This window comes from Sorangium sp. So ce385 (assembly GCF_051474135.1).
Classification (GTDB): Bacteria; Myxococcota_A; Polyangia; order Polyangiales; family Polyangiaceae; genus Sorangium; species Sorangium cellulosum_D.
On the sequence record NZ_CP150337.1, the window covers coordinates 1,611,999 to 1,669,669 of the forward strand.

At 71.6% G+C, this 57,671-nt stretch carries 42 protein-coding genes (1 of these 42 only partly in view); 15 read left to right on the forward strand and 27 right to left on the reverse strand.

Annotated elements, in window-relative coordinates; all coding sequences use genetic code 11:
• From WME83_RS06000 to WME83_RS06010, 3 genes are all read right to left on the reverse strand, one after another.
• Positions 1-844 carry the start of a sensor histidine kinase gene (locus WME83_RS06000; protein WP_437318292.1) on the reverse strand. Its footprint begins 1,049 nt before the window's first position, so 844 of the gene's 1,893 nt are visible here — the first part of the coding sequence; the start codon lies at positions 842-844; its stop codon lies beyond the left edge, outside the window.
• 99 nt (positions 845-943) lie between these two features.
• Positions 944-1,249 (reverse strand): hypothetical protein, encoded by a 306-nt coding sequence (locus tag WME83_RS06005; protein WP_437318293.1) that lies wholly within the window; start codon positions 1,247-1,249, stop codon positions 944-946.
• A 160-nt stretch (positions 1,250-1,409) separates the two neighbouring features.
• Positions 1,410-5,216, reverse strand: a complete 3,807-nt coding sequence (locus tag WME83_RS06010) for a M23 family metallopeptidase (RefSeq protein ID WP_437318294.1) — start codon at positions 5,214-5,216, stop codon at positions 1,410-1,412.
• A 482-nt stretch (positions 5,217-5,698) separates the two neighbouring features.
• Here WME83_RS06010 and WME83_RS06015 point away from each other — a divergent pair, with 482 nt between their 5' ends.
• Positions 5,699-6,541, forward strand: coding sequence for a PfkB family carbohydrate kinase (locus WME83_RS06015; RefSeq protein WP_437318295.1), 843 nt, complete (start codon positions 5,699-5,701; stop codon positions 6,539-6,541).
• Between the two features lie 52 nt (positions 6,542-6,593).
• On the opposite strand, the gene WME83_RS06020 is transcribed toward WME83_RS06015, so the two are convergent.
• Both WME83_RS06020 and WME83_RS06025 read right to left on the reverse strand, forming a co-directional pair.
• Positions 6,594-8,774 carry an alkaline phosphatase D family protein gene (locus tag WME83_RS06020; protein ID WP_437318296.1) on the reverse strand — a complete coding sequence of 727 codons (2,181 nt, stop codon included), beginning with the start codon at positions 8,772-8,774 and terminating at the stop codon, positions 6,594-6,596.
• Between the two features lie 7 nt (positions 8,775-8,781).
• Entirely contained in the window at positions 8,782-9,561 is a 780-nt protein-coding gene (locus WME83_RS06025; RefSeq protein ID WP_437318297.1) for an FMN-dependent NADH-azoreductase, read from the reverse strand.
• Positions 9,562-9,757: 196 nt separating this feature from the next.
• On the opposite strand from WME83_RS06025, the gene gcvA reads away from it, so the two are divergent.
• From gcvA to WME83_RS06040, 3 genes are all read left to right on the forward strand, one after another.
• Positions 9,758-10,660: a transcriptional regulator GcvA gene (gcvA, locus tag WME83_RS06030; RefSeq protein WP_437318298.1), complete on the forward strand. Its 903-nt coding sequence runs from the start codon at positions 9,758-9,760 to the stop codon at positions 10,658-10,660.
• 69 nt (positions 10,661-10,729) lie between these two features.
• Positions 10,730-10,996: a hypothetical protein gene (locus WME83_RS06035; RefSeq protein WP_437318299.1), complete on the forward strand. Its 267-nt coding sequence runs from the start codon at positions 10,730-10,732 to the stop codon at positions 10,994-10,996.
• Positions 10,993-11,415, forward strand: a complete 423-nt coding sequence (locus WME83_RS06040; protein WP_437318300.1) for a type II toxin-antitoxin system VapC family toxin — start codon at positions 10,993-10,995, stop codon at positions 11,413-11,415. The genes WME83_RS06035 and WME83_RS06040 overlap by 4 nt, the downstream gene beginning before the upstream one ends.
• A 32-nt stretch (positions 11,416-11,447) precedes the next feature.
• On the opposite strand, the gene WME83_RS06045 is transcribed toward WME83_RS06040, so the two are convergent.
• On the reverse strand, positions 11,448-12,884 hold the full coding sequence (locus tag WME83_RS06045; RefSeq protein WP_437318301.1) for a M48 family metalloprotease: 1,437 nt from the start codon (positions 12,882-12,884) through the stop codon (positions 11,448-11,450).
• Entirely contained in the window at positions 12,872-15,037 is a 2,166-nt protein-coding gene (locus WME83_RS06050; RefSeq protein WP_437318302.1) for a hypothetical protein, read from the reverse strand. Before WME83_RS06050 ends, WME83_RS06045 begins: the two co-directional genes overlap by 13 nt.
• A gap of 731 nt (positions 15,038-15,768) precedes the next feature.
• Between WME83_RS06050 and WME83_RS06055 the strand changes: the two genes are divergently transcribed.
• Positions 15,769-16,278, forward strand: coding sequence for a chemotaxis protein CheX (locus tag WME83_RS06055; protein WP_437318303.1), 510 nt, complete (start codon positions 15,769-15,771; stop codon positions 16,276-16,278).
• A 519-nt stretch (positions 16,279-16,797) separates the two neighbouring features.
• Here WME83_RS06055 and WME83_RS06060 read toward each other — a convergent pair.
• The 5 genes from WME83_RS06060 to WME83_RS06080 all read right to left on the reverse strand — a co-directional run bounded on the left by WME83_RS06060 (position 16,798) and on the right by WME83_RS06080 (position 22,633).
• Positions 16,798-18,267, reverse strand: coding sequence for an IS4 family transposase (locus WME83_RS06060; RefSeq protein ID WP_437314353.1), 1,470 nt, complete (start codon positions 18,265-18,267; stop codon positions 16,798-16,800).
• A gap of 115 nt (positions 18,268-18,382) precedes the next feature.
• Positions 18,383-19,852 carry an IS4 family transposase gene (locus tag WME83_RS06065; RefSeq protein WP_437314353.1) on the reverse strand — a complete coding sequence of 490 codons (1,470 nt, stop codon included), beginning with the start codon at positions 19,850-19,852 and terminating at the stop codon, positions 18,383-18,385.
• A gap of 280 nt (positions 19,853-20,132) precedes the next feature.
• On the reverse strand, positions 20,133-20,516 hold the full coding sequence (locus tag WME83_RS06070; RefSeq protein WP_437318304.1) for a hypothetical protein: 384 nt from the start codon (positions 20,514-20,516) through the stop codon (positions 20,133-20,135).
• Between the two features lie 23 nt (positions 20,517-20,539).
• Positions 20,540-20,995 carry a hypothetical protein gene (locus WME83_RS06075; protein ID WP_437318305.1) on the reverse strand — a complete coding sequence of 152 codons (456 nt, stop codon included), beginning with the start codon at positions 20,993-20,995 and terminating at the stop codon, positions 20,540-20,542.
• 18 nt (positions 20,996-21,013) lie between these two features.
• Positions 21,014-22,633 (reverse strand): hypothetical protein, encoded by a 1,620-nt coding sequence (locus tag WME83_RS06080; protein WP_437318306.1) that lies wholly within the window; start codon positions 22,631-22,633, stop codon positions 21,014-21,016.
• 378 nt (positions 22,634-23,011) lie between these two features.
• Here WME83_RS06080 and WME83_RS06085 point away from each other — a divergent pair, with 378 nt between their 5' ends.
• Genes WME83_RS06085 through WME83_RS06095 form a run of 3 tightly spaced genes read left to right on the forward strand, consistent with a single transcriptional unit; the run spans position 23,012 to position 26,795 of the window.
• Positions 23,012-25,849 (forward strand): nitrate- and nitrite sensing domain-containing protein, encoded by a 2,838-nt coding sequence (locus WME83_RS06085; RefSeq protein WP_437318307.1) that lies wholly within the window; start codon positions 23,012-23,014, stop codon positions 25,847-25,849.
• Positions 25,846-26,382: a chemotaxis protein CheX gene (locus tag WME83_RS06090; protein ID WP_129573335.1), complete on the forward strand. Its 537-nt coding sequence runs from the start codon at positions 25,846-25,848 to the stop codon at positions 26,380-26,382. The genes WME83_RS06085 and WME83_RS06090 overlap by 4 nt, the downstream gene beginning before the upstream one ends.
• A gap of 35 nt (positions 26,383-26,417) precedes the next feature.
• Positions 26,418-26,795 carry a response regulator gene (locus tag WME83_RS06095; protein ID WP_437318308.1) on the forward strand — a complete coding sequence of 126 codons (378 nt, stop codon included), beginning with the start codon at positions 26,418-26,420 and terminating at the stop codon, positions 26,793-26,795.
• A gap of 336 nt (positions 26,796-27,131) precedes the next feature.
• Here WME83_RS06095 and WME83_RS06100 read toward each other — a convergent pair whose 3' ends face one another.
• Genes WME83_RS06100 through WME83_RS06115 form a run of 4 tightly spaced genes read right to left on the reverse strand, consistent with a single transcriptional unit; the run spans position 27,132 to position 33,843 of the window.
• On the reverse strand, positions 27,132-28,244 hold the full coding sequence (locus tag WME83_RS06100) for a formylglycine-generating enzyme family protein (RefSeq protein ID WP_437318309.1): 1,113 nt from the start codon (positions 28,242-28,244) through the stop codon (positions 27,132-27,134).
• Positions 28,241-29,560 (reverse strand): radical SAM/SPASM domain-containing protein, encoded by a 1,320-nt coding sequence (locus WME83_RS06105; protein WP_437318310.1) that lies wholly within the window; start codon positions 29,558-29,560, stop codon positions 28,241-28,243. The genes WME83_RS06100 and WME83_RS06105 overlap by 4 nt, the downstream gene beginning before the upstream one ends.
• Positions 29,557-30,180 carry a hypothetical protein gene (locus WME83_RS06110; RefSeq protein ID WP_437318311.1) on the reverse strand — a complete coding sequence of 208 codons (624 nt, stop codon included), beginning with the start codon at positions 30,178-30,180 and terminating at the stop codon, positions 29,557-29,559. Before WME83_RS06110 ends, WME83_RS06105 begins: the two co-directional genes overlap by 4 nt.
• Before the next feature lie 21 nt (positions 30,181-30,201).
• Positions 30,202-33,843, reverse strand: a complete 3,642-nt coding sequence (locus WME83_RS06115) for an AAA family ATPase (RefSeq protein ID WP_437318312.1) — start codon at positions 33,841-33,843, stop codon at positions 30,202-30,204.
• 328 nt (positions 33,844-34,171) lie between these two features.
• Here WME83_RS06115 and WME83_RS06120 point away from each other — a divergent pair, with 328 nt between their 5' ends.
• The 3 genes from WME83_RS06120 to WME83_RS06130 all read left to right on the forward strand — a co-directional run bounded on the left by WME83_RS06120 (position 34,172) and on the right by WME83_RS06130 (position 38,856).
• Positions 34,172-35,587, forward strand: coding sequence for an RICIN domain-containing protein (locus tag WME83_RS06120; RefSeq protein WP_437318313.1), 1,416 nt, complete (start codon positions 34,172-34,174; stop codon positions 35,585-35,587).
• Positions 35,588-36,181: 594 nt separating this feature from the next.
• Positions 36,182-37,825, forward strand: a complete 1,644-nt coding sequence (locus WME83_RS06125) for a family 43 glycosylhydrolase (protein ID WP_437318314.1) — start codon at positions 36,182-36,184, stop codon at positions 37,823-37,825.
• Between the two features lie 437 nt (positions 37,826-38,262).
• On the forward strand, positions 38,263-38,856 hold the full coding sequence (locus tag WME83_RS06130) for an HdeD family acid-resistance protein (RefSeq protein WP_437318315.1): 594 nt from the start codon (positions 38,263-38,265) through the stop codon (positions 38,854-38,856).
• Positions 38,857-38,931: 75 nt separating this feature from the next.
• On the opposite strand, the gene WME83_RS06135 is transcribed toward WME83_RS06130, so the two are convergent.
• Entirely contained in the window at positions 38,932-40,827 is a 1,896-nt protein-coding gene (locus WME83_RS06135; protein ID WP_437318316.1) for a glycosyl hydrolase, read from the reverse strand.
• Between the two features lie 580 nt (positions 40,828-41,407).
• On the opposite strand from WME83_RS06135, the gene WME83_RS06140 reads away from it, so the two are divergent.
• Positions 41,408-43,129 (forward strand): hypothetical protein, encoded by a 1,722-nt coding sequence (locus tag WME83_RS06140; protein WP_437318317.1) that lies wholly within the window; start codon positions 41,408-41,410, stop codon positions 43,127-43,129.
• 132 nt (positions 43,130-43,261) lie between these two features.
• Here WME83_RS06140 and WME83_RS06145 read toward each other — a convergent pair whose 3' ends face one another.
• Both WME83_RS06145 and WME83_RS06150 read right to left on the reverse strand, forming a co-directional pair.
• Positions 43,262-43,618: a hypothetical protein gene (locus WME83_RS06145; protein ID WP_437318318.1), complete on the reverse strand. Its 357-nt coding sequence runs from the start codon at positions 43,616-43,618 to the stop codon at positions 43,262-43,264.
• A gap of 98 nt (positions 43,619-43,716) precedes the next feature.
• A complete protein-coding gene (locus tag WME83_RS06150; RefSeq protein ID WP_437318319.1) occupies positions 43,717-43,965 on the reverse strand; it encodes a hypothetical protein in 249 nt (82 codons plus the stop codon).
• Positions 43,966-44,638: 673 nt separating this feature from the next.
• On the opposite strand from WME83_RS06150, the gene WME83_RS06155 reads away from it, so the two are divergent.
• Entirely contained in the window at positions 44,639-44,812 is a 174-nt protein-coding gene (locus tag WME83_RS06155; RefSeq protein WP_437318320.1) for a hypothetical protein, read from the forward strand.
• Positions 44,813-45,069: 257 nt separating this feature from the next.
• Positions 45,070-46,416 (forward strand): MBL fold metallo-hydrolase, encoded by a 1,347-nt coding sequence (locus tag WME83_RS06160; RefSeq protein ID WP_437318321.1) that lies wholly within the window; start codon positions 45,070-45,072, stop codon positions 46,414-46,416.
• 28 nt (positions 46,417-46,444) lie between these two features.
• On the opposite strand, the gene WME83_RS06165 is transcribed toward WME83_RS06160, so the two are convergent.
• Complete coding sequence (locus tag WME83_RS06165) at positions 46,445-47,614, reverse strand: hypothetical protein (protein ID WP_437318322.1); 1,170 nt, start codon at positions 47,612-47,614, stop codon at positions 46,445-46,447.
• Positions 47,615-47,907: 293 nt separating this feature from the next.
• Between WME83_RS06165 and WME83_RS06170 the strand changes: the two genes are divergently transcribed.
• The gene (locus WME83_RS06170) at positions 47,908-48,849 is read left to right on the forward strand and encodes an STAS domain-containing protein (RefSeq protein WP_437318323.1); all 942 of its coding nucleotides are present in this window, start codon (positions 47,908-47,910) and stop codon (positions 48,847-48,849) included.
• Between the two features lie 105 nt (positions 48,850-48,954).
• Here the strand turns inward: WME83_RS06170 and WME83_RS06175 are convergent, their stop codons facing one another.
• From WME83_RS06175 to WME83_RS06205, 7 genes are all read right to left on the reverse strand, one after another.
• Positions 48,955-50,163 (reverse strand): PAS domain-containing protein, encoded by a 1,209-nt coding sequence (locus WME83_RS06175; protein ID WP_437318324.1) that lies wholly within the window; start codon positions 50,161-50,163, stop codon positions 48,955-48,957.
• 234 nt (positions 50,164-50,397) lie between these two features.
• Complete coding sequence (locus WME83_RS06180) at positions 50,398-51,501, reverse strand: substrate-binding domain-containing protein (protein ID WP_437318325.1); 1,104 nt, start codon at positions 51,499-51,501, stop codon at positions 50,398-50,400.
• 91 nt (positions 51,502-51,592) lie between these two features.
• The gene (locus WME83_RS06185) at positions 51,593-51,955 is read right to left on the reverse strand and encodes a hypothetical protein (protein ID WP_437318326.1); all 363 of its coding nucleotides are present in this window, start codon (positions 51,953-51,955) and stop codon (positions 51,593-51,595) included.
• Positions 51,955-54,384 carry a TonB-dependent receptor plug domain-containing protein gene (locus tag WME83_RS06190; RefSeq protein ID WP_437318327.1) on the reverse strand — a complete coding sequence of 810 codons (2,430 nt, stop codon included), beginning with the start codon at positions 54,382-54,384 and terminating at the stop codon, positions 51,955-51,957. The genes WME83_RS06185 and WME83_RS06190 overlap by 1 nt, the downstream gene beginning before the upstream one ends.
• A gap of 1 nt (position 54,385) precedes the next feature.
• The gene (locus tag WME83_RS06195; RefSeq protein ID WP_437318328.1) at positions 54,386-54,961 is read right to left on the reverse strand and encodes a YfiR family protein; all 576 of its coding nucleotides are present in this window, start codon (positions 54,959-54,961) and stop codon (positions 54,386-54,388) included.
• Positions 54,958-55,368 (reverse strand): response regulator, encoded by a 411-nt coding sequence (locus WME83_RS06200; RefSeq protein WP_437318329.1) that lies wholly within the window; start codon positions 55,366-55,368, stop codon positions 54,958-54,960. The genes WME83_RS06195 and WME83_RS06200 overlap by 4 nt, the downstream gene beginning before the upstream one ends.
• Before the next feature lie 4 nt (positions 55,369-55,372).
• The gene (locus WME83_RS06205) at positions 55,373-57,613 is read right to left on the reverse strand and encodes a HAMP domain-containing protein (protein ID WP_437318330.1); all 2,241 of its coding nucleotides are present in this window, start codon (positions 57,611-57,613) and stop codon (positions 55,373-55,375) included.
• Between the last annotated feature and the right edge of the window lie 58 nt (positions 57,614-57,671).

Below are 57,671 nucleotides of genomic sequence, written 5' to 3' on the forward strand. Positions count from 1 at the left end.
GGAGCGCCCGCAGCGCGCCCGCGGCGGCGCCCGCGCGGAAGGAGACGAGCCCGCGCGCGTCGGGGCGCGCGCGCAGCGCGGCGTCGAGGCCTCCGCGCCGGAGCTCGGCGACGAGCGCGTCCCGCTCGGGGCGCGGGGCCGCGAGGGCCGCGCGCGCCCGCTCGCGCGGCTCGCCCGAGAGCGCGGCGTCCACCTCGATGGCGGCGGCCTTCCGCTCCGGCTCGGAGAGCCCCGCCGCGTGCGCCTCGAGCCACGCGGCGACGGCGCCCTGGTCGACGGCGCCATCGGCCGCGGCGTCGAGCGCGAGGACGGGCCAGAGCCACCGCCCCGCGGGCGAGCGGGCCTCGGCGCAGCGCGCGAGGAAGTCGCGCCGCGCGGCGATGCGGGCCTGGGCGTCGGGCTCGGCGGCGGCGCGGGCGAGCGCGGCGCACCCGTCGGGCGCGGGCGCGGCCGGCGGCGCGGCCTGGGGCGGCAGCAGCACGGAGCGATCCGGCGCGAGCAGCACCGGCGCGGCGAACGGCGGCGCGATCCCGGCGAGCGCCGCCGCGGCGGCCTCGGGGGGGCCGGTGAGGGGGTCGGTGGGGGGGTCGGTAAGGGGGTCGGTGAGGGGGCCGGCGAGGGGGAGGGCGGCGAGGGCGGCCTCGGCGCGGTCGGTCTCCTGGTCGATGGCGCGCGACAGGCGCGCGGAGGCGGTGGCCAGCCCGAGCGCCACCTCGCGGCGGGCGCCGTCAGCCTCGTTGGAGACGGCGCGCAGGCCGAGGACGCCGACGCAGATCGCGGGGACGCTCGCGGCGGCGGCGAAGAGCGCCCAGTCGCGCAGGCGGCTGGCCCGAGGGGAGAGCACGGGCGCAGGATCGCACGGGAAGGTCACCGGAATGTCACGGGCGGGGGAGGGGCGCGGCCGCCTCCTCGCCGCCGGCGGAGCGCGCGCCTGCCGCGCCGCTCAGGCCATCCAGATCGCGGCGAACATCGTGATGAGGAACCCGAGCGGCACGAGCGACAGCGCGGCGGCCGCCGCCCACAGCTTCCCGAGCTTCCCGGAGCCGAGGGGCAGTCCACGGGCGGCGCGGACGAGCCCCCAGCTCGGAATCAGCGACAGGTAGACGCCGAACGCCGCGAGCATGCCGATGGGGTTGTCGTCCCCCGGCGAGCGCATCACCCGGTTGAGGATGCCGGCCGAGAGCAGCAGGCCCGCCAGACCGAAGGCGCCGACGGAGAGCTGAAGGATGCGAGAGGTGCGGGGGCGCATGCGTTGATCCTCTGTTTCGGCGCGCGAGCTGTCCAGCGGCGCCGTTGTGCTTCGGGCCCGGTGAGCGGCTCGCTCGCCGGCGCCGCGCGGCCCTGAGGCGGCGGCGCCGGCGAGCTCGGCTCAGCGGGCGGTGTGGGGGAGCGGCGTCACGGCGCGGGCGTCACTGGCACGCCTGGGCGGCCGTGTTCCGGCGGAGCCCGCAGACCAAGGCGCCGCCGCCGCAGTCGAAGACGCTGCAGTACTCGTGCACTTCCTTGCGCCCGTTCGGGTAGGTCTTCACCTCGCAGTCCTCGATGCTGTACTGGGTGCACACCCCCTCGCAGCGGATCGGGCCGGTCGTCCCGTCGTTCGCGTCGGTGCAAGGCCGCTCGTCGAGCTGGGTGTGCGACGTGAAGCCCACGTCCGCCTGATCGTCGAAGTGCCCCGTGCAGAAGTGCGCGTCGGTGACGGTGCCCTCGAGATAGCTCCGGATGTCCTGCGAGAAGAACGGCACCGGATTCGGCGCCTTGTTGTCGGCGACGCGGCGGACCTCGAAGTGCAGGTGGTCGTTGTTCGGCCAGTCCGACGACTCGCCGATCTCCTGCCCCGGGACGACGAGATCACCCTCCGCGACGAGGCTCGACGCGGCGTGGCCGTAGATGACGTACACCGAGCCATAGCGGATCGTGAGATCGATCTGCGAGGGCGCGCCGCGGGCGATGGGGTACCGGTTCGTGCAGGCGTTCGGCCCGGCGCACATGACCTTGCCATAGCCGACCGAGTACAGGGGGCTGCGCGCAGGGACGGAGAAATCGAGCCCGCTGTGGTTGCCGGAGGTGTGCGTGTAATAGACGGTCTGGAGCACGACGGAGGTGCACGTGTGGCCGAAGTACTGGCCCATGGGGGGCGCATCGCCGTTCGGCATCGTGGTGGGGTGATTGCAGAACGTCGGCGTCTTCGTGTCGCTGAGCTCATCGCCCGGCCCCACCTCGCCGCAGCCGGTGGTCGGGTCCCCCCCGCCGCCGGCGCCCGAGACCGTCGCGTTCGTGATGGTCGCGCCCTCGTCGTGGAGGCTCGTGTCCAGCTCGAGCGGGTAGGTGGGCGCCGCGCTGCTCGTGTGGAACACGGTCCCGTTCTTCAGGTAGCGCACCTGGCCGCCCTGCACCTCGACGCGGAAGATGTCGCCGGCCTGGTAGGTCCCGAAGTAGCCCTGGACATAGCCGTGCTCCACGACCTCCAGGCCCCCGTCGCCGCGCAGGTAGATCGCGTGATCGATGTCCCCGTAGCCCTGATCCGTGTCGGCGTGGCCGAGGCCCGCCATCTTGTACCGGTTCGTCTCGTTCGTGGAGAACTCCGCGTAGCCGTCGCCCGACGCGATCTGCTGGACGGACGAGGCCCCGGCGTACCACCCCCAGCCCGCGACGCGCGTCAGCGAGCTCCCGCTCGTCGGGGCATAGCGGACGTTCTTCCAGAACCCAGGCGCGATGCAGCTCGTGTCCCCGGCCGCGCAGCTCACGACCTGGGCGCTGGCGACGGTCGCGCCCTCGTCATGCAGGCTCGTGTCGAGCCCGAGCGGGTAGGTCGGCGCCGTCAGGCTCGTGTGGAACACGAGGCCGTTCTTGCGGTAGCGCACCTGGCCATTGAACACCTCCACGCGGAAGACGTCGCCGGCCTGGTAGGTCCCGAAGTAGCCCTGTGCGTACCCCTGCTCGTAGATCTCCAGCCCTCCATCGGCGCGCAGGTAGATCGCATAATCGATGTCCCCGTAGCCCTGGTCGGCGTCGCCGTGGCTCAGGCCCGCCATCTTCTGGAGGTTCGCCTCGTTCGTGGAGAACTCCACATAGCCGTCGCCCGCGTCGATCTGCTCGGCCGACGAGGCCCCGGCGTGCCAGCCCCAGCCGGCGTTGCGCGTCAGCAGGCCCCCGTTGGCGGTGACGTAGCGGACGTCGCTCCACAGCCCCGGCGGCATGCAGGTCGTGTCCCCGGCCGCGCAGCTCACGAGCTGCGCGCTGGCGATGGTCGCGCCCTCGTCGTGCAGGCTCGTGTCGAGCCCGAGCGGGTAGGTGGGCGCCGCGTTGCTCGTGTGGAACACTAGCTCGTTCTTGCGGTAGCGCACCTGGCCATCGAACACCTCGACGCGGAAGACGTCCCCGGCCTGGTATGTCCCGAAGTAGCCCTGTCCAACGCCCTGCTCGAGGATCTCCACGCCTCCGTCGTCGCGCAGGTAGATCGCGTAATCGATGTCCCCGTAGCCCTGGTCGATGTCGCCGTGGCTGAGGCCGGCGATCTTCTGGAGGTCCGCCTCGTTCGTGGAGAACTCCACGTAGCCGTCGCCCGCCTCGATCTGCCCGACCGATGAGGCCCCGGCGTGCCAGCCCCAGCCGGCGTCGCGGGTCAGCAGGCTCCCGTTCGCCGTGGCGTAGCGGACGTTCTTCCATTCCTGCGGCGGCATGCAGCTCGCGTCGCCGGCCGCGCAGCTCATGACCTGGGCGCTGGTGACGGTCGCGCCTTCGTCGTGCAGGGTGGTGTCGAGCCCGAGCGGGTAGGTCGGCGCCGTGTTGCTCGTGTGGAACACCATCCCGTTCTGCCGGTAGCGCACCTGGCCGTTGAACACCTCGACGCGGAAGACGTCGCCGGCCTGGTACGTCCCGAAGTACCCCTGCCCAACGCCCTGCTCGTAGATCTCCAGGCCTCCATCGGCGCGCAGGTAGACCGCGTAATCGATGTCCCCGACGCCCTGATCGCCGTCGCCGTGGTTGAGCCCGGCCATCTTCTGGAGGTTCGCCTCGTTCGTGGAGAACTCCACGAAGCCGTCGCCCGCCTCGATCTGCTCGACCGACGAGGCCCCGGCGTGCCAGCCCCAGCCGGCGGAGCGCGTCAGCAAGCCTCCGTTGGCGGTGACGTAGCGGACGTTCCTCCACAGCCCCGGCGGCATGCAGCTCGTGTCGCCGGCCGCGCAGCTCGCGACCTGAGCGCTGGCGACGGTCGCGCCCTCGTCGTGCAGGCTGGTGTCCAGCACGAGCGGGTAGGTGGGCGGCGTGTGGCTCGTGTAGAACACGAGCCCGTTCTTGCGATAGCGCACCTGGCCCTCGAACGCCTCGACGCGGAAGACGTCGCCGGCCTGGTAGGTCCCGAAATAGCCCTTCCCAGCCCCCTGCTCGAAGATCTCCAGGCCTCCGTCGGCGCGCAGGTAGACGGCGTAATCGATGTCTCCGAAGCCTTGATCGGCGTCGCCGTTGCTGAGGCCCGCCATCTTCTGGAGGCTAGCCTCGTTCGTGGAGAACTCCACGAACCCGTCGCCCGCCTCGATCTGCTCGACGGACGAGGCTCCGGCGTGCCAGCCCCAGCCGGGGCTGCGCGTCAGCAAGGTCCCGTTGGCCGGGGCGTAGCGGACGTTCTTCCAGAACCCCGGCGGCATGCAGCTCGTGTCGCCGGCCGCGCAGCTCGTGACCTGGGCGCTGGTGACGGTCGCGCCCTCGTCGTGCAGGCTGGCGTCGAGCCCGAGCGGGTAGGTCGGCGCCGTGGCGCTCGTGTAGAACACCACCCCGTTTTTGCGGTAACGCACCTGGCCATTGAACACCTCGACGCGGAAGATGTCGCCGGCCTGGTAGGTCCCGAAGTAGCCCTTCCCGGACCCCTGCTCGAGGACCTCCACGCCCCCGTCGGCGCGCAGGAGCAGCCCGTAATCGATGTCCCAGAACGCCTGGTTGTCATCGCCGTGGCTCAACCCGGCGATCTTGGTCCGGTCCGCCTCGTTCGTGGAGAACTCCACGAACCCGTCGCCCGCCTCGATCTGCTGGACCGACGACGCGCCGGCGCTCCACCCCCAGCCCGGGCCGCGGGTGAGCGCGCCGTCGCCCACCTGCACCTCGAAGGCGTTGTTCCAGAACGCGGTGGCGCCCTCGGCCGCGCGCGCGTCTCCCGTGCTCGCGCAGAGGCCCAGCGCGGCGAGGACCGCGGGGAGCGCGCTCTTGCCGAGCCGCCTCATGACGCGCCCGTCCTCTCGCAGCCCGCGGCGAGCGCGGCGGCGAGGCGTGACGCTGGGGGAGGAATGGGTCTGTCGAATGCGTCCTGGGACATGGGGATGATCTCCTCTGCACATGAGTTCTCGGGCCACCCCCTTTCCTACGCCGCGTCCCTCCGGCTTCTGACAGCCCTCACCGCCCTTTCCCCCCGCGCCCCCGTCCCCCGTCTCCCGTCCCCCGTCCCCCGTCTCCCGTCCCCCGTCCCCCGTCTCCCGTCCCCCGTCCCCCGTCCCCCGTCCCCCGTCCCCGTCTTTCGTCCCCCTCTGCGTGCGCGTGCGCGTGCGCGTGCGCGATTCCTCGTGCTCGCGTGCGACGCACGCCCCAAATCCCGGCGCGACGCACGCCCCAAATCCCGGCGCGACGCACGCCCCAAATCCCGGCGCGACGCACGCCCCAAATCCCGGCGTCTCCCGCCTCCCCCCGCCGCCGTGCTATGTCGCCCCTCATGCCAGCGCCGCGCATCGCCGTCGTGGGCCACGTCGAGCACGTGACGCTCGGCCGCGCCGAGGGCGTCCCCGCGCCGGGCGACATCGTGCACCTGCTCGACGCGCGCTTCCTCCCCGGCGGGGGCGGCGGCCTCGCCTTCGCGCAGCTCTGCCGCAGCGACGCAGAGATCCACCTCTTCACGGCGCTCGGCCACGACGCCGCGGCGCGCGCCGTCGAGGCGCGCATCCGGGTCGCGCCGGGCCGCGTCCACGTCCACGCCGCCGTGCGCGCCGTGGATCACCCGCGCGTGGTCGTCGTCGTGGACGCCGAGGGCCGCCGCACCATCATCGTCACCGGCGCCCCGCTCCAGCCCGCCGCGACCGACCCGCTCCCCTGGTCGATCCTCGCCGGCTGCGACGCCGCGTACTTCACCGGCGCCGATCCCGAGAGCCTGCGCCTCGCGCGCGCCGCGCGCCGCCTCGTGGTGACGGCCCGCAGGGGCGCCGCGCTCCGGGCCGCGGCGGTCGCGCCCGACGTCGTCCTCGGCAGCGCCTCCGACCCGCGCGAGAACGCCCCGCTCGACGCCTACGACCCTCGCCCCGGCGCGCTGGTCCTCACCGACGGCCCGCGCCCGGTCCGCGTCCTCCGCCCCGGGAGCGCCGCGCTGGTCGACGCGCCGCCCGCGCCCGACCGCGTCCTCGGCGATTACGGCGCCGGCGACAGCTTCGCCGGCGCCCTCACCTTCCACCTCGCCCACGGCCTCCCGGTCGAGGAGGCCTGTCGCCGCGCCGGGCCGCACGGCGCCGCGGTGCTGCGCGGGATCGATCCGCTCGAGACGCAGATCCCCCTCGTCCCGCCGTGATCCCGCCGCGGCGCCAGCGCGCAGCGCGCCGGCGCATCCCGCGCGCGCCGGCTCAGATCCACGCCTGCGTGTCGGGGTCCCAGCGCTTCCAGGCGCCGCGGTCGTGCAGGTAGAGCTCGCTCTCCCCGCGCAGGGTGCGGAAGCGCTTGCTCTCGATCTCCAGCTCGTCGCGCTTCTCCGCGTAGTCGATCAGCGCTTCGGCGGCGCGGATGCGCCGCATCTCGGCCACGAGCTCTTCCCCGCTCGCCTCGATCACCACGTAGCCGTTGGCGTTGCTGTCGGCGTGCGCGAGGTGCGGGTTGACCTTCGTCTCGGTCGACGTGAGCAGATCGTCGATGCCGGCGGCGAGCAGCGCGGCCCCCGGGACCGAGCCCAGCACCGGATCGCCGGTCACCTGGCTCATCAGCAGCTCGCGGAAGGCGCCCGACGAGACCGCGCCGCCCACGAGCTCGACGATCTTCTTCGAGGGGTCGCCGGCGAGGCCCGCGGTCCCCGCGTAGAAGGCGTGGATGTCGCCGGTGATCGCCACGACGCCGCCCACCTCCACGAGCCGTTCCAGGAGCTCGTTCCGCTTGTTGGGAAACCCGTCCCAGGCGTCGACGTTCATGGTGAAGCGGCGCTTGAACTGATCGGGGATGCTGAAGGGGGAGAGATCGACGGCGAGCGGGAGCAGGCAGAACTCGTTGCCCCAGATCTTCCAGGTCGCCTTCGAGCCTTCCATGGTCTCGAGGAACCAGGCCTCCTGCTCGGCGCCCATCACGTCCTCGCTCGCGCCCTGCGTCTCCTCGTAGCGGAAGGCGGCGTAGAGCTCGAACGTGTCCTTGACCGTGAGGTAGCGCGCCCCGACCGCGCCGTGGGCGCTGAACTTGCCGAGATCCACGTACGCGATGCCCCGATCGAGGGACTCCGCCGCCGCGGCCGAGAGGAGCGGGATCTGCATGTCCTCCGGCAAACCCTCGTTCACGCCGGCGACGATCTGGTTGATGACGAGCACGCTGATATCGCCCGTCACGTCGGCGGCGTCGTAGCCGGCGGCCTCCGCGGCCTCCTTGAGGACCGAGGCGTACAGGCCGTCCTCGTACGTCTCGATATCCGTCACGTAGGGCATGGCGAACTCGGGGAGCTCCTCGAGCTGCTCGACGAGCGTCGCCTGGTCGAGCACCACCTTGCCGGGGAAGGCGCCCTCGGGCACGAGGTGATCCGGCCGGTAGCTGCGCAGATCCGTCATCACCAGGTGGACGTGCTTGCCGAACACGAAGTCGCGGTAGATACGGAAATCGTCCGGGAGCGAGGCGCCGGGGTCCTGCTCGACCTCGTCGCCGTAGTCGACGGGCTGGTACTCGAACCAGGCCTGGTTCGCGGCCCTGCGGCGGTCCACGTCGGTCTCGTCCTCCCGGTCGTCGAAGTAGGTGGCCGTCGCGCCGTAGCAGTCGTTCGAGAACTCGTGATCGTCCCACGTGGCGATCATCGCGAAGCGCTCGTGGACCCGCTGGAGGTTCGCGTCGGAGCGATACGTCTTGTAGAGCTCCCGGTAGTTGCTGAGCGACCTGGCCGCTTGATAGGCGTTCTCGCCCTCGCCGAGGTCGATGGCGCCGGCCGCGTCGGTGAAGACGACGCGGCGCCCGGAGGTGCTCTGGAAGCTCGGATCGCCGGTCGTCTCGTAGACGTAGTCGCCGAGGTGGACGAAGAAGTCGAGCTCCTCCTCGGCGAGCGCCAGGTAGGTATTGTAGAAGCGCCCGATGTAGTCCTGGCACGACACGTAGGCGAAGCGGACCTTGACGTCGTCTTTCTCGGCCGGCGCGGTCTTGGTGCGCCCCACGCGAGACACGTAGCCCGTGTCGCCCTTCACGTAGATGAAGCGGTAGTAATAGACCGTGCCCGCCGCGAGCCCGCGGACCTTCACCTTGACGCAGTGATCGTGCCGCGCGAGCGCCTTCAGCTTCGCCTGCCCGGCGTCGAGCGCCACCCGCTGCGTGAACTCGGCGTCGGTCGCGACCTCGACCTCGAGATCGACGTCCTCCTCGCCGTCCTGCACGCGGGTCCAGAGGACGACGCTGCCGGGGCGAGGGTCGCCGGAGGCGACCGACTGGGGGAAGTACGCCGACCCGTCGGCGAGCTCGCGCCCGGGCTCGGCGCCGAGCGGATTGACGATCTCGGGATCGCCGCAGGCCGGGACGACCAGCGCGCCGGCGGTGACGAGGGTGGCTCGAAGGAAATCTCTGCGCTTCAGCATCGCGCGTTCAGGGAATCCTGGAACTTTCTCCGCTGTCAACCTCCTTGTGGACCCCGCCCCGCGCGGGCGCATGAGCAAGATCTCGACGGGCGGGCGGCGATCCGGCCGCCGCTCGGCGCGCCGCCAGCAGGCGGTCGACGAGGGCGTCCACCTCGAGCTCTGCTCTCGCGATCGACGCCGTGAGCCGCTCGTCGGCGAACTCGTCGTATTCGATCGCCACGGACTCGACGTCGGTGATCCCGATGTAGCCGAACGCGGTCCGGACGCTCGGCTCGACGTGGTTCATGGCCTCGATCCGCCCGCCCTTGCCGTATCCGTGGTCGCCGCGCGACGTCAGGAGGACGAGCTTCTTGCCGTGCCCGTCGAGGAGCGGCCAGTACGGCTCGCCCGGCCGCGAGCGGTCGAAGCCGAACGTGCGCCCCACGCGGACGACGTTGTCGATATAGGCCTTGAACTGCGCGGGCACGTTGAAGTTGTACATCGGCACGCCGGCCACGACGATGTCGGCGGCGAGGAGCTCGTCGACGAGCGCGTCGCTCTCCGCGAGCGCGTGCCACATCCACGGCTCGCGCCGGTCGGGCTTCGTGAACGCGGCCTGGATCCAGCGGCCCGTCACGGGCGAGGGCGGGCTCTGCCCGACGTCCCGGTAAAGGATCTCGTCGCCTGGACGCGCCGCGCGCCAGCGCGCGATGAAGCGGGCGGTGAGGCGCCGGGTGTGAGAGCCGTGGCGGATCGCGTCCGAGCCGCCCGGACGAGCGCTCGAGTCGATGTGCAGTATCGTGGACATGGCCTGTCTCCTGAGCGGGGTGGGTGCGCCGCCCGCCGCCGAGCGGGGTCGATCCGGGATGAGCGACCTTCACCTATCAAAGCGCCGCGGCGGCGCCGGTTTGCGCGTTCACGCGATGAATATGGGCCGCCGCGCGCGGATGACCAACGAGTAATTCTCAGCTGAGAGATGAGCCAAAATCAGCTATCTCCCCCGCATGCGAACGCTCCCGCCGCTCACGGCGCTCCGCGCCTTCGAGGCCGCCGCGCGCCACCTCAGCTTCAAGCGGGCCGCCCGGGAGCTCGGGGTGACGCCGACCGCGATCAGCCACCAGGTCCGGCTGCTCGAGGAGACGATCGGCGTCCGGCTGTTCGAGCGCCACGCGCGGCAGGTCGTGGCCACGCGCGAGGCGCAGCGCCTCTATCCGGTGCTCCGCGACGGGTTCGACGCGTTCGCGAGGGCGATCGACGAGCTGACCGCCCGCCGCGCGCGCCGCGGGATCACCCTGTCGGCCACGACCGCGTTCACGGCCAAGTGGCTCGTGCCCCGCGTCGCGGCCTTCCGCGAGGCGTGCCCCGGGTTCGACCTGCGGCTCCACGCGTCGGACGAGCCGGTCGACCTCGCCGCGGGCGAGGCCGACGCGGCGATCCGGTACGGGCGCGGCCCTTACCCCGGGCTCGCCGCCGAGGCGCTGATCGCCGATCGCTTCGCGCCGGTCTGCAGCCCCGGGCTCGCCGTCCGCCGCCCGGAGGACCTGCGCCGCGCGCCGCTGCTCCACTTCGAGTGGCGGCGCGTCGAGCGCGACACGCCGACGTGGCGCCTGTGGCTCGAGCGCGCCGGCCTCTCCGGCGTCCGCGACGACGGCGGCACCACGTTCTCCGACGAGGCCCACGCGATCCAGGCGGCGATCGCGGGGCAGGGCGTCGCGCTCCTCAGCCTCGTCCTCGTCGCCGACGACCTGAAGAGCGGCGCCCTCGTGCAGCCGTTCGGCCCGGCGCTCGACGGCTATCGCTACCATTTCGTGCACCTCCCGGGCGCGGCGGCGCGCGAGGAGATCGCGGCGCTCCGGGGCTGGCTCGCCGCGGCCACGGCCGGGGAGCGGCCGCGGCCGAAGCGGTGAGCCGCGTGCGCCGTGCCCTGAGAACGCCGTGGTATGCTCGCGACTCCCGTTTCGCTGGAGGGGCTCGCCATGCATGCAACCAAGCTCAACGTGAACGTGGCGGAGGACCACCGGGTGGCCGTGGAGCTCCCAGCGGACTTCCCTCCAGGGCCAGCGGAGGTGATCGTCCTCGCCGTGCCATCCAACGAGCGCAAGCTCGTGCGTGTGCTCGGTTCGCTCGGAAGCGCGGTCCAGCCATCGGTCGAAGGGGACCCGGTCGCCGACGCGCTCGCAGAGCTTCGCAGCGAGCGGGCGCAGGGCCTCGATGCGGGTGAGGGGCCCGAGGACGAGGCGTGACGACCGAGTGTGTCGAGTACGTGACGGACACCCATGCGCTCGTGTGGAGCATGTACGCGCCTTCCCGCCTCGGGACCGCTGCGCTTGCGGCGTTCGCGGCGGCCGACGCCGGCGCCGCGCGCATCCACGTGCCGGCCGTGGTTGTCGCCGAGACGATCATGGTGGTCGAGCGCGGACGCCTGCCCGGGATCGCGATGGCGCACCTGCTACCGCGGCTAGAGGCGATGCGCACCAGCGACAATTACCGGCTGCTGTCGTTGCTCCCGGAGGTCGTGCTCGCCAGCCACACGTTGACCGCGATCCCGGACATCTTCGATCGGCTCATCGTGGCCGAGGCGATCCATCGAAGGACGCCGCTCCTCTCGAAGGATGCGGTGATCCGGCGGACAGCGCTCGTCGCCACCGTCTGGGACGCGTAGCGCGGCCCACGAGGTGCCCGGAGGCTTGATGGCTACGGCACCCCCGCCTCGGCGCAGCGCGCGCGCCACGCGTCGGCGTCGAGCTTGCCGTCGAGCAGGCGCCGCACCACGAGGAACGGCTCCAGCGCGTGCTCGCCGCGGCGGGCGCGGACGGGCGCGCCGGGCAGGCCGTCGAGCTCGAACCCGAGCTCCGCCAGCGCGGCGGCGAGCCAGACGCTGAACAGGCCCGTCATCCGCCGGCGCTCGGCCGCCGGCGAGAGCAGCGCCAGGCCCACCCGCGTGCGCTCCGCCCAGGCGTCGATCTGCGCCAGCGCCTCGGGCAGCTGGCTCGGGCAGAGCTCTCGGAAATGCGCGCGGTGCGCCTCGAGCTGCTTTCGCCAGCGCGGCAGCCACACCTCGCGCGTGACGTCCGCCCACGCGATGCGCGGCAGGGGCCGCGACGGGTCGATCAGCAGCGACCGCAGGACGGCCTCCTCGGCCGCGCCGACGTCGTCCAGGAGGTCGAGGCAGTGCGCGCCCGGCTCCGGCCCGCCGGCCTCGGCGCCGAGCGCGGCGAGCCGCTCCGACAGCGACGGGTGCGTGTCGTAGACCGACGACGTCTCGCCCGCCCGCTCGGCCCGCCGCTCGGCGAGGGCGCCCTGCTCCGCGGCCACGGCGCCCTCGAACAGCCGGAAGCCCTCGAGCAGCGGAGGGAAGCGCCCGGCGGCGACCACGGGCAGCACCTCCATCTCGAGGTAGGCGGTCCAGAGCGGCCCCTTCTCGTGCGTGATCCGGAGCGCGCGCGCGGTGGGCCCGCGCCCGGCGATCCGCGCGGCCACCGCGTCGGCCTCGAGCTCCTGCGCGCGCGAGATCCCCGAGCTCGAGCGGACGAACAGCTCGGCGTACGCGACGAACGGCAGGTGCAGCCAGAAGCTCGAGCCGTCGAGGTGGTCGAGGGCGCCGCCGATGGTGCGCCGCGTCCTGTGCACCCAGGGGCCGAGCGCGAGGTCGCCCGAGACGTGGTGCCCGAACTCGTGCGCGATCACCGACTCGAGCTCGCTCCGGCTCAGCCAGGCGAGCAGCGGGAGCCCGGCGCCCACCACCGTGCGGCTCCGGAGCCACGCCTCGCGCCGCACCGCGGTGAAGGCGTTGGCGTCGTGGAAGAGGTAGATGTCGGCCGGGGTGGCGTGGCCGGTGCGCGCGGCGACGTCGCGGATCAGCGACTGGAGGCGCGGGTGCCGGCCCTCGCCGAGCGGGACGCCCGGGTCCTGGGCGCGCGGCCGCCGCGGGACCAGGCCCCAGGCGACCCAGAGCGCGCCGGCGCCGCAGAGGAAGCCGGACGGCTCGATGCCGCCGCCGTACTCGGATTGCGCGTACGGCACCCACAAGAGCCCGAGCGCGATCCCGGCGGCGAGCAGGTAAAAGCCCACCGCCATGCCGAGCAGCCACGCGGCGCGGTGCGCCAGGCCGCGCGGCCTCACGGCGGCCACGACTCCATCGCGACGCTGACGGCGCCGTGCAGGGCGTCCTCGCGCCGCGCCAGCGCGAGGAGCGACTGCCGCTCCTCGGCGGCGAGGGCGCGGTGCCGGGCCCGGCCGAAGTGCAGGGCGGCGCGCACCGCGTCCGGCAGATCGTCGATCTCGGAGAAGCGGGTCCCGTCGCGCACGTACTCGATGAGCCCGCGCGTGAACGCGCGCCCGAGCAGCGAGGCCTGCTCCAGCTTCGCGAGCGCGGCCCCCGCGCCCTCCGCGTGGACGGCCTCGGCCATGAGCAGCACCCAGACGGGAAGGGACAGGTGGTGGAAGACGGCCTTCTCGGCGCCGGTCAGGCGCGCGACGGCCGCGCGCGGATCGGCGCGCAACAGCACCGCGAGCTCGAGGGCGCTGCGCAGCGCCGGGTCGCTCACCCGGGCGAGCTCGGGCGCGCTCACCTCGAGCCCCGCGTCGACGCGCGCCCGGAGGCGCAGCAGCGCCGTCTCCTCGTCGCCTTTCCCGCGGAGCGGATCGAGCGCGCGCTCGATCGAGGCCTTCGGCTCGAGCCGGGCGAGGAGCAGGGCCTGCTCGGCGAGCTCGCGGCGCTCGAGCGGGCTCTCCTGGCTCGCGGCGAGGGCGGCGGCGACGAGGCTCCGCGCCCGCTCCACCTGCCCGAGCCCGACGGCGGCGGTCACCTCGAGCGCGACGCTGTCTTCGGCGAGGGCGCGATCGACGCCGCGCAGCTTCTCCAGGGTGTCGAGGGCGAGCTGATGTTTCCCGTCGTGGCTCGCCTGGTACGCCAGCGTGCGCAGCAGGTAGGGGTGATCCGGGAAGCGCTCCAGCATGCCGGCGAGGGCCTCGTTCACGGCCGGCCCGGAGAGCAGCCGCACGTAGAGGTACGCCGCGTCCGCCGAGCCCGGGTCGCCCTCGTGACGGCCCTTGTACTCGTCGATGAGCTCGTGGCGGCGCCCGACCATGGTCATCACCTTCTGGTACTGGCGGTGAAGCTCGACGGAATCCGGGTGGGCGCGCCGCGCCCTGTCCGCGACGGCGGCGGCGCCCTGCTCGTCCTCGGCGTTCATCAGGAGCCCGACCGCCCGCTCCGAGGCCGGGACGTCGTAGTCCGTGTGCTCCGCGTAGCGCGCCGCGAGCTCGGCGCCGAGCGCCGCCTTCCCTGCGCCGACGAGCGCGAAGGCGCACCCGCCCGGCTCCACGGGCGCCATCGTCACGAGCGTGCGTGAGATGAACGACTCCCCCTTGGGCATGCTGAGCTGCTCGGGCGGCGGCTCGAAGACGAAGTCGACGTCGTCCACGATCACGGCCGATTGCCCGCAAAAGAGGGTAGGGGCCGCGTCGTCGCGCGAGCTCGCGCTGCGGTCGGCCGTATACCGCACCTCTAGCTGGTAGATGGGCGCGAGCCCGAGCACGTTCCACGCGACGACGTCGGTGCCGCGCGGGACGTCGAGCTCGCCCTCCTCGATCGTCCGCCCTCGGGCGGTGACCTTGACGGGCCTCCGCCCGACGCGGCCCTCGAGCCGCTCCAGGCCTTGCGCCGGCACCTGGATGGAGGCGTCGCCGACGCTCACCTCGACGGGGTAGGGGAGCGCGTTCGCGATTCGAACGGTGGTATAGCGGGCGGCGGCGAGCGCGTTCCAGGCGCCGAGCGCGACGACCGTGGTGATCCCGAGCGCCACCGCGCGTTGCCAGGCGTAGAGCGCCGGGCCGAGCGGCGCGCGCGCGATGAACCGCCACGAGCGCGCCTCCGCGCCGTTGGCGACCAGGTAGCTCCCGAACGGATAGAGCGGGACGAAGAGGAAGACGAAGAACAGCGTCTTGATGTACGTGCCGTCCTCCGGGTCGCGGTCGGACTCGCCGTACACCGTGGCTCCGACGCCGTTCATCGTCATGAGCCAGGGGCTCCTCCGCATGGGCTCGAGGAAGAGCCGCCGGCGCGCGAGGAGGGCGTCGAGCAGCGCGCGCAGCTGGGCGCCCGCGGCGCCGGGCCGCGGCAGGAGGCGCTCGCGCCACCGCATCCAGAAGAGCCGCCGGTAGACGGCGTGCGGGCGACCCTGCTCGATCGCCCGGCGCACGCCGGGGTTCATCTTCGCCAGATCCGCGAGCTCTGGCACCCGCTCGAGGAGCCCGGCGGGGTCCCGATCCACGCCACCCATGAACGACAACGTTACTGGGCGCTCCGCTCCACTGGGAAGAGGCGCGCAGGAGCGCGTCGCCGCGGGAGGCGCCGCGCCGAGCAGCGCTCTCTTCGGAACGGATCGGGCGCGCCTCGGCGCGCGGCGCGCGGCGCGCGGCGTCGGAGCAGGCTCCCGCCCGGCGGCGTCCGTCACCGTCGCTCTCCAGTGAAAAATTCGGTCATGAGCCGGAACCGGTAGCCGGAGCCGGAGCCGGTAACCGAGATCGCGGTGTCTCCCCGGAGCGGGCGCGGTCGGTGACGACGCTCGACGGCCGGCGGCCGGCAGATACCCGAGGGCGTGAGCGCGCCCGTCACTCCGAATCGCGAGCCGACCTCAGGCCCCATGTTGGCGCGCTGCGTCTCGGCGGCCGCGCGTGAAATTTCCGCAATCGGCGATACCCACAGGTGGCGTCGATGTCGATCGACGTGGGTGCGCGTGTCGCGGCGTGCTCGTGCCTCTCTTTTGAGAACATCATTGCCCCATATGGGATAGATGAGCTACGCTGTGCGTTTATCATGGGGCATCGGCGGGGCATCTCGAGTGATGGGCAGTCCGAGGCGCGGCCCGGGCCCAGCATCCATGAACGCCCGAGCACCGATCGCCGCGCCCCGAGCTCCTCGCAGCGGCCCCCGCCGTCCTCGCCGGGGCGCTCCAGCCCGCCGAGCGAGCCGTCGCCTTCCCCTTCGTCTCGGCCGCCTGCGTCGCGCAAGGTGCGGACGATCGACGTCCTCGTTCAGGGCGCGACCGTGGAGCTCTTTCACTTTTACGGCGTCGCCATCGCGCCGGCGAATACCGGGGATAGCCGCGAGGAGGTGCGCCTCCACACCGATCCCGCGAGCACGGTCGAGTTCTCGGCGCGCGGCTTCTCCGGCTTTCTGGCCCTGTCCGCGAACCAGGGTGTGTTTCGCGCCATGACGGGGGTTCCGCCCATGGCCGACGGCGTCGACGACTGGATGCGGGAGGTGGCCAATCAGCTGATGGGGAAGGTGAAGAGCCGCCTCGCCCGGTTCCAGATAGCGCTCCAGGCCGAGCTGCCGCAGCTGCGCCACCCGAGCGACGTGGAGCGCCGGGGCCGGAGCTGTAAGCAGCAGTGCTGTTATTCCTTCAGGACACTGAAGGGCGAGGTGCTCGTCACGTTGAGCGGCGACTTCGACGAGAGCTCCCTGGTGTTCTCGAACGCGTCCCCGCTCCCCCTCGACGGCAAAGTCATCCTCTTCTGAGCGGCGGGCGCCCGCTTCGGATACGGGCCCACCTCGGCGTTTTCGGTGCTCGGCGTACTGGAGTACGCCTGCGCGCCGAAAACGCCGATCTGGGCCCGTCTCCTGTGCGGGCGACCGCCGCTCGGCGGCGCGTGGGCCGGACGCGGGAAGCGACGGACGGCCGGGGGTAGCGGTTTTCGCTCGGGTTCAAGGCAGACACCTTCCGTGCTTCGTGTCTCGTCTCTCGTCTTTGGTGTCTCGTCTCTCGTCTTTGGTGTCTCGTCTCTCGTCTTTGGTGTCTCGTCTCTCGTCTCTCGTCTTTGGTGTCTCGTCTCTCGTCTCTCGTCTTTGGTGTCTCGTCTCTCGTCTCTCGTCTCTCGTCTCTCGTCTCTCGTCTCTCGTCTCTCGTCTCCGTGCGCGTCTGCATGCGCGTGCGCGTGCGCGTGCGCGCTGACTCCGCGGCAATCGCGCACGCGCACGCGCACGCGCACGCGCACGCGCACGCGCACGCGCACGCGCACGCGCACGCCTGAGGATTGATCACATCTTCCCCATAGTTTGGCGGGAAATCTCGGCCGCGGCATTCCAGCCGGCTTCCAACGTCAACAAGGTTTGCATGCCTCGCGCAAGCGTCTGCCATCCGGGCGCACCGTTCTGCTTGAGGTGACCTCCAAGGCCAGCGACGGCATAGAGCGCGTCGCGCACGGTGGCGCCTTCGGTGGGCATCTTCTTGGGCTGAAACTGCCGTAGCAGCGCCGTTTGCGCTGGGTTGAGCACCTCGTCGGCCGGAGCGTTGGGTCGGAGCCGCGACAGCGCGCGCAGCTGCAACATCTGCCAGGCGATCGGGACGAAGAGGGCCAGCGCGTTCGTCAGACTCTCAAAGCTCTCGAGCTGGCGCGTTTCGAAGGAGCAGCCGGTCTTCAGGGCCTTGAAAAACTCCTCGATGAGCCATCGGGCGCGGTAGTGGTCGACCACCGCTGCGATCTGCTCCTTGGTCTGGATCGGCTCGTTGGTGGCCAGCACCCAAGCTACCGGCTCCTGTCCGGCAGGCGCATCGAGCTCCCGCACGACCACGAGGTTTACCCCGAGCTCGTGGGGCATCTGCTCGGACAGGTACGGCGGGCGCCGCAGCGCCAAGCGCGTGGCGCTGATGCCCAACGTCGCCGGCCGAGCGTGGCGGTCGGGATGCGCGCGCCCCTGCCGTGGCGCAGAGCTGGCGCGGCGTTTGGAGAGCGCGACCTCGCGCTCCAGCTTGATGGGCAGCTCGCCCAGCGCCTCGCTCAGTGGCATCAGGCCGATGTCCTCGAGCGGCTCGTCCTGGTCATCCAGCTCCCACACCAGCCGGTCACGCGCAACGCGTACGACGAAGCGCCGGCCTTGTTGGCTCATCGCGCTCAAGAGCGGGTAGGCATCCGCCTCGCGATCCATCACGTGCACCAGCGAGCAGCGACCCTCGACCGTTCGCTCGACCTCCTCCACTTGCCGCGCCCAGCGGGTGGATTCCTTGTCGTCGATGCGCGCGTAGTCGCCGCCGTTCAGCTTTTTCTTGCGCTGCCCGGACCGCGGCGAGCTCGTGCGTGCCCAGCATTCCAGCCCGATCAGACCGAGCGGCAGGTTGACCGCATCCTCGGCCACCGCCAGCGTCGCGTGCGCAAAGAAGCCGCGCGCTTCGCTGCGGCCACGCAGCGGGCCGAGCCCCTTGCGCTCGACCTCGCCGTCGAACTCGAACTCGGTCGTGTCGTGCACCGCACGGACCGTCCTATGCCCGGCCATGCGTTCGACGGTCTGCTCCGCGTGCGCTCTCACGAGCGCACCATACGCGACGCGTTTGTTGCCGAGGAGGCGGTAGAGCCCCTCCAGCTCCGCGTCCGTCTTCATCGCGTCGGGAAGACTATCCCCAGGGGACTCGCTGAGCCGCGTCACGATCCGGCGGACACGCTCGTGAAGGCGAGCATCGCCCAGCTGTACCGCCTGGAACTCATCGGCGATCGACTGTGCCGCCGCTGACAAACCCGAATTTCTCATCTCCTTTCGGACGCTTGGCGCGGACGAAAAGGATCAAGATGTGCGGGATCTTCAGACGCGCACGCGCACGCGCACGCGCACGCGCACGCCTGAGGATTGATCACATCTTCCCCATAGTTTGGCGGGAAATCTCGGCCGCGGCATTCCAGCCGGCTTCCAACGTCAACAAGGTTTGCATGCCTCGCGCAAGCGTCTGCCATCCGGGCGCACCGTTCTGCTTGAGGTGACCTCCAAGGCCAGCGACGGCATAGAGCGCGTCGCGCACGGTGGCGCCTTCGGTGGGCATCTTCTTGGGCTGAAACTGCCGTAGCAGCGCCGTTTGCGCTGGGTTGAGCACCTCGTCGGCCGGAGCGTTGGGTCGGAGCCGCGACAGCGCGCGCAGCTGCAACATCTGCCAGGCGATCGGGACGAAGAGGGCCAGCGCGTTCGTCAGACTCTCAAAGCTCTCGAGCTGGCGCGTTTCGAAGGAGCAGCCGGTCTTCAGGGCCTTGAAAAACTCCTCGATGAGCCATCGGGCGCGGTAGTGGTCGACCACCGCTGCGATCTGCTCCTTGGTCTGGATCGGCTCGTTGGTGGCCAGCACCCAAGCTACCGGCTCCTGTCCGGCAGGCGCATCGAGCTCCCGCACGACCACGAGGTTTACCCCGAGCTCGTGGGGCATCTGCTCGGACAGGTACGGCGGGCGCCGCAGCGCCAAGCGCGTGGCGCTGATGCCCAACGTCGCCGGCCGAGCGTGGCGGTCGGGATGCGCGCGCCCCTGCCGTGGCGCAGAGCTGGCGCGGCGTTTGGAGAGCGCGACCTCGCGCTCCAGCTTGATGGGCAGCTCGCCCAGCGCCTCGCTCAGTGGCATCAGGCCGATGTCCTCGAGCGGCTCGTCCTGGTCATCCAGCTCCCACACCAGCCGGTCACGCGCAACGCGTACGACGAAGCGCCGGCCTTGTTGGCTCATCGCGCTCAAGAGCGGGTAGGCATCCGCCTCGCGATCCATCACGTGCACCAGCGAGCAGCGACCCTCGACCGTTCGCTCGACCTCCTCCACTTGCCGCGCCCAGCGGGTGGATTCCTTGTCGTCGATGCGCGCGTAGTCGCCGCCGTTCAGCTTTTTCTTGCGCTGCCCGGACCGCGGCGAGCTCGTGCGTGCCCAGCATTCCAGCCCGATCAGACCGAGCGGCAGGTTGACCGCATCCTCGGCCACCGCCAGCGTCGCGTGCGCAAAGAAGCCGCGCGCTTCGCTGCGGCCACGCAGCGGGCCGAGCCCCTTGCGCTCGACCTCGCCGTCGAACTCGAACTCGGTCGTGTCGTGCACCGCACGGACCGTCCTATGCCCGGCCATGCGTTCGACGGTCTGCTCCGCGTGCGCTCTCACGAGCGCACCATACGCGACGCGTTTGTTGCCGAGGAGGCGGTAGAGCCCCTCCAGCTCCGCGTCCGTCTTCATCGCGTCGGGAAGACTATCCCCAGGGGACTCGCTGAGCCGCGTCACGATCCGGCGGACACGCTCGTGAAGGCGAGCATCGCCCAGCTGTACCGCCTGGAACTCATCGGCGATCGACTGTGCCGCCGCTGACAAACCCGAATTTCTCATCTCCTTTCGGACGCTTGGCGCGGACGAAAAGGATCAAGATGTGCGGGATCTTCAGACGCGCACGCGCACGCGCACGCGCACGGAGGAGGGAAGAGGGAAGAGGGAAGAGGGAAGAGGGAAGAGGGAAGAGCGAAGAGGGAAGAGGGAAGAGGGAAGAGGGAAGACGGAAGAGGGAAGAGGGAAGAGGGAAGACGGAAGAGGGAAGGCGGATGGCGGATGGGGGAGACGAGGAGGTGTGCCAGGCCCAGTTGAAAACCGCTCTAGCCTAGGGACCTCCGCCGCCGCCACCCCCGCCGCCGGTGCCCGCGGCGCCACCGTCACCGCCGCTGCCGCCAGTGCCCGCGGCGCCGCCGCTGCCGCCGGTGCCCGTCGCGCCGCCTTCACCGCCGCTGCCCCCGATACCCATGGCGCCGCCTTCACCGCCGCCGGTGCCCGTGACGCTCCCCGTTCCGGTGGCGCTGCCGCTGGCCGTGGTGGGGGGGATCGGCGGGAGAGGGTCGGAGCAGACGTTCCACACGACGACCTGGCCCGGATCGCAGGGGTCGGAATCCCAGCACCCCGCCAGCAGCGCCACGCACGTGACGACGAGCGCATGGACCAAGGCGCCGCGGCGGCTGGGCAGCAACAGGGAAGAAGGCTGGATATCCATCGTTCGTTCCTCTCTCGACCGGCTCACGGCGGCACCACCTGTCCGTCGCGGATGCGCGCGATCACCTTGACGGTAGGGTTGAGATCGCTGGCGGCGACGTACCCGATGCCGCCCGTCTCCTCGCCCACCGCGCGGAGGACGGCGCTCGCCGTCGGCACCTTGCGCGGCGGCCGCTCGCCGCCGCGGATCTTCCGATCGATCCAGTAGCGGGCGACCCCCTCGGGATCGAGCCCCAGCACCGCCATGTCGAAGCGCTGCCGCAGCGGGGAGTCCTCGGGGAGGTTCACGGGCACCGCCGACTTGCCGTACCACTCCGTGCGCGTCGTCTGGAAGATCGGGCGGAGCGTGTCGCGTCCGGCCGACCGCACGGGATTGGCCTGGTTGACGACGACGACGATCTCATCCGCGTCGGCGAAGGACGAGGCCGACGGGGTCATGCCGAGCAAGGCCAGGAGGAGCAGAAGGGATAAACGCTTCATGATTGCGTTGAACCTCTCTCAGAAGGCCAGAATCAGACGAGCGAGCGCGGCCGTGGTGTGGAAGTCCTCCGGCGCCGGGAGCCCCGGCACCGTGCTCTCCTGCTCGCGCAGGACGGTCATGATCGTGCGCAGCGCCTGGGTCCGAAGCGTGACGTCCGGCGTGATATAGAAGTTCAGGCCGCCGCCGACCTGGAACATCGTGTCGTGCCCCAGGAACGGCGCGTGCAGCATGGCGCCGATGACGAACGGCTCCATGTTCAGGAAATTCAGCCGGTGCGCCGCCACCGCGTACGTCGAGGTCTTCCAGGCGTCCGGCGCGTAAGACCCGAATCCCCCCTGGCGTTTCCCTTCGTCGTACACCACGCGGACGACCGCCGCCTCCGCGCGCACGCGCGTCTTCCCGATGTCGAGCGAGACGTCTCCGGCCCCGGTATACTCCTGGAAGGACCACGTCGAATGGATGTCCGGGCTGGGGGCGTTGAGCTTGTAATCGACGACCCAGTCGCGGGCGTGGCTCGCGATGAACGACGCTCCGAGCTTCAACGTCAGCTTGCCGGGGTCCTCGTAGCTGGCGTGCAGGCGGCCGCCGAACCCGCGGTCATCGTCGAAGGCGAACGGCGCGTTCTCGTTGCGCCCGTTGCTCACGTACGCGTTGTACCCGAGCTCCCACGGGCCCGCGAACGCGCTACCGTAGATCATGACCCCGGTCTGCCGCGTGGGAAACAGGCGCGAAGTGATGAAATACGGGATGGCAGCGGTGATGAGCACCGGGCTCCCATGGTCGACGTTGTAGATGCCGATCGGGGTGAAGAACTGCCCGACGCGCACCTTGAAGAGGTTGAAGCGCGTCCAGTCGATGTGGGCCCGTTCGATCGACACCAGCCCGCCATACAAGGTCGGCGAGCCGAGCGCGATCGACGTCGAGTCGAAGGTCCCGTACTCCTGCGTGCTCATCCGGTACGCCACGTCGGGCGGCAGCGGCGTCGTCACCGGGACAGGGGCGCCGCCGGGCGAGGTCGTGAACCGCAGCTCCCCGAGAAAGCGAAAATGATCGCTCGGCTGCGCGTCGAGGTAGAGGTTCAAATTCCCCACGACGAAGTTCAGGGCGTTGGCCTGCGGGAGGGCGGCCGCGAGGCCCGAGTTCTCCGGTGCCCACGTGCGCTGGACGCCGACGTCGATGAACCCGTAGAGCTGGAGTAGCTCTCTGCCCTCATCCTGCGCCGGCGCGACCTGCGCGTCCTCGATCGCCGCGAGGCGCTTCTCGAGGTCCGCCGAGCGCTTCTCCGCCGCCTCGAGCCGCGCGAGGATGGAAGCCTCTCCGGCCGCGGCGGGCGCAGCGGCGGCCGCAGGCGCAGCGGCGGCCGCGCCGGTCTCAGGCGCAGCGGCGGGCGCGGCCGTAGCGTCGGTCGCAGGCGCGGCGGGCGCAGGCGCGGCGGCGGGCGCGGCGGGCGCAGGCGCAGCGGCGGGCGCAGGCGCAGCGGCGGGCGCAGGCGCAGCGGGCCGCGGAGCGACGCCGGCGGCAGGGCTCTGCGCGTGCGCGAGAGATGCTGTGACGAGCACCCCCGCGATCGCAGCGCTCGAAGCGCGCGCGAGGCGCTCTGCTCGCGCTCGCCGCTGTGAACTCCGACCCATGCTCATTGCTCTCTCCCTGTTCGAAGAGCTTCCATTGCGTTACAGGCGCGGCGCCGCGCGCGCTCTTGCGGACTCGCGACCTTCACGCGTAGCATACACAGCGTCGATGCCGCGGGGAAACAACGCGATCCGCCGGGCCCGCAGAACACGGCCAGTGAAACGTTGCAACAAGAAAGAGCCTGAATCAGGAAGACGCACATGGTGCGCGAAGGCGCGCCGATGACGGCCGCGTCCGCGCGCCTCGCCGGTCGCTTGTCAGCTTCAATCCTCCCGGGGCCCAAGTGAGGACACGGCGCGCGATTTCATGCGTGCTCGCGGGGCGTCTCGCTGTAGAGAGGGTGAGCCGTCGTCGCGCCGCAGAGGCCGCGTCGAGGAAACGGGGGCATGCCTACCTTGCGTAAGGCGTCGATTCGTCTGAAGCTGTGGTCGCTCGCCGGCGTACCCGTCGTCGGCGCCCTGCTGCTCGCGGCGATGATCGTGTGGGACGCGCGGCAGCAGGCCGCGAGGGCTGCGGCGATCGGCTCGATTGAGGACCTCGCGCAGCTCTCGTCGATCATGGCGCAGCCGCTGCACGCGCTCCAGAAGGAGCGGGCGTGGACCGCGCTGGTCGAGGGGCTCGAGATCCGGCCTCCGGACGCGCGGGACGCCGAGGCCGCGCGGGGCGCCGCGCGGCCGTTCCAGCGCGCCGTGGCGCTCGCGCGCGCGAGCGCCCAGCTCGAGACCGCCCGAGCGGCGACCGACGAGAGCCTCGCCCACCTCGACGCGTTCCTGGCCGAGCGCGATCTCTCCCGCCTGCCGCCCCGGCTCGCGCGCGACCTCGCCGACGCGCGCGCCCGCGTCGGCGAGCTCGGCGCGTTCCGGCGCCAGGCCGACGCGAAGGCGGCGCCGCTCGACGGCGCGCTGAAGGTCTTCGGCGGCATCAACGCGAGCCTGATCCGGGCCAACGCCGGGCTCTCCGAGCTGAGCGACGAGGGCGAGCTCCTGCGGAGGATCCAGTCGATCGTCGCCGTGCACGAGCTCGCCGAGCGCGCCAGCCGCCAGCACGCGCTGCTCGCCCACGCGTTCGCGTCGACGCAGTTCGAGCCGGGCGCCTTCAAGACGCTCGTGACGCTGATGACGGAGGAGCAGCTCTATCGCGAGGTGTTCCTGGCCAACGCGTCGGAGCCGGCGCGGGCGCTCTACGACGCCGCCCGCGACGACCCGCGCGTGCGGCGCGCCGACGAGCTGCGCGCCGCGGCGATCGCGTCGACGGACGAGGAGCTGGCCATCGACCACGACGCGTGGTTCGACGCGCAGCAAGGGCGCCTCGACCGGCTCGCCGCGATCGAGCACGAGGCGATCGCCGGCATGCGGAGCGCCGCCTCGGCCAAGGTCGCGGACACGCGGAGGACGGTGCTCAACGGCATCGCGGTCTCCGGGGCCGTGCTGCTCGTGTCGGGCGCGCTCGCGCTCGTGCTCGTGCGGGGGCTGTCCCGGTCGCTCGAGGTCCTCGGCGAGGCCGCGGCCCACGTCCGGCGGACGCGCGACTACACGACGCGCGCCCACAAGACCGCCGACGACGAGTTCGGGGCGCTCACCGACGCCTTCAACGAGATGCTGGCGGGCATCCAGGCGCGCGACGAGGCCCTGGAGAGCCACCGGCAGAACCTCGAGGCCACCGTCGCCCGGCGGACGTGCGAGCTCGAGGAGCGCAACCGGGAGATGCGCCTCGTGCTCGACAACGTCGATCAGGCCCTCGTGACGATCCACCGCGACGGCACGATGGAGCCCGCGCGCTCCGCCGCCTTCGAGCGCCTCTTCGGCGTGCCGGCGCACGACGAGCACTTCGCCGATCGCATCGCCGGCCACGACCCCAGGGCCCGCGCGCTGCTCACGATGGGGTGGGAGGCCGCGTGCGACGACTTCCTCCCGCTCGAGGTCGTCCTCGATCAGGTGCCCAAGGTCCTGCACCGAGAGGGCCGCCACCTCACGCTCGGCTTCAAGCCAATTCTGTCCCACGAGGGCCAGTTCAGCGGCGCGCTGATGGTGGTTACGGACGTCACGGCCGCGATGGACTCCTTGCGGGAGTCCGAGCGGCAGCGCGAGTACATCCAGGTGTTCGAGCGCGCCGTGAAGGACCGGCTCGGGCTCGTCGGGTTCGTGAGCGACACGAGCAAGCTCGTCGACGCGGTGAGCGCGCGGAGCATCACCGACGTGGACCACGTGATGCGCCTCGTGCACACGATCAAGGGGAACGCCGGGCTCTGGGACGTGACGAGCGTGGCGAAGGTGGCGCACGAGATCGAGAGCTTCGTCGTCGAGGAGCGCTCGCTGCCGCCCGACGAGCAGATCGACGCGCTGAAGGACGCGTGGTCCGCGTTCGTCGCGCGGGTCGGGGGCCTGCTCGCCGGGGCGGCGCACGCCTCGCGCGTCGACGTCGACGACGAGGAGATCGAGGCCCTGCTCGCGATGGTGCAGGAGCGCCGCGACCACGCCGATCTCGAGCGGGCCGTCGCGGCCCTCCGCGACGAGCGGACGGACGTGCGGTTCAACCGGATGAAGGATCAGGCCGAGACGCTCGCGCGGAAGCTCGGCAAGCCGAAGCCCGACGTGCGCATCGACGCGGGCGGCGTCCGGCTCCCCGCGTCTCGCTTCGCGGCGATGTGGCAGGCGCTCGGGCACGTCGTGCGCAACGTGATGGACCACGGGATCGAGCGGCCGGAGGCGCGCGAGGCGGCCGGCAAGCCGCCGCGCGGCGCGCTCACGCTCCGCTCGCGCGCGACGGCGGACGAGGTCCTCATCGAGGTGGGCGACGACGGCGCGGGCATCGACTGGGAGCGCGTGCGCGAGAAGGCCGGGGCGGTCGGGCTGCCGAACGCCACGCGGCGGGATCTCGAGGCCGCGCTGTTCTCCCCCGGCTTCACCACCGCCGAGCAGGTCACGGACGTGTCCGGCCGCGGCGTCGGCCTCGGCGTCGCGCTCCACGAGTGCCGCCGGCTCGGCGGCCGGGTGGAGATCGAGACGGAGCGCGGCCAGGGGACGACCTTCCGCTTCCGGTTCCCCCGGGAGCTCGGGGAGGCGGCCGGCGCGCCGCTGCCGCCGTCGAGCCGTCGCGGCGCGCCCCTCGCCGGCCCGCCGCGCGGATCGAGCCCGGGCCCCTTCGCCGAGCGCGAGCCACCCGGACCGGGTGTCGCGATGAGCGCATCGACCATGAACAGCGACAGATCGAGGAGAGCGCAATGAACTCGGAGAGCTGGCACCGCATCTATGACGAGCTTGCGGCGTCGTGCGTCCACCTGTTTCGCGACAACGGCGTCGAGCTCCGGCTCCTGGAGCACCAGGACTCCGAGGCGACGCCGGGCAACGCGGTCGTCTCGTTCATCGGCTTCACGGGCGATCACCTCCGCGGGAGCTTGACGATCGTCGCTCCCGTGGCGCTCATCACCCGCTGCCACCCGCTGCGAGAGCGGCGCCAGCTCGACGAGGACATGGTGTGCGACTGGGCGAGCGAGCTCGCGAATCAGCTCCTCGGGCGGGTGAAGAACCGGCTGCGCCACCTCGGGCTCATCATCGTGCTCTCGACGCCGAGCGCCGCGATCGGCGAGCACCTGCGCGCCCGGGAGGAGCAGAGCGAGGGCTTCCGGCGGCTCCTCTTCGACGCCGGGACCGACCGGCTCGCCGTGCTGTTCGACGCGATGGCCCCCGACACGGCGCTCGAGCTCGAGGAGGTCGACATGCCCGATCCGCAACGCGAGGGCGAGGTGCTGCTGTTCTGAGCCGCGGACCGCGCGCGCCGAAGGAGATACGACAGATGGCCAAAAAAATTCTTCTCGTCGAGGATTCGAACACGGTCCGCCAGCAGGTCGGCATTCTCCTGTCGGGCGCGGGCTACAGCATCCTGGAGGCGGACAACGGTCGGGACGCGGTCGCGACGGTGAGCGCCCACAAGGCCGATCTGGCGATGATCATCGCCGACGTGAACATGCCCGTGATGAACGGCATCGAGATGCTGGAGAGCCTGCGGGACAAGGGCCTCGCGTCCGGCGTGCCGATCCTCATGCTCACGACCGAGGGGCAGCCCGAGCTCATCGACAAGGCCCGCAAGGCCGGCGCCAAGGGCTGGATCATCAAGCCGTTCAAGCCGGACCTCCTGCTCGCCGCGGTGAGGAAGCTCGCCGGCGAGCCCTGACGCGCCGGTCGCGCCGCCCACGGCTTCTACGACATGTTCCGCGTCGAGGGCGGCGAGTCGTCGAGCACTGGGACTCGCGGCGCGCGGTGGGTGATGGTCAAAATTGAACATGAAGGCGGGAAGGCGGGAAGAAAACATCGAAAATCTTCCCGCCTTCCCGCCTTCATGTGGACTCTCCCTGGGCAAAGTTGACCACTACCGCGCGGTGCCCTCATCGACGATGCGCGGTTTCGAGCCGTTTCAACCCGTTTGTCGCTCTAGGCGGTTGGCTCCCATACGCGCTGATTCAACAGCTTCATCCATGCAGAAAGGGGGCAGCAGTCCACGAAGCGGCGCTCACCCGGGGCGCGCGACGCGGCACAGCCGGAAGCCGATCGTGGGATCCCCGCGCAGATCCGGGGGACTGCCCATCCGGAACGAGACGCGCACCGCCCACGCGCAGTCGGCCCAGGAACCCCCGCGCAGGACGCGCTGCTTCGCGGCGGCCGGCCCGACCGGGGCGGCGCGCGGGCCCTCGGCATAATAGAGCGCGTCGTAGCCGTCGCCCGTCCACTCGCGGACGCCGCCGCTCATGCCGAACAGGCCATATCCGTTGGGCGGGAAGCTGCGCGGCGGCCGGAGCGAGAACTCCTCGAACCGATCGAAATCGCAGAGCGCCGGGGACGGCGGCGCGTCGCCCCAGGGATACGGGCAGCCGACGAGGCCGCCGCGCGCGGCCTTCTCCCACTCGGCCTCTGTCGGTAAGCGGTAGGTGAACTGCTCCTGTCGCTCGGAGAGCGCTTTGCCGAGCGCCGCCGCCTCATCCCACTGGACCGCGACCATGGGCTTTTGATCGTAGCTCCACGGGCGCGCCGGGTCGCCGCGCGCGATCTCCCCGAACAGCTCGCGCGCCGTCGTGACACGGCCGCCCGACCGCCACTCGGCGTCCGGCGCATGGGCATGCCAGTCGCGCGCGCGGACCGTCTCGCTCTCGCAGTACTGCCGGCGGATCTTGCCGTCGTTGTAGACCCGGAACGCGTCCACGTCGATCTCGCCCTCCCTCGTCGGCTTCGAAGGAGGCCCGCCGTCCGGCGGAGGCGGCCAGCCGATGAGCGCGTGGTACGCGGCCCAGGTGATCGGCACGTCGGTGATCCAGAACGCGCCGAGCTCCACCGGGTGCACGGGCCGCTCGTCGGGATCGCCGTCGTCCGCGCCCATGAGGAACGGGCCCGCGGGCACGTAGCGGAACACGAGGCCGTGCTCCTCGATCCGGAGCCGATCGAGCAGGCGGGCGCGCGCGTCGGCGAGCGCCGGGTCCCCGGGCGCGAGGCCGAACGCGGCGTCGCAGGCGGTGGCGGCCAGCTCGAGGCGCCCCTCCCCGGCGAGGCGCGCGGCGAGGCCGAGGAGCTCCGCGGCCGAGGGGAGCTCGCGGTCCGCGGACAGGAGCCACGTCGGGTCGGCGGCGCTCACGCGAGCCTCCGCTGCGCGCGCAGCACGGTGAGCGGGTTGTGGCGCTGCGGCGCCGCCTCGTGCCGCGCGAGCCACGGATCGGGGGCGTTCACGTCGCCGGCCATGACGAGCGAGCGCGCGCGGCACCCGCCGCCGAAGGAGGCGGTGCCGGCGCCGTCGCCGGGGAGGCCGCGGATCGCGCGGAAGCGCTCGCTCTCGCGCCAGATCTGCTCGAAGGGGGCGCGGCGGAGGTTCTCGGCGACGAAGCCGGGGCCGAGGAAGCTGCACGGGTTCACGTCGCCGCCGACCGAGATCGAGCACACGGTGTTGCCCGCGCCGCAGCCCCAGTTGTCGTGCACGACGGCCCGCGTCTCGTCGCGGCTCCTCGGCGAGAAGGGGTCGATCGCGCGCGCGGCCGTGGCGCGGCCGTCGCCGGTCGCGCCGAGCGTCCAGAGGGCGCCCAGCGCGGCCTCGTAGTCGTCGAACGAGGGCCACAGCTCGGCGCGCGACCCGGCGGCGCCCACCGGGTAGAGCGGCCGGAACACGGCGGTGTGCGCCCCGGCGGCCGCGGCCAGCTCGGCGAACGCCGCCGCCTCGGACGCGTTGTGGCGCATGATCGTGAACGCGAGCGAGAAGCGCGCGTGCTCGCGGAGCATGGCGACCTTCTCCAGCACGCGCGCGAACGTGCCCTCGCCGCGGACGGCGTCGTTCGTCGCGGCCGTGGCGCCGTCGAGGCTGACGTTGAGCCACACGAGCGAGCGCTCGCCGAGCTTCTTCGCGGTCTCCTCGGTGAGGAGGAGCGCGTTCGTGGTGAGGCACGGGTGCAGGCCGTGCGAGGTCGCGAGATCGAGGATGTCGAACAGATCCTTGCGGAGCAGCGGCTCGCCGCCGGTGAGGCCCAGCCGGAACGAGCCGAGGCGCGCGAGCGAGGCGAACAGCGCGTCCAGCTCGGCGAGGGTGAGCGGCGGCTCCCGGCGCGGGAGCTCGCCCGCGAAGCAGTGCGCGCAGGTGAGGTTGCACGCGGCGACGACCTCGAGGTGCACGGCCAGCGGCCCGGTGAGGTGGCCTTCGGGCGGCGTCACGTCGAGCGCCACGCCGTCGAAGAGGAGGTCGTGCGTGAAGAAGGCCCGCTCGTAGAAGGCGGAGGCGAACGCGGCGAGCGCGCCGCGGCGCTCGGGCGGCGCGGCGTCGACGATCGCCCCGATCGGGGTCGCGCGGGCGCGGAGCAGGATGTCCGTGGTCTCGTGATCGAACGGCAGGTAACGCGACGTGCGGCGATCGAAGACGGTCGACCCGAAGTGCTGCGGGACGAGGGCGAGCGGGCGGCGCGCGGTCACGGCGCGCCCCCGAGGTCGACGTCGAACGAGCACCGGACCCAGAGGTCGCCTTGCGCGTCCGGCAGCCCGACGGCGCGCGCTCCACGGCGCATGAGGTCGTCGAAGTGCCAGCCGGCGCTGCCCTGCGCGGGCGCGAGCGCGCGCCAGCCGCGCTCGTCGAAGCCGGGCAGCTTCCACGCGTCGCCGCCGGGGTCGCGGGTCGTCCCGACGATCGCCGCGCCGGCGCCCGACCGGACGTCGAGCGTGCGCCCGATCGACCTGTCGCGCCGGGGCTCGAACGCGGCGTGGCGCTCGGGGTCGTCGGTGTAGCTCAGGGAGAGCGCGAGCCGGGCGGGCGGGTCGTCCGCGGATCGGAGGGCGACCGCGAGGACGTGCGCGCCCGGGCGGGCCTGGATCCGGCTCGATCGCACGGGCGCGCCGTCGAAGAAGACCTCCGCGCTGCCCGCCGTCCAGAGGCGCAGCGTCAGCGGCAGCGCCTCCTGCGGATCGATCCAGCGAAGGATCCCGCCGCCGCACCCCGCCGGGACCTCGCAGCTCGAGTAGTCCTCGAGCACGAGGCGCTCCGACGATTTCTCGTAACGCGCCAGGTCGTTGACGACGAGGTCTCGCTTCTTGGCCATGCGCCGAGGGTAGCGTGCCTGCTACGAGGACCCGCTCCCCCGATCGACCTGACCGCGCCCGCTCGTCCGCTCAGGACGATCGACCCCCTCGCGCCCGCCGTCCTCGACGCTGGAGAGGCGGATGATCTCCCTGGCGAGGGCGAGCGCGTGGTCCGTCGCCTTGAACACGAGCCTCAGCGCGGCGTCGAGCTCCTCCTGGTTCTCGAAGATGTGCTGGAGCCGCCCGCTCATCCGCACCATCTCCTCGTCGGAGAAGCGCAGGCTGAGCTCCTCGTGCAGCTTTCCGAGCTCCACCCCGGAGTCGAAGGTGAGGCACGGCCGCGAGCTCGACTCGTCCTGTCCGAGCGCCCTCGCGAGCGCCAGCTTCGCGCCCGCCAGCGCGTCCTCGATCTCGCGCGCGAAGCCGCCGGCCATGCGCTTTTCGGTGACCTCGCGCTCCAGCCGGATCACCTTCGCCTGCGCCTCCTCCAGCGCGGCCGTGCGCTCCCGGACCTTCTCCTCCAGCGCGCCGTACAGCCGGTTGTCCTCGATCGAGGTGGCGCCGGGCTCGGGGTTCATCGTCCGGCGCGGAGGCCTCGCCGTCTCCGCCGCGGGCCCCCGCGGCGTGAGCTCCGCGTACGTCTCGTGGAGCTGCGCGACCTTGGCCTCCGCGCCCCACCGCGCGTAGCCATGGACGGCGTCGGCCATGTACATGCGCGCGATCTTCATCCGGCCCTTCGCCAGGTGGAACCTCGCGGCGAGCTCGTTCGAGAGCGCCTCGTGGTGCAGGAACTCGCTCTCCTGAGCGGCCTTGATCGCCTCCTCGTAGAGATCCGTCGCCGCCGCGTCGTCCCCCGAGACGCGCGCGCGCTCGGCGGAGATCAGGAGATGCTTGTGGCGGAAGTTCTCCGGGCAGCTCTCCGCCCACCCCGCGACGTCGGCCGCGTGGCGCGCGATCTCGCGCGCGCACCGCGCCTGCTCGGCGCCCGGCGCCTCCGGCGGGTAGAGCGCCAGCAGGATGAGGCTCGCGTAGAACGGGACCTCGGTCGATATCCACATGTTCGCCAGGTACGGGCGCAGCGGCTCCGCCAGGGCGATGAGCGCGCGGGCGCGCTCGTGGTCGCCGTAGAGGTACGCGAGCTGCGCTCTCTGGATATGATAGAACGCCGCCATGAACTCGTGGTTCGGCGCGCCCAGCGTCGCGCTGAACTCGTCCTCGTCGAAGACGCCGTCGCTCAGGGTATGGTGACCCAGCGTGCAGCCTCGCAGGTTCGCGATCATCTGCTTCGACGAGGTCACGATGAGGCTCGACATCACGTCGCTCGTCCGCTGCAAGAACGGGAGGGACCGCTCGATCTCCTCGGACACCGCGCCGAGCGCGACGCCGTGGCTCAGCCGGCTCGTGACCCCGTGGAGGAGGGAGTAGCTGGCGAACTGGAAGTCCCCCGTTTCGCGCCCGTCCCGGTGCGCCTGCGCCAGGTACGCGAACGACCGCCGGAGCGGCTCCCGATAGGGCGAGATGAACACCGCGAAGCTCGACTTCACCTTGGACGACACCACGGCGCAGCCCATCTTCTCGTCGAGATCCATCGCGAGCCTGCCGAACTCGTAGGCTTCCGCGTACCGGCCCTGCTCGATCAGGACGATCGCGTAGATCAGATATCCCCAGGCGGAGACCTCCGCGTGGCCGTGCTTGAGCGAGATGTTGGCGTGCTTGACGCACACGAGGGCGTGGAGGGACGGTTCCGCGCCGAGGATGGCGGCGCTCACGTTCGTGAGGATCGTCAGCGCGGCCTTGTGCTCGGGGCTCTTGAGCTCCGGGGCGTCGAACAGGTCGGTGATCTGGCGGCTCGCCAGGTTGCGCGGCACCTCGGCGAGCTCCGCCGCGAGGGCCGCCCGGATCCGGTCCTCGCGCTCGGGCAGCTCGATCCCGAGCAGGGCGAGCGCCGTGCGCGCGCAGCGCACGGACTCGTCGAACCTCGCGACCGTGTTGAAGAGCAAGATGCGCCGGGCGTAGACGTGCGCGCGATCGAGGTCGGTCCTGGCGCGGGTCAGGGAGACGTTGAACAGCGGTTCGGCCTCCGCCGAGCGGCCGCTCAGGAACTCGCAGTCGGCGCCCTCGAGGTGGAGCGCGAACGCGAGCTCGTAGTCCTGCTCCCACCCCTCCTCGTCGACGAGCGACACGCCGGCGCCGAAGTAGCCGGCGGCCACGTCGTAGGCCGCCGAGGCCTTCGCCTTCATGCCGGCGGCGAGGTTCAGGCGCGCGAGGATGGTCCGCTCGTCCGGCGAGGCGATCCGCGAGGCGCCGAGGTTCAGGTGGTTCACCGTGTCGAACAGGTGCTCGTCCCGCTCGCCGAGCTCCCGCCGCGCGAGCATGAGGCGCCCGATCCGGAGGTGCAGGTCCTGCTTGCGGTCCTCGTCGACGAGCGAGTAGGCCGCCTGCTGCACGCGATCGTGCAAGAACCGGTAAGAGACGTCGATGTCCCCGGCCGGCAGCCCGCCCTCGCCGCCGTGGTCGGGCGCGGCGCGGACGTACCGGTGCTCGGCGTCCGCGGGCAGGACGACGCCCTCCCGGAGCGCCTCCCGGAGATCGGCGGCGGTGGCCTCGGGCGACCGCTCGTCGACCAGCGCGAGCGTCCCCAGGTCGAACTTGTGGCCGATGCACGCGGCGAGCGTGAGGACCCGCTGCGTGCTCGGCGAGAGACGCCGGAGCTTCTTCGCCATGAAATCGACCACGTTGTCCGTGATCCCCGCCCTCCGGATGCGATCGAGATCCCAGGAGTACGCGCCGGACTGCGGATCGAAGGCGATCAGGTGGTCCTTGTACAGCGAGACGAGGAACTGATTGATGAAGAAGGGGTTTCCCTGGGTCTTGTCGAGGACGAGCGTCGCCAGGGCGGCCGACCGCTCCGGGCCGCAGCCGAGCGCGTCGGCGAGGAGCTGATGGACGTCCGCCGGGCGCAGCGGATGGAGGGTGATCTCGACCATGCTCGCCCCCGCCTTCCGGAGCTCCGCCCGCGCCGCGGAGAGCGGGTGTCCCGCGTCGACCTCGTTGTCGCGGTAGGCGCCGATCACGAGCAGGTGGCCGCGCTCCGGATCCGACAGGAGCAGCGTGAGGAGCCGGAGCGCGGCGAGATCCGCCCACTGCAGATCGTCGAGGAAGAGGACCAGCGGGTGATCCGCCGTGGCGAAGACGCGCAGGAAGCTCTGAAATACGAGGTTGAGCCGGTTCTGGGACTCGGCCGCCCCGAGCTCGGGCACGGGCGGCTGCGGGCCGATGAAGAGCTCCAGCTCCGGCATCAGGTCGACGAGGACCTGCCCGCTCTGGCCGAGGGCGGTCGCGAGCTTGCGCCGCAGGCGCGAGAGCGCCTCGCCGCGCTCGGTGAGCAGGTGCCGGACGAGGTCGCGGAACGCCTGCGCCAGCGAGGCGTAAGGCACGCTCCGGTTGAACTGGTCGAGCTTGCCCGAGATGAAGCGCGCGCCCCGCGCGGAGACCACCCGGTGCAGCTCGCTCACCACCGCCGATTTGCCGATGCCGGCGTGACCGGAGATCAGCGCGAGCTCGGCGGCGCCCCGGCTCGCCCGCTCCCACGCCGCGAGGAGCGCCGCGATCTCCGCGTCTCGCCCATAGAGCTTCTGCGGGATGAGCAGCCCGCGACCGCGATCGTCGTCACTGCCCATCATCGTTGGATAACACCCGCACACCACGTGGGTAAATGGCTTCCACGCGGGACGGTAATGCGCCCAACGCCGGTTGGCTGCGCGGCGCGGGAGCGCTCCGCGGGATCGCCCCTCGAGGCCGGAGGGTGATCGCGCGGATCGCCTCGCCGTGGCGGGGGGCGATCCCGCGGATCGCCCCCCGGATCCCGCTGGATCTCGGCGAAGCCGGGTGGAGCCCCGGCGCCCTGGCCGTGCGCGCCCGGGCTGCCCGCGTGGAACGCCGCGTGCACCGGCGCCTCGACCAGCGGTCGCGCCGGGATCCAGGGCGCATCGCAACCACGAGGAGGGCATCATGGCTCGCAAGATCGCGTTGGGTGGTCTGTCGCTGGCGCTGGGGTGGATCGTGCTGCTGGGCGGGTGTCTCGTCGCCGATGACGAGGCGGCGCAGACCGAGGTCAGCGCCGAGGACGCGGACGCGGTGCTCGTGTCGAGCGTCACCGAGGGGGACTACGTCATCCGCTCGGTCGCCACGAACAAGTGCCTCGACGTGCCCGGGGCCAGCACCGCCGACGGCACGCGGATGCAGCAGTGGACCTGCAACGGGACGAACGCGCAGAAATTCCACATCTCCCCGACGACCGACGGCTACTGGAAGATCGTCAACGTGGGCAGCAACAAGGCCCTCGACGTGCGCGACGTGAGCACCGCGCCGAACGCGGTCATCCACCAGTGGACCTATGTCGGCGGCGAAAACCAGCAGTGGAAGCTCGTCCATCGCGGGGGTAGCCAGTTCAGCATCCACGCGCGCCACACCGATCAGGTCGTCGACCTCGCGTGGGGCAACGCCGCCGACGGGACGGATATCCTCCAGTACCCCTACGGCGGCACCACCAACCAGCGCTGGACCCTCGACAAGGTGAGCGGCGGCTCCTCCACCGGCTCCGGCGCCCGCACCCTCACGATCGTCAACAACTGCTCGGCGCCGATCTGGGTCGCCCACTCGACCAACGTGCAGGGCCCGCAGAACGTCAAGCTCACCCGGGGCGCGGCGTACACCTATGACGTGCCGGACGGCGGCATCAGCGCGACGCGCTTCTGGCCGAAGACCGGCTGTGACGACGGCGGCCGCAACTGCACCACGGGCGACAGCGTCGCCCCCTGTCCGGCGGGCGGCTGTCAGCCGCCGATAGAGTCCAAGTTCGAGGCCACCTTCGCGCCCAGGGGCAGCGCGGACCAGACCTGGTACAACCTCAGCCAGGTGGACGGCTACACGCTGCCCTTCAAGGTCGTCCCCAAGGGCGCCGGCGCCGAGCAGGGCAGCTGCATCACCTCGGACTGCTCCGGCCTGTCGCTCTCGCTCTGCCCCGGCGACGAGGACCTCGGCAACGGCCAGTTCCCCGCGGCGGCGCACCAGGACCTCCGGGTGCGCGACAGAAACGGCGTCGTGGTCGGCTGCATGGCGCCGTGCAAGAAGTGGAATTACCCCGCGCCCTGGGGCCTGGGCCAGCCGGAGAGCGCCGACCCCGGGCTCCACCTCTGCTGTCCGACGCCCATCGATCCGGCCACGGGCCAGTGCACCGCCGAGCGAGGGTGCATGACGTCCGACGCGTGCCGGAACACCGCGGACCCGCGGAGCGTGGAGCACACGGACTACGTGATCCGGATGCACCAGATGTGTCCCACCGCCTACAGCTATGCTTACGACGACGCCGCCGGGCTCCACGCCTGCTCGTCGGAGACGAGCTTCGAGGTCACCTTCTGCCCGTGATCTGCGCCTGATCGTCCCTCCGGCCCACGGAGAGAGCCGCCGGAACGAGGGCGAGCCCCCTCGCGAAGGGCAAGCTCGACCACCCCCTCACAGCGCTTCATGTTATCGTTAACATCTATGAAACCCGTCCAAATTGCCGGTGACGGGGCGAGCTCTTGGCCGGAGCGCGCGCGCGAGTCGCCGCGCACAAGAGGTGATACCCAGGGCGCCGGCCGCCTGCGGCATCGAGCGCCAGCCGTCCCGACGCAGGTCGTCATCGAGCGCATCGGGCCGGCGATCACCGCGGTCCGGCGCCCGCTCCCCCCGTGACGCGACGTTCCGGAGGCGCCCGCCGGCGTTGTCCTCCCTTCGCGCTCGAGATTCCGGTCGGGCCGGTCGATTGGGATTGACACAAGAAATGTGATCGTTCACATTTCGAAAGGGGTATACGTGTGCTTTGCCCTGGGTGGGTCGTCCTGCGCGCCTCTGCGCGGGCTATCCGCTCATCTGACGGCGCCTCCGTCGAGTCAGCACCCGGGGTGCGGGGCGCCAGCAATTCCGCTCGCGAGAGGGTTCAACGTGCGCCTGAACACAACGTGGTACCGAGCAAGAAGAATGACCCTGTCGGCGATGGCGCTGGCCGTCGTCGCCGCCGCGATACCGTCCCCCGCTCGGGCGGACAACCCGATCGTGCAGACCTCCTACACGGCCGACCCCGCTCCCATGGTGCACGAAGGCCGGTTGTACCTCTACACGTCCCACGACGAGGACGTGACGGTCAAAGACTTCTATACCATGAACGACTGGAGGTTGTACTCCACCACGGACATGGTCAACTGGACGGACCACGGCACGCCCGCGAGCTACAGGACCTTCAGCTGGGGAACCGGCGATGCGTGGGCGCCGCAGGGGATCGCCAGGAACGGCAAGTACTATCTCTACGTGCCGCTGAACAACAACACCGGCGCGAGGATCGGTGTGGGTGTATCGGACAACGTGGCAGGCCCGTTCATGGACCCGCTGGGAAGGGAGCTGGCCGCGACCGGATCCGGCAACATCGACCCGACGGTGTTCGTCGACGACGATGGACAGGCCTACATGTACTGGGGGAACGGCACCCTCCGGTACGTGAAGCTGAACTCGGACATGATCAGCACCTCGGGGAGCATCACCAACGTGCCGCTGAACGGCTTCACCGAGGGGCCGTGGTTCTACAAGCGAGGGTCGCTGTACTACCTCGTCTACGCCGCCATCGCCGGGAGCGAGAAGATCAGCTACGCGACCAGCAACAGCCCGACCGGGCCCTGGACCATCCGCGGCGACATCATGGACGCTGGCCGAACCTTCACCAATCACGCCGGCATCGTCGACTACAAGGGGCACTCGTACTTCTTCTACCACAACAGCGCATTGCCGGGCGGCAATAACTATAAGCGCTCGGTCTGCGTGGAGGAGTTCACGTACGGCGCCGACGGCAGCATTCCGAAGCTCACGATGTCCATGAACGGACCGTCCGCCGTCGCCACGCTGGACCCGTTCAAGCAAGTCGAGGCCGAGACCATCGCCTTCTCGTCCGGGCTCAAGACCGAGGTGTGCACCGACACCGGCGGCGGCATGAACGTCACGTCCATCAGCAATGGCGACTACATCAAGGTGAAGGACGTCGATTTCCTGGACGGCGTGACCTCCTTCGAAGCTCGCGTATCGTCCGCAGCCGGCGACGCGAAGATCGAGCTCCACCTCGACAGTCAGAACGGCACGCTGCTCGGGACGTGTGACGTCTCGGGCGCGTCGTCCTGGACCACCAAGACCTGTACGGTCAGCGGGGGCAGCGGGAAACACGACCTGTTCCTGAAGTTCGTCGGTGGCAACGGCGACCTCTTCAAGTTCAACTGGTGGCGGTTTACCGGTCCCACCATGCCGGGTGGCGAGGGCGGCGGAGGCGGCGGAGGCGGTGACGGCGGCTCGGGCCAGGGAACGGGCGGCAGCGGTGGCAGCGCCGAAGCCGGGGGCACGGGCGGCAGCGCCGAGGCCGGGGGCACGACCTCGGGCAGCGGCGGCTCGGTCACCGGAACGACCGGCACCGCTGGCGCGGACAGCGGCGCCAGCGCCGGATCGTCCGGTGGGAACGACGCGGACGGCGGCGACTCAGACGGCTCGTGCTCTTGCCGGACGGGCGCGAGCACGGGGAACGGCGGGCTCGCCGCCGCGCTCTGGCTGGGCGCTTCTGCGCTCGTCCTTCGGCGTCGGCGCCGGTAGGCGCGACGGCTCGCCCCCGCGAAATCATCCCGCCAGCAAAACCGATCGATCCGCCTGCACGATGGCCAGGCCGAGCCCGAGGCCAGCGCAACGCTGAGCCCGAGGCCAGCGCGACGCTGGGAGACTCGGCGCAGGACCGCCCGTCGCGCAAGTCGACGCGCAGGAGCGAACACGCGCGAAGCAGGGCTCGCTCCGGCGACGCCAGGTCCGGCAGGCGGCCACGCCGAACGCCGGGGCCGTGAAGGCAATCGCCCGCGGATCAGGCGGTGCGCTCCTGGCCGCCCTCGGCCGTGACGCCTCCCTCGAGCGCCAGGCACAATGTTCCCGCCGGCGCGCTGGCACGGACGATGCTCGAAGCGGCCGTGTTCCCGGCCACCTCGTCCGCGCGGGCGGGTGATCAACGGGACACGCGTGCTCCACGAACCAGAGGGGTGCCCATGGCCGGTCCGCTCGGAGAGTCCCCGAAGCCGCTACGCTTTTCGCCGGTCGACCTCGACACCGTGCGGGAGAACCGCGGCTGGTTCCTCGCGATGGGCGCGGTCTCGATGGTGCTCGGGGTGCTCGCGTTCCTCCTGCCCTTCGTCGCCTCTCGGGTCGCCGCCATCGCGCTCGGCTGGTTGATCGTGCTCGCCGGCGTGGCCGAGGGCTGTCACGCCATCCAGAGCCGCGGCTGGGCCGGCGCCGCCTGGGAGCTCGTGAGCGCCCTGGTGCAGGTGGCGTTCGGGCTCCTCCTCGTGGTCTTCCCGATGACCGGCAAGCTCGCGCTGATGGTGCTCGCCTCGGCGTACTTCGCCGCCGAGGGCGCGCTCAAGCTCATCCGCGCCTATCAGCACCGCGGGCTGCGGGGCTCGGGATGGCTCGTGTTCGACGGCATCCTGGCGCTGGGGCTCGGGATGCTGATCGTCACGGGCGGCGTCACCACCGCCGCGAGGGTGCTCGGCTTGCTCGTCGGAATCAGCCTCCTGACCGGCGGCACGTCGATGATCCTGATCGCGCTGGGCGGCGCTCGCGTGCTCCACACGCGCGCATGAAGGAGGCGACCCCCGCGCCGCGCGGAGGGGCGCGCGCCCTGCTCGGGGCCGCGCGCGACGTCGGTCAGAAGGCGCCTACTCGCACGCCGCCACGCCGAAGCAGACCGCGGGGTCCTCCGCGAAGCGACGGAAGTTGTCCGCCTCGGGGTGGCCCGGGAACGGGACGTAATAGTAGACGGCCTTGTCGTCGAAGCCGCTGCCGTCATAGTAGGTCTGCCACGTCAGCGCGTAGGAGACGCCGGCGCTCTTCGCGATCTCGAGCAGGTGCTCGTTGTACCAGTCCTCCGTGACGGCGCCCTGCCCCGCCTCCGGGAAGAGGCTCGTCACCTCGGTCGAGGAGAGCGCGACGGCGGACGCCGCGCCGAGGCCGTAGTTGTCCAGGAACTCGGCCTTCAGGCCCTGATCGAACAGGGTGTCGTACCACCGGCGCACGTGGTCCGCCGGATACAGCGTGAGCGACTGGCCCGCCGCGAGCTTGCTGATCCGGTGCAGGAGGTGCAGCCGGTAGGTGCCCGTCTCGCTGAGCGCGTGGGGCTTGCCCTTCGCCTCGCCGACCGCCGCGACGGCGCTCGCCATCGCCTTCATGTCCTCGAGGTCGGCCGGGGACGCCGCCCGCTCGTACGGGTAATAGAGATCGATGCCGAGGATATCGATGAGGTCGTCCCCGGGATACGCCTCGAGGTAGTACGCCTCCAGCAGCTCGGACGGCGGCTCTGCGTCGTGGTCGAGGATCGCCTGCTGGGGCGGGCTCTCGTAGGCCGCGCCGAGCTCGGAGAGCTCCTCGACGAGGCGCGCCCGGAGCAGGTCGCGGGAGAGGCTCTCCGGATCTCGGATCTTCGCCTCGGCGGGCGTCACCTCGCTGTCGCTCAGCTTCCGCAGCTTGTCGGTCGAGTACGCGAAGATCACGTTCTCCATCCCCGGCTCGCTCCGGATCGCCTCGGCGAACGTGCGGTAGGCGGCGCGGTAGGCGTCGGGGCCGGTGACGGCCTGATCGTCGCCGAGCAGCGCCTGGCAGTTCCAGTAGGGCTGACCCCACCAGAACCACGCGCCGGTGTGCTCGTGGAACGGCCTGAGGACGACCGGCTTGCCGTCGAGCCCGTGCTCGCGGAAGAACTGGGCCACGTACTTCGCGTGGGCAACGAGCCAGTCGCGCGCCGAGATCCCGGCGAAGGTCCCCTCCGCGATCGGCACGTCATTGGCGATCTTGCAGACGCACTTCAGGTTCTCCGGGATGTCCGCGCCGGAGCTCAGGGACGCCGAATAGTAGGTCTCGGCGTAGAACGGGGTGCCGCCGCCCTGGGCGTGGATCGGGACGCTCTCGCCGTCGACCGTGATGGTGGCGAGCGGCGTCGCGATGTCGGCCGCGAAGTCCGAGCTCGCGATGTCGTAGTTGCACGGGGGCGTGTGCCAGTCGATGGCCACCATGCCGCCCGGCTGCTCCAGCGTGTACGCCACGGCGGCGGCGGCGACGTCGCGCCGATTCCAGGCGACCGGGTCGAAGACCATCGCGTCGAGGGAGAGGCCGAGCAGCCCGGGGTTCTCTCCCACGGTCGCGCCGGCGTCCGACGCCCACGCGCGCTCGTCGCGGCTGGCCGCGCCCGCGAAGGTCGCGAACCAGTCGTTGGTCGAGATGAGCCCCATCGCGCCGGGATCGTAGAGCCCCCACAGGATGCTGTGCTCGTACCCGAACCGGAACTTGCCGGCTCGAGACGAGGTCCAGAGGTCCTCGAGCAGCTTGCCTCGGGGCGTGTCCGGAAACTCCGGATCGTCGCCGGGCGGGTTGTCGTCCGGGGGGTTGTCGTCCGGGGGGTTGTCGTCCGGCGGATTGTCGTCCGGCGGATTGTCGTCCGGCGGGGTATCTCCGGGCGGGTTGTCTCCGGGCGGCGTGCCGTCGTTCGACGACCCGCACGCGGCGGCCAAGCACAGAAGGAACGCGGCGCACAGGCGTGGGCTGAGCTGGTTAAGATTCATGGTGTCTTCCCTGCGAAGGGTACGAGTGGTGGGGCGAGAAGTAAGATCTGAATCGGTTCAGCGTCAATGGCGATTTCCGACGCGAGGAGCCGTCGTCGGTTTCGTGCCGGTTTCACCTCGTGCGCGCTCCGGCGCGGTACTGCGTCGCGTCACCGCCTGTCAACCGAAGGCGTGGGGAAGCTGCACGAGGGCTCACCGAGCTCCCGCATGCGCGTGTCCGCGCCGGCGCGTTCGGCCGCTGTCGGGCCCACAAACTTAACCGGTTAATGTTGCCGAGGACACGGTCACCGGTGCGTCTGGACCGCTCGAGGCCGGCGGCGGCGCCGTCCACGCGTCGCCGTCGGGTCAGCTCACGCGACCCGCCCCCCGGACCTCGTTGCATCTTACCAAAGCCGACATCGGGCGTCCTGGGCGATGTTTACCCCCTTCGCCCCCGCACCGCGCGCCGCCTCCCGAGGAACGCACGCCGGGTGGAATCACCCGAGTGGGCGTCCATGATGGAATTTTCCGCTTGCGCTGTTCCGGTCCGCTTTCGTTTACTGGGACGATGCGCAAGATCCATCGAGTCTCTTCAATGCTGGTGATCGCCCTCCTTGAGGCCGCGCCGGGATGCGGCGGCGACGGCACGAGCCCCCCCGAAGCCGGCGGGGGCAGCGGCGGCGCGTCGTTCGGGGGCGTGATCCTCGAGCTGACCGATCGGTACGTCACCGAGGGCGGGGAGCTCATCGCGGACCGGGACATGTCGGGGTTCGCGTCGGTCGAGGCCCAGGTGCTCGCCGCGGACGGCGCAGTTCAGGCGTTCGCGGGCGCGCTGTCCGCGGATGGATCGCGCTGGGAGATCCCGGACGTGCCCGAGGGGGCGTACTGGCTCGTGACGACCTCCGCGCCGGACGAGCGCGCGGAGGACGCGCCGGTGGTCCACACGATGCTGCAGACCACGGCGCGCACCGTCGATTTCGGTCGCACCTTCGCCGGGCGGCCCGACGGCGGCGAGGCGACGCAGGACCTCGATGTCGCGCTCACCGCCCAGGGGCTCACGCCCTGGCATCAGGTCACCCGTGACGCGGAGGGCGACGTGATCCAGCCGCTCCAGGACGGCATCGAGCTCTACAGCTTCAATGTCGACGCGCTCGCCGCGCTCGAGCCGGGGGAGGGGGCACGAGGCGCGCCCGCCGACGGGGGTACGGCCTTCTCGGGCTGGACATTCAACTGGCGCGAGAGCGTCTATCCGTCATCGCATGACGGCGAGGCGCCGCTCGTCGATGGGTACAAGGGCGACGTGCTGCACGCGACCCAGCTCGTGGAGCACCAGGTGGCCCCGCCCTCGGGGCAGCCGGACCCGCGCGATCCCTGGTCCTCGTTCACCTACCGCGCGGCCGAAGCGTCGTTCTCGACCCGGGAGGTGATCATGCAGGACGGGGAGGCGGCCGCGCTCGCCGGGGCGTTCGCGCCGCTCGCGATGTCGCGCTTCGCGGCCGACCTCCGCATCTCGCAGTTCATCGCGCAGGTGACGGCGCACGCGCCGCCGGCGCTCTCGAGCACGAGCACCTCGCTGAGCCTGTACCAGGAGCCCGGCGAGGGGGTGCCCATCTACGGGATGACGCCGACGCTGCTCCACGCGCAGGTCGCGAGCGGCCGCGCGCCGGCCGACGCGGTCTGCTATCCCGCGGACGGCGCGTGCGACCCAGAGCTTTGCCCGGACGGGTGCGACGACACCCTGATCACCGTCCACCCCGGCGATCACGCGGCGACGTATGCGTATGGAAATCCGTACGCGGCGAGGGGCATGGAGCTGGTCGAGGTGAGCGTCCTGTTCCGCACGCGGACGACGCATCCCGTCGAGGCGCGCCAGGAGGTCCTGCGCGGCTTCATCTCGATCATCCTGAAGGCCGAGGACGCGAACGGCGTGGCGATCGCGCCGCGGCTCGGCCTGCCGAGGGACCTGCGGCTCGACGGCAAGAGCCTGCCCGCGGACGCGGCGCTCGAGGGCACCGGCGCGACGCCGACCCTCACCTTCGAGCCGCCGGATCTGGGCGCGCCGGACGGGTATCAGGTGAGCATCGTGCTGCACGACGACCTTCGGGACGCGGACGGGGCGGTGCTGAGCGAGCGCAGCGCGGTGCTCAGCGCCGACATCGCGGAGACCAGCTTCAAGGTGCCGGAAGGCGTGCTCGAGAGCGGGCGGTACTACAGCGTGCAGGTCGCCGCGTACATGGGATCGCACACGCGAGAGGCGCCGAACAGGTATCGAGGAGCGACCCTGGCCCGGGCACAAAGCTACACGGGATTGTTCACGCCCTGAAGGGGCGCGCTCTGCATCAGCTGCGTTGACGGTCGTCGCTGCGCTTGCCGCCCCGACCCGGAGAACGGCGATGACACCGCACGAGCGCCTGCGGATCGATCCGGCCGGTGAGCGCGATCGACCGGCGGCCGATCACACGCTGCCGCTCACCTTCGCTGCACGGGTATTCCCGTCGAGCGAGGTCTCGATCGTGTACAGCGCTCCGTGGTACGAAATGGTCCCGTCCTCACTCAAGTTTCCGCCGCGCAGCACGTTGGCGGCGCTCTCGTACAGAAGAAAGGAGGCGTGGCCGGGGGGCAACGCGCTCGACAGCATCCAGGTACCCTCCGGGCCGCCCTCTTCGATCACGAGGTGCTGCTGAGCGCCGGACGCGTCGAGCAGCACCCCGAGCGTCGAGCCGCTCCGGTCGCGCGACGTGGCGCGGAAGTTGAGCGGGGCAGCGGTGGCGAGCAACAGGGCGGAGGCGACTGGCTTCTGGGGGGTGGACATGGCGGTGATGAACAGCTCCGTGGGCGGCCCTTGCGTGTGGACCGGGTGACGTGTCTTTCCGTGACGGCCCGGCGGCCGAGCTCCCGTGGAGCCGGCGCTCACGGGCATGAGCCAGCGATCGAGCGCTTCGGCTGCCAGACGAGCCCGCCGTACTTCCGGGGAGAGCCCGAGCGGTCGAGCCGCTGGAACGTCTCACCCGCCTTGAGGTGCCGCTGCCTGTCGCGATCGAACGGGCCGTGCTGGCCGCTCGCCGGCTCGTACGTGACATCGCTCCTCCCGTGCACCTGGAAGCGCCAACAGAGCCTTTGTTCCACTCCGTCCACCACGCGCGACAACCACGGTTTCACGGTCTGTACCTCCCCGCGCTGAGCGCGCGAGCTCGTGGCCGAGGCAAGGCTGTCGCCCTGCGTCGCTTCGCCCGGCGCGGCGGTGATGCTCGGCGTGCACGTGTGAGTCATCTCGACGTTCCTCCGACGGTGGAAGGCACGAGACGCGCGTGCATCCCACGGCTGTGCGAAAGTTGCCTCGAACGTCGCATGACGGCCGTGTTTGCCGGGCCTGGTCGATGGGCCAGACGGCATCGCCGACAACTTCACTGCGTGTGCGCCAATGTATAGCAGAAAGATGCGGCAGGGCACCACGCATATCGGCGCAGCATGCGCCGATTTCGCCGAGGCGACGCTTTTTCGCGTCGTGGCTGCTCGGGCGTGGTGCGAGCTGTCTCTTCCGGGGAGGGGCGCTCACCCCTCGGCGCCCGCGGTCCCGGTGTCCAGCCGGGCGACCTGGCGCTTGTGCGGCATCGAATCCGACGACTCCGGAACCGCGTTTGTCGCGCGAGTATGTCCCCGCGCCACTCGATTCGATCTCGTCCGTGAGGCGAGCCCGCGATGGGCGAGTCCGTGGGCTCGCGTGCGGGCCATCTGTGATTTCGTTCATCGGCATATCACCTCGGGTGCGAATTGAGTCCGGTAGTGCGCTGGATGCCTCGGCGACATCGGCGTGCGTCCTCTCCACGGGGCCATGGACTCCCCGGTTTGGTTGGAGGCCTATCTTGGTGGGCAGTGGCACAGGTTCGACGCGCGCAACAACGTGACTCGTATCAGGCGCGCGCCGAGCGCCCGCGGGCGCGACGCCGCGGACGTGGTGATCACCTCCACCTGCGGCCAGAAGAGGTCGAAGACCTTCGGCGCCTGAAAGGAGGAGGCGGCCGGCGCGGCGGCCTCGCCGGCGCCGGAGAGGACCCGGGTCACCGGGGCGGGAGCGCGCGGCGGATGACGGGCGCCGCCGCAGCGTCGTAAAGCTGCTCGCGCGAACCGCGGGTGTGTACAACCTGGACGACCGGGGAGGGCGGCGGAGCGGCAGCGCTCGGTCTGCTTCGGTGCGATTACTCACCGGCTCGGACAGCTGGGCGCCCATGGCGGCCCGGGTGGAGCGTGATAGTCTGCGCGCCCATGAACAACACGCCTACCGACGGCATCGATGGGGAAGATTGGGGACGACTGCACGTCACGCGAGCTTGCTGCGGCGTCGGTGTCTGCAGGAACTTCGCGCCAGAGCTCCTGGGCGAGGTGGCGCCCGCGCACTGGGAGGCCATGGACGGCGACGTGAAGCGCCGCGGCCCCGCCGTGCTGGAGGGCACGTACGAGGAGGGGGCGTTCACGGGCGTCCTGCGCCAGCCGCGGAGCCGGGCCGACTTCGAGGCGGCGCGCACGGCCGTGGCCTCCTGCCCGGTCCACGCCTTGCGCCTCAAGCCGCCCGCCGCGCGCCCTCGCGCCGGCGAGCTCGGCGCTCCTTTCAGCACCTGGCCGCGCCGCATCGAGGAGGACGTCTGGGCGCTCGGCGAGCCCTCGAGGGAAACCGTCGGGGCCACGGCCTACTTCATCGAGCGCCCCGGCGGGAACGTGCTCGTCGACCTGCCCAAGCCGAGCGAGGCCATCTTTCGCTTCCTCGAGGAGCACGGCGGCGTGCGGTGGCTCTTCCTCACCCACAGTGACAACACCGCGCACCACGCCGAGTTCGCGGCCCGCTTTCCCGGCTGTCGCCGCATCCTCGGCTACGCGGACGTGAGCGCGCGCGGCGGCGCGTACACCGCGGTCACCACCGACGTGGAGATCCAGCTCCCCGACCGCCCCGAGCCCATGACCCTCGAGGGCGCGCCGCTCGCCGACGCAGCGCTCGCCGGCGCCGAGCTCGCCGTGCTCTCGCAGCCCGGCCACACCGCGGGGTCGATGTGCCTGCTGTACCGCGGCCGCTTCCTGTTCACCGGCGATCACCTCGCCTACTCGCGCCGCCTCGGCCAGATCATGGCGTTCCGGCTCCAGTGCTGGCACGACTGGGAGCGCCAGACCGGCTCCGTGCGCCGGCTGGTCGCCCTGGCGGAGGCGGGCCACCTCCGGTTCGCGTGGCTCCTGCCCAGCCACGGCGAGTGGCACCGCCTCGACGGCGACGGCAGCGCCGCCGCGACGGCGGACGAGCTGAGGCGCACGGTGGCCTGGATGGAGCGGCAGGCGCCTGGCCGCCTCCCGATCGCCCGCTTCATCCCCTGGGTGCAGACCCGCGTGCAGCCCCGCGGCCGCATCGCCCGCGCGGTGCGCGCGATCGGCGGCGAGGGCCCCGGGAGCGAGGCGTGGGTGCTGCCGCGCGCCCTCCACCCGTACCTGCCCGATCACCGGCCGGAGAAGGTCAATCCGGCGCTGATGCGGGCTTCCCTCGCGGCGGCGAGCGCGATCGGCGCCGCGGCGTCCGTCGTCTGGCTCGCCGCGCGCGCGGTGGGGGCGGTGGTGAAGCGGAGGGCGTGACGCGGGCGCGGGGGCGCGAGCTCGCCGCTCAGCCGCTCGCGCCGCCCGCGTCGTCCTGGCGCAGCAGATACCGTGTCTCGGGGTTCTCCCGGCGCCAGATCACGTTATCCATGAAATAGTGGTGGATGTTCACGAACACGTAGATGGCCGCGAGGTAGGGTGTCGGGCCCAGCCCGGCCATCGCCTCGCCGCCGCCCGTGCTCAGCACCAGCGCGCCGTCGAGGAGCGCGGGCGCGCCGCGGAGCACGACCCACCCGAGGCCGACGGCGGAGGCGGCCAGGAGGCCGAGGCGCAGGCCGGTGGGCCTCCCGAACAGCGGCGGGCCCTCGGCGTCGCGCGCCTCGTTCCGCCTCAGGAGCCAGACGAAATACAGATACTGGACGGAGTGCAGCGCCGGAATCACGTACATCATGAGCCGGTCGAGGCTCGAGTACACCGTCCAGAGCCACACCGTGATGAGGAACCCCGCGAGCGGCGAGAGCGGCGGTAGCCGCCGGTCCGCTCGCCACCGCCGCGCGAGCACCCAGAGCAGCGCGAGCGCGCTCAGCGCGAAGGCGGCGCCGGCGATGGGCTCGAGGGCCGGCGGGTGCGCGATCGACGTATAGACCACGCCCTTCTCCTCGAGCTCCCTGCCCGGATCGGCCGGGCTCGCCCACGCATAGCCCCAGGCCGCGAAGCAGTGCGCGAGGACCACCCTGCGCTCCAGCGGACTGAACCGGAACCCGCGCCGCGCCGACAGCACCGTCAGCACGCCGAAGCCCTGCTTGACGTAGTGCCAGCCCACCAGGAGGAACATGAGCTGGATCATGAAGCCCATCGCCCGCGCGGAGCCGGTCGAGAGCGCGAACGCCGCCCACGCGAGCAGCGCGAGCGGGACGAGGAGCCCCGCGACGACGGTGCGGGCCCGCTGCGCCGGGGGGAGCGCGCCGTCGAACGCGCGGCGCCGCGCGTCCCTGTAGAACAGCAGGTACGTGACCGCGAAGTGAGGATCGTTGATCACGGACGCGGCGTGGAACGTCAAGAAGCCGATCGCGAGCTCGGAGGCGTCGAGCCCGACCGCCCGGCGGAGCAGCCACGCGAGCGGAAAGAGCACGAGCGTCGCGCCGCCCACGAGGAAGAACTCGATGAGGCGGGCGCCCGCGGCCTCCCGGCGCGGCGCCGCGACCGGGACTGGCAGCGTCACGCTCGCGCTGGTCATGCGCCGAAGTTACCACATGGGGAGGCGTCACATCCTTCATCGAAGCTTGTACGAACACTCGCCCGGCGTGAGCGCCCGCACGGGCGAGTCGAGGACCGGCGATGAGCGCTGCTCTTGCAATTTTACCGATGGATCGAACGGCGATCGGTCGCGTATCATCGGGTTGCGCTTCGGGCACACGGCACGTCAGGCTGGCGTGCCCGGCCAGCGATCGTGGGGACTCCGCCGGTGCGTGGCGGTCGCTCCGCGGCGCTGCGCGCCTGCGCGAGCACGACGCATGAGGTGACAGCGCGATGGCGATGAATGGCCAGCTCGACACGGGCATGGAGGGCGAGGAGGCGTGGGCGCTGCGGGAGCGCGTCCTCGGGCTGGAGCAGGCGCTGGCCGAGCACAGGCACGAGCTCGAGCGGCTGCGCGAGCGCGAGGCGCGGCTCCGCAGGGTGGAGGAGGAGCGCGCGCGGCTCGCCGCGGTCGTGGAGAACAGCGCGGACTTCATCGGTATCGCCTCGATGGAAGGAGAGGCGCAGTACCTCAACGAGGCGGGGATGCAGCTCGTCGGCTTGCGGCCGGACGAGCTCTCGCGCGTGACGATCGGCTCCTTCTTCTTCCCCGAGGACCTGCGCTATGCCACGGAGCACATCCTCCCGGAGACGGTGAAGCACGGGCGCTGGGTCGGGGAGTTCAAGTTCCGGCACTTCAGGACGGGCGCGCCGATCCCGGTCCTCTACAACTCGTTCGTCATCAAGGATCGCGTCACCGGCGAGCCCACGGCGTTTGCGACCGTGTCGGCGGACCTGACCGAGCGCAAGCGCGCCGAGGAGGAGCGCGTGCGCCTGAAGGACGAGGTGATCCAGGTCCAGGCCGCCACGCTGCGCGAGCTCTCGACGCCGCTGCTCCGGATCAGCGACCGGGCCGTCGTCATGCCGCTCGTCGGCGCGGTCGACCCGGGGCGCGCCGCGGCCGTGCTGGAGCGGCTGCTCGAGGGGGTCAGCGCCGAGCAGGCGCGGGTGGTGATCCTCGACATCACGGGCATGTCGGGCGTGGACACGCAGGTCGCGGACGCGCTCGTCCAGACGGCGCGGGCCGTGCGCCTGCTCGGCGCGCAGATGGTCCTCACCGGCATCCGCCCGGAGGTCGCGCAGGTCCTCGTGGCGCTCGGCGTCGACCTGCGGGGCATCGTCACGCTGGGCTCGCTCCAGAGCGGCATCGCGTTCGCCATGCAGCAGCCGCGGTGAGCGGCGAGCGAGCGCCTCGCGCGGGCGGGGCCGGGAGCTCGCCCGCGGCGGGGCCCCGCGGGCCCGGAGGCGCGGGCCCTGCGGAGGTGCGCGGCCGGCCGGCCGTCACCGGCGCTTCAGGGCGTACGCGATGCCGCCTTGCAAGGTGCCCTCCGTGACCAGGCCCCGCAGGTCGATGTCGAGCTCGATCATCGTCCGCGCGATCGCGGGCTGGATGCCGGTCAGCACGACCTCGGCGCCGAGCAGCCCGGCCGCGCGCGCGGCCTGCACCAGCATCTCGGCGACGCGCTCGTCGACCGCCTTGACGCCGGTGATGTCGATGATCGCGATGCGGGCCGCGTGCCGCTCGACGCCCTGGAGCAGCGTCTCGATGATGCGGCCCGCCCGGGCGCTGTCGAAGAAGCCGATGAGCGGCATGACGAGGACGCCCTCGGCGATCGGCAGGAGCGGCGTGACGAGCTCCCGTATCGTGTCCTGCTGCGCCGCGATGAGCTCGTCCCGCGCCGCCTCCCGCTCGCGCTCCGCCTCCTTGACGCGGGTGATGTCGAGGGACACGCCGGCCATCGAGCCCTCCGGGATGCCCTCGCCCCAGACCGGGAACTTGATCGTGAAATACGTCCTCTCGCCCCCGGCGTGCGGCACGGGATCCTCGGCCTCGAACGGGGAGCCGCTCCTGCGCACGAGCGCGTCGACATCGTTGTAAATCGCCGCGACCTCCGGCGGAAAGAAGTCCTTGTCGGTCTTGCCGACCATGCTGCCCGGGGCCGCGCCGACGATCTCCTCGAGCGAGCGGCTCACCAGGAGAAAGGCGCCGTCCCCGTCCTTCGCGTAGAGCAGGACCGGCGCCCGCTCGCAGAACGCCGCGAGCAGCGCCTCGCTCCGGAGCAGGCGCCGCTCGCGGCGCCGCCGCTCGGTCACGTCCTCGGCCGACAGGAAGATCTCGCGCGCGGCGCCGTCCTCGCCGCGCGTGAAGACCTCGGCGCGGACGGCGAAGAGCCGCTCTTCCCCCCCGCGCCCCTGCGCCCGCAGCTCGCCCTCCACGACCTCGCCGTCGCGCGCCGACGAGAGCCGCTCGGCGCGCGCGGTCAGGCCGGCGAGGTCGTCGGGGTGGATGCGGGCCGAGAGCGCCGCGAGGCCGCGCGTCGAGAGCTCCTCGTCGGAGCAATCGAGCGCGCGTGCGAGGGCGGCGTTGTGCGCGGTGAGCCGCCGCTCTCTCATGTCCACGACACACAGGATCGCCGGCGTCGCGTCGAGCATCCGCTGAGCGGGCCCGCCGCTCGCCTCCTGGTGGTCCCTGCCCCTGGTCTCCTTCATCCCGGCACGGCCTTGTTCATGGTGGCTCCTTCGAGGTCGGGCGGCGGCAAGCGCGCGGGCCTGAGCTTGCCACATGATAGCCACTGGCCGCGGGCGCGAGCGGCGGAATCGACGACGCCGCCTCGTTGTCGAGGGCGCCCGGCGCGGCGCGCCAGCCTCTCCGCGCAGGCGCAGGCAGCGAGCAAGCGCGGCGCGCGTCGCGTGGCGTCGCCTGCCGCGCGGCGCCCCCCGGGCTCAGGGGAGCAGGTCGCAGTCGGACAGGGGCGTCCGGTAATCCATCGCCTGGGTATTGCGCTCGAACTCGTCCAGGTTGTTCGGACAGACGACGTACCAGCCAGCGTCGGTGAAGGGGTCCACGCGCCGATCGGTGGTGACCAGGTCGTACGCCAGCATCACGGTGTCGTAGCCCCAGCCGAACAGCTTCTGGCCGAGGAGCACGTCGACGTAGCCGGCGCGCATGCGATCCAGGTACTCCGGCAGCGTGTCGAAGGCGACCGAGTGGATCTCCTTCGCCATCGCCTTCTCGGCGAGCAGCGGCGCGTTGGCCTCGAGGTCCGGCTCGCCGAGGAGCTTGCTGTAGGAGAAGAAGAAGCCGGTGATCTCCGGGTCGTCCTCCAGCGCCTGCTCCGCCTGCTGCGTGCAGAAGGGGTCTTTGTAGTCGCAGCAGAGGCAGGGGAGGGTCGCGGCGTTCGTCATGTCCGGGTATCTCTTCAGCGCCTCGGAGAAGCCGGCGGTCCGGTCGATGAAGGTCCCTGCGGCGGTGGGGGTGTAGCCGCCGTCGTTGTTCTCCTCCATCATGGTCTGGAAGGCGATCTTGCCGGTCTTCCCGTTGATGGTCGCGAGCGCGTCCATGAGGAAGGCGGCAGCGGCCTTGTTGTCCATGCCGTAGTAGGTGTGGCGCTTGCTGTCCGGCGCGTCGCCGCCGTACGTGACGACCTTGATGCCGGCGTCCACGGCCCGGTTGATGAGGTCGTTCTCGCAGACCCCGTCGAAGACGTCGACGGAGATGGCGTCGACCTTCGCGTCGATGACCTTCTCCAGCTCCGCCATCTGCGGCCGGGAGAAGTAGCACTCGTCGTCGGCAACGCGCGGATCGCCGTTTTCGTCGAGCTCCGGGCACTCGGGATCGATGATCCTCACCTCGACCGGGCGCGCGCTCGTGGCCGCGAGCTCCGTGCTCGCCTGCCTGGCGCCCTCGCGCCCGAGGTCGTGGAACCGATTGCACTTGTTGTGCGTGATGTAGGCGATGGTGATCGGCTCACCCGTCGCGCTCTCGCTTTCGCTGCAGGCGAGCAGGCTGGCTGCCAGGAGAACACCGGAGAATGTTTGATAGCGCATGAACCCCCTCCACACTCGAGAACCAAGAGAGCAGACAAGAACGATAGTGCGATTGGGTGAGAGATGTTTGGCTGTCGACGCTCGGTGTCCATCACGGTTCGTCGCCGCCACGGCCGCCTGTCCCGCCGTCGCCGCCGTCGCCGCCGTGACCGCCTGTCCCGCCAGCGCCGCCGTCGCCGCCATGGCCGCCGGTCCCGCCGGAGCCGCCGTCGCCACCATGGCCGCCGGTCCCGCCGTCAGCGTCCGCGCCGCCGCCGCCCCCGCCGCCGGTCGAGGCGGTCCCGCTCGCGTGGGAGGAGCTCGCCGAGACGCCCGTGTCCACGCAATTCGGGTTGTCGACCTCGACGTAACAGCCCACCTCGACGGGGTGGCCGACCTCGATGCAGCCCCACGAAAGGAGGCACGCGGCGGCCGACGCGCCGACGAGGAACGAGGAGAGGAGCGGTCTCTTCATCACGGCAAACCTCCCAGGGGCGCGCGCGAGGCCGTCGCGCGGGAGGAGGGCCCGGCCGCCGCGGGCGGGCCGGCGGCGGCGTCATCGCCGCCCAGGTGAAGCTCGATCCCGGCGAAGACCGTGAGCCGGTTCGTCAGCGCGAAATCCGCGCTGGGGCCCTGCTCCACGAGGTAGCGCGGCCTTCCCTGGTTGGGGCCGACGACGTAGGGCTCGTAGGCCGAGAACGCGTATTGACCGCCGAGCGTGTACCCGGCGCCCTTCACCCCGGGCAACGCACCCGTCAGCGCCGCGCGGAGCTCGAGCTGCGGCGACACCTCGGGGCGCGGGGTGAGGTTCGACGGATTGCCGCCGTAATACGCCTGATCCGCGATCCGGCGGCCCATGTACGCGGCCGCCAGGGACACGGCGCCGGCGCCGATCTCGTACGAGACGTGCGCGTTGCCGTACACCGACGGCGCGACGGTGAGGGGGACCTCGTCCCCGACGCCGAACTTCGCGTTGTCCTTGATCTGCGTCGCCGACATGCGGCGCCGCGTCACCGCGAACGTGGAGTTCGCGCCGACGCGCAGCCGCCGATCGAGGAAGCTCGCCTCGAACCCGAGGTTCGCGCCGTAGTTCCGGATGCCCGGTACGTTCTTGAAGCTGGAGACGCTGGGCGCCTTGGCCTTCACGATCTGGAGCTCGATGACGTCCCGCCAGGTCGAGGCGAAGCCGCCGGCCGTGATCGCGTACGCGCCGGTCCGGAACGACGACACCGCCTCCACCGACGAGACCTTCTCCGGCTTGAGGCCGCCCGGGTCCGGCAGGAGCCTGCCGCTCAGCATGTAGAGCTCGACGAAGCTGGGCGCGCGGAACGCGCTCGAATAGATGAGCTTGAGCGAGACGCGATCGTCCGGCTCGGCGATCAGCGCGGCGCGCGGCGAGATCGCGGACGGCAGGTGCTCGAGCGGGATGCGCGAGTCGAGGTCGATCCGGATGCCCGCGTTGAGCGCGATGGGCCGGAAAGGGCGCAGCGTCTGCTGCACGTAGGCCCCGAGCGCGGCCTCGTCCTCGAGGCGGTGCCCGCCGCCGTGCCAACGCGTGAGCGCGGGGTCGGAGCCGTAGCTCTTGCCCGTGAGCTCGTCGAAGGCGACGATCTCGTACGCGGACGTGCGGAGGCGCCCGTCGACGCCCGCCAGGGTCGAGAAGGCGCCGTCGCCCGTCCAGTCGACCACCGCCTGGAGCTCCAGCCCGACCCAGCGCGAGAGGAACAGCGCCTCCTTCCGGCAGGGCCCGGACGGCCCGCGCGGGCACTGCTCCGGCTCCATCAGCGAGATCGGCACGCCCGGCACGAGCGCGTCGTGGCCGACGACGTAGCGCGAGCGCAGGAGGCGGCTGTACCCGAAATACGCGCGCGCCACGCCCTCGAGCCGCTCGCTCCAGCGGGCGCGGTAGCGCACGCTGGCCAGGGACAGCGACTGCGTGTTGCTGTTGTGCGCGTCGTCGTAGGCGCCGATGCGGTTCTCGTAGAGATCCATCTGGGGCGCCGCCCACACCGAGCGCGTCACCTGCGCGGCGGCGCTCAGGTCGCCGACGTCGACGCGCAGGTACGCGCCCGCCTTGCGGCGGAACCACTGCTCTTTCACCGGGCCGCCCCAGGTGCCGGGCTCGGCGTGCGAGCCGAGATCCAGCGAGGGCGCGCCGTCGGGCCCGACCGGGATGGGCTGCCTCGGGAAGGCGAAGTGCGGGCCCTTGAACGTGTGCATGTCGGCCGCCGCCACCACGCCCGCGGGCTGCCCGAGCAGCGTGAAGCTGCGCCCGAGGCTCAGCGCCACCGTGTTCTCGCCCCCGGGGCTGTCGACCGTCGGGGCCCTGATGTTCCCCGACTCGTCGAGCGGCGGCGACGCCCCGAGCATGAGCGAGGCGTGGAGGCCCTGGTGGTCGGCGGCCTTCTTCGTGACGACGTTGATGACCCCCAGCATGGCCTGCGCGCCGTAGAGCACGGAGCCCGGGCCCAGGATCACCTCGATGTGGTCGATGACGTCGACCGGGATGTCGTGCAGGAAGACCGTGCCGCCGCCCTGCTCGTTCACGACCATGCCGTCGAGCACGAGCAGCACGTGGCTGTTCGCGTCCAGGGCGAGCGCGACCCCGCGCGCGCCGACCTCGGGGGCCGACATGCGGTAGTGCGCGAAGACGCCGCTGGCGAGGAAGTTGAGCGCGTCGGCGAGGCGCTGGATGCCGAAGAGCTTGAGCTGCCGGCCGGTGATCACCGACGACATGGCGGGCGCGTCGCTCGCGCGCTCCGCGGAGCGGGAGGCGCCGGACACGACGTTCTCCTCGAGGATCTCGAGGAGGGAGCTGACGTCCTCGGCCCGCGCCTCGCCCGAGGCGGCGGCCGACCACGCGAGCGACGCTGTGCAGAGCAGTGCCAAACGGGGCGAGCGCACGTCAGTAGATCCTTGCCAGTTTGAGGATGGACGCCGGGAAATCGATGCGCTGGGCCCGGGCCTGCGCGAGGTTGATGCTCATGCGCGGCTTGCCGTTCGCGACGTCGACGCCGAGCACGGCGCCCTGCGCGACGTAGGGCTCGACGGCCGCGAAGCTCAGGACGCCGGTGTCCGCGAGCGCGCCGCGGATGGCGGCGATGTCCTTCGCGAGCCCGGAGGAGATGTAGACCACGTGGATGTCGCGCGCGCGGCACGCCGCGGCGAGATCGGGCGCGCTCGAGTACTCGATGGCCTCGACGCGGATCGGCCGGTCGCGCACCTTGCCGATGTCGAGGAGCGCCCGCCGCATCTGGTGCGCGGCGCTCGCCGAGTCCGCGTCGCCCGCCCTCGTGAGCAGCAGGAAGGAGACCTGCGCCTTCACCCGCTCCGGGAAGCCCCGGTCGTACGGCAGGATGCGCGTGACGATCTCCGCCTGCACGTCGAAGGGCGCCGTCGCCGTCTCGGCCCGCGCGCGGCGCGGGCCGAGGGCGGCCGCGGCGAGGAGGCCGAGCACGAAGGCGCGCCGGCAGAGCGTCACGCCCTGCGTTCCTTGGCGCGGGCGAGGCCGGAGAGCTTGCGGATGCGGAGCGCCGCCTCCACCTGCGGCGTGAGGGCGAGGAGATCGCCCTTCCTGCCGAAGACGCCGTCGAAGCCGAGCTCCGCGTACTGGGCCCCGGCCTTGGCGTCGGTCGTGTAGAGGTAGAAGAGCGGCGGCCGCTCGCCCGCGGGCACCGCCGCCTTGAGCGAGCGCAGGACGGCGCCGCCGTCGAGGCCCGGCATGAAGAAGTCGATGATGACCAGATCGCAGCCGCGCAGGTGCCGGGCGGTGCCGACGAGCTGCGTCGTCGTGACGACGTCGTAGCCGGCGCTCGACAGCTCGACGCGGATCCGCATCAGCACGATCTCGCTGTCATCGATCACCAGGATGCGTCCGCCGTGTGCCATCGGTTCAATCTCCGTTGCTGAGGGGAACGGCCCGGTCGCGGGGCCGGATCACGAACGCCGTCCCGGTCCGGCGCGAGGCGTCCACCTCGATGTGCCAGCCGACCGAGAGGAGGTCGGCGCGGACCGCCGAGAGGCCGACGCCGCGGCCGGCCAGGTCGCTCACGTCGCCCTTCGTGCTCACGCCGGGGGCGAACGGGAGCTCGCGCGCGCGGCGCAGATCGGTCGGGTCGACGCCGGCGCGCGCCGCGAGCGCGCCGAGGTCGAGCCCCCGGCCGTCGTCCTCGACGACGATCGTGGGCAGCGGCTGTGCCTCGGCGCAGACGGCGCGGATCACGCCGAGCTCGGGCTTGCCCGCCTGGACGCGCGCGTCGGGGGCCTCGATGCCGTGGGCGATCGCGTTGCGCACGAGGTGGATGAGCACGCCCGGGAGCAAGCCGGCGAGATCGGCGGGGACGGGGACCTCGCGGCCCTCGATCTCGAGGCGGGCGCGCTTGCCCTCCTTCTCGGCCCAGCGGGGGACGCGCTCGACGAGCGCCGCGAGCACCTCGCCGAACGGACGGGCCGCGAGGCGGCGGGCGATCTCGGCGGCCTCGCCGCCCTGCCCGGCGAGGAGCTCGCCCAGCCGGCTCACGTCGGTGCGGCGGACCGTGATCTGGTCGAGCACCGCGCGGCCCACGGGCGACGCGTCGACGAACGCCTCCTGCGCGCGCGCGAGCTCCTCCGCGACGCGCTCGAGCCGCGCGCGAAAGGCCGCCGCGCCGAGGTCGACGGAGAGCTCGTCCTCCGAGCGCGCGCGCGCCTGGACCGCGGCGAGCTCGTCCTCGAGGGTCATGACCTCGTCCGCGAGGCGCTCGAGGTCGAACGAGCGGGCCTCGCCCTTCAGGGTGTGCAGCTGCTGCAAGAGCTCGTCGAGGTCCGCGGCGCCGAGCCGCCCGCCGGCGCTCAGGATCTCGGCGCACCGGGCGACGCGCTCGCGCGAGATCTCGACGAAGCGGACGAAGACCTGGCCGCCGCCGGCGACGAGGCGGCGCATGGCCGCGATCTGGCGCGCGTGCTCCTCGTCCTTGGTCTTGACGCTCGCCTCGAGGCGCCGGAGCTCGGTCTCGTCGGTCGCGAGCAGCATGATGCGCGCGACCTTCTGGCCGGAGACGACGGGGCAGAACTCGAGCCGCAGGAACCTGCGGTCGCCCGGCGCTCGCTCGAACCAGAGCGAGCGCGGGGCGAGCTCGGCGACCTCCGGGAAGAGGTCGAGCTCCGCGCCGAACGCGGCGTCGATCCACTGCCGGAGCGCCTGGCTCTCGACGCCGAGGGGCTCGTCGCCGTAGAGGAGCTCCGCGACGTGGCGGCCCGCCTCGGCGCGCTCGCCGAACAGCCGCCTCGCCTGCCTCGAGGCCTCGACGCCCAGCTGGCCGTCGGGGCCGAAGGCGACGATCGCCTCGCGCATGTTGTCGAAGAGCTCGCGGAGGCTCTCCGTGGCCATCTCCAGCTTGCCCTCGCGCTCGAGGATGGCGGAGCTCATCGCGTTGAAGACGTCGGCGAGCCGGCCGAGCTCGTCGTTCGTGCGGACGTGCACGCGGACGGTGCGGTCGCCCTCGCCGAGGCGCCGCGCGGCGTCGACGAGCCGCGAGAGCGGGCGCACGATCTGCCACCGGGCGAACCCGAGGAGGAGGAAGGCGGTCACCGCGCCGACGAGCCCCGCGTATTCGAGGATGTTGCGGCGCGCCGCGGCGAACGCGGCGTTCTCGGCGTCGAGGGAGAAGACGACGGCGAGCGTCCCGAGGCGCCGCCCGTCGTCGCGCACGACCGCGCGGGCGACGCGGATCTCGCGCTCGAGGACCTGGTTCTCGGCGCCGCGCGCGATGAAGACCGACAGGCCCTCCGGCGGAGCCCCGACCTTGGCGACGGGCTCGGCGTCGCTGCCCCACGCGATCGCGCCGATCAGCGCCCTGTTCGACCGGAGCTGGTCGAGCTCACCCTGCGCCGCGTCGCGATCGCCGAAATCGAGCGGCGCGGTCAGGGACCCCGAGAGCAGGTCCGCCATCATCGAGGCGGCGTTCGCCTTCGCCGACACGAGATCGTCCCGCGTCTTTTCGATGATCTGATTGGCCACCAGCACGGTGACGCTGGTGAGGACGACCACGGTCGCCGCCGCGAGCTTGACGCCGATGCCGAGGGGAACGCCGGCGCGCCCGGCGCGCTGCCGGTCGGGCGTCGAGGGCGTGGAGACGGCGCCGGCGTCCAGCATCAGGCGACCGGCGCGGCAGCGCGTACCCGATGCAAGGAACGGTCGAATCCAAGAGCGT

Excerpts from the sequence above, each read along its gene's own strand:
- WME83_RS06005 (WP_437318293.1), bottom strand. The coding sequence starts at position 1,249 with ATGCGCCCCCGCACCTCTCGCATCCTTCAGCTCTCCGTCGGCGCCTTC.
- WME83_RS06010 (WP_437318294.1), bottom strand. The coding sequence starts at position 5,216 with ATGAGGCGGCTCGGCAAGAGCGCGCTCCCCGCGGTCCTCGCCGCGCTG.
- WME83_RS06015 (WP_437318295.1), top strand. The coding sequence starts at position 5,699 with ATGCCAGCGCCGCGCATCGCCGTCGTGGGCCACGTCGAGCACGTGACG.
- WME83_RS06020 (WP_437318296.1), bottom strand. The coding sequence starts at position 8,774 with ATGCTGAAGCGCAGAGATTTCCTTCGAGCCACCCTCGTCACCGCCGGC.
- WME83_RS06025 (WP_437318297.1), bottom strand. The coding sequence starts at position 9,561 with ATGTCCACGATACTGCACATCGACTCGAGCGCTCGTCCGGGCGGCTCG.
- gcvA (WP_437318298.1), top strand. The coding sequence starts at position 9,758 with ATGCGAACGCTCCCGCCGCTCACGGCGCTCCGCGCCTTCGAGGCCGCC.
- WME83_RS06035 (WP_437318299.1), top strand. The coding sequence starts at position 10,730 with ATGCATGCAACCAAGCTCAACGTGAACGTGGCGGAGGACCACCGGGTG.
- WME83_RS06050 (WP_437318302.1), bottom strand. The coding sequence starts at position 15,037 with ATGGGTGGCGTGGATCGGGACCCCGCCGGGCTCCTCGAGCGGGTGCCA.
- WME83_RS06070 (WP_437318304.1), bottom strand. The coding sequence starts at position 20,516 with ATGGATATCCAGCCTTCTTCCCTGTTGCTGCCCAGCCGCCGCGGCGCC.
- WME83_RS06075 (WP_437318305.1), bottom strand. The coding sequence starts at position 20,995 with ATGAAGCGTTTATCCCTTCTGCTCCTCCTGGCCTTGCTCGGCATGACC.
- WME83_RS06080 (WP_437318306.1), bottom strand. The coding sequence starts at position 22,633 with ATGAGCATGGGTCGGAGTTCACAGCGGCGAGCGCGAGCAGAGCGCCTC.
- WME83_RS06085 (WP_437318307.1), top strand. The coding sequence starts at position 23,012 with ATGCCTACCTTGCGTAAGGCGTCGATTCGTCTGAAGCTGTGGTCGCTC.
- WME83_RS06090 (WP_129573335.1), top strand. The coding sequence starts at position 25,846 with ATGAACTCGGAGAGCTGGCACCGCATCTATGACGAGCTTGCGGCGTCG.
- WME83_RS06095 (WP_437318308.1), top strand. The coding sequence starts at position 26,418 with ATGGCCAAAAAAATTCTTCTCGTCGAGGATTCGAACACGGTCCGCCAG.
- WME83_RS06110 (WP_437318311.1), bottom strand. The coding sequence starts at position 30,180 with ATGGCCAAGAAGCGAGACCTCGTCGTCAACGACCTGGCGCGTTACGAG.
- WME83_RS06115 (WP_437318312.1), bottom strand. The coding sequence starts at position 33,843 with ATGATGGGCAGTGACGACGATCGCGGTCGCGGGCTGCTCATCCCGCAG.
- WME83_RS06120 (WP_437318313.1), top strand. The coding sequence starts at position 34,172 with ATGGCTCGCAAGATCGCGTTGGGTGGTCTGTCGCTGGCGCTGGGGTGG.
- WME83_RS06125 (WP_437318314.1), top strand. The coding sequence starts at position 36,182 with ATGACCCTGTCGGCGATGGCGCTGGCCGTCGTCGCCGCCGCGATACCG.
- WME83_RS06130 (WP_437318315.1), top strand. The coding sequence starts at position 38,263 with ATGGCCGGTCCGCTCGGAGAGTCCCCGAAGCCGCTACGCTTTTCGCCG.
- WME83_RS06135 (WP_437318316.1), bottom strand. The coding sequence starts at position 40,827 with ATGAATCTTAACCAGCTCAGCCCACGCCTGTGCGCCGCGTTCCTTCTG.
- WME83_RS06145 (WP_437318318.1), bottom strand. The coding sequence starts at position 43,618 with ATGTCCACCCCCCAGAAGCCAGTCGCCTCCGCCCTGTTGCTCGCCACC.
- WME83_RS06155 (WP_437318320.1), top strand. The coding sequence starts at position 44,639 with ATGGACTCCCCGGTTTGGTTGGAGGCCTATCTTGGTGGGCAGTGGCAC.
- WME83_RS06160 (WP_437318321.1), top strand. The coding sequence starts at position 45,070 with ATGAACAACACGCCTACCGACGGCATCGATGGGGAAGATTGGGGACGA.
- WME83_RS06165 (WP_437318322.1), bottom strand. The coding sequence starts at position 47,614 with ATGACCAGCGCGAGCGTGACGCTGCCAGTCCCGGTCGCGGCGCCGCGC.
- WME83_RS06170 (WP_437318323.1), top strand. The coding sequence starts at position 47,908 with ATGGCGATGAATGGCCAGCTCGACACGGGCATGGAGGGCGAGGAGGCG.
- WME83_RS06175 (WP_437318324.1), bottom strand. The coding sequence starts at position 50,163 with ATGAAGGAGACCAGGGGCAGGGACCACCAGGAGGCGAGCGGCGGGCCC.
- WME83_RS06180 (WP_437318325.1), bottom strand. The coding sequence starts at position 51,501 with ATGCGCTATCAAACATTCTCCGGTGTTCTCCTGGCAGCCAGCCTGCTC.
- WME83_RS06185 (WP_437318326.1), bottom strand. The coding sequence starts at position 51,955 with ATGAAGAGACCGCTCCTCTCCTCGTTCCTCGTCGGCGCGTCGGCCGCC.
- WME83_RS06200 (WP_437318329.1), bottom strand. The coding sequence starts at position 55,368 with ATGGCACACGGCGGACGCATCCTGGTGATCGATGACAGCGAGATCGTG.
- WME83_RS06205 (WP_437318330.1), bottom strand. The coding sequence starts at position 57,613 with ATGCTGGACGCCGGCGCCGTCTCCACGCCCTCGACGCCCGACCGGCAG.